At 55.6% G+C, this 57,671-nt stretch carries 43 protein-coding genes and 6 rRNA genes (1 of these 49 running past the window's edge); 42 read left to right on the top strand and 7 right to left on the bottom strand.

The window, feature by feature from the left end; all coding sequences use genetic code 11:
- Positions 1-586, top strand: the 3' portion of a protein-coding gene (locus F5897_RS03150) for an NAD(P)/FAD-dependent oxidoreductase (RefSeq protein ID WP_183304434.1). It extends 365 nt beyond the left edge of the window; only the last 586 of its 951 coding nucleotides appear in the window; its start codon lies beyond the left edge, outside the window; it ends in the stop codon at positions 584-586.
- Positions 587-662: 76 nt separating this feature from the next.
- Here F5897_RS03150 and tgt read toward each other — a convergent pair whose 3' ends face one another.
- Both tgt and F5897_RS03140 read right to left on the bottom strand, forming a co-directional pair.
- A complete protein-coding gene (tgt, locus tag F5897_RS03145; protein WP_183304433.1) occupies positions 663-1,985 on the bottom strand; it encodes a tRNA guanosine(34) transglycosylase Tgt in 1,323 nt (440 codons plus the stop codon).
- A gap of 66 nt (positions 1,986-2,051) precedes the next feature.
- Entirely contained in the window at positions 2,052-2,651 is a 600-nt protein-coding gene (locus F5897_RS03140; protein ID WP_183304432.1) for a 1-acyl-sn-glycerol-3-phosphate acyltransferase, read from the bottom strand.
- A 552-nt stretch (positions 2,652-3,203) separates the two neighbouring features.
- Here F5897_RS03140 and F5897_RS03135 point away from each other — a divergent pair.
- From F5897_RS03135 to F5897_RS03120, 4 genes are all read left to right on the top strand, one after another.
- Positions 3,204-4,726 (top strand): 16S ribosomal RNA (locus F5897_RS03135).
- Positions 4,727-5,185: 459 nt separating this feature from the next.
- Positions 5,186-8,298 (top strand): 23S ribosomal RNA (locus F5897_RS03130).
- Between the two features lie 170 nt (positions 8,299-8,468).
- A 5S ribosomal RNA gene (rrf, locus tag F5897_RS03125) occupies positions 8,469-8,585 on the top strand.
- The 16S, 23S and 5S rRNA genes sit together here, the layout of an rRNA operon.
- Positions 8,586-9,138: 553 nt before the next feature.
- Positions 9,139-11,499 carry a hypothetical protein gene (locus F5897_RS03120; RefSeq protein WP_183304431.1) on the top strand — a complete coding sequence of 787 codons (2,361 nt, stop codon included), beginning with the start codon at positions 9,139-9,141 and terminating at the stop codon, positions 11,497-11,499.
- Here the strand turns inward: F5897_RS03120 and F5897_RS03115 are convergent.
- Positions 11,496-12,923, bottom strand: coding sequence for a hypothetical protein (locus F5897_RS03115; RefSeq protein ID WP_183304430.1), 1,428 nt, complete (start codon positions 12,921-12,923; stop codon positions 11,496-11,498). The two genes, F5897_RS03120 and F5897_RS03115, sit on opposite strands and share 4 nt — an antisense overlap.
- 490 nt (positions 12,924-13,413) lie before the next feature.
- On the opposite strand from F5897_RS03115, the gene F5897_RS03110 reads away from it, so the two are divergent.
- From F5897_RS03110 to F5897_RS03055, 12 genes are all read left to right on the top strand, one after another.
- A 16S ribosomal RNA gene (locus tag F5897_RS03110) occupies positions 13,414-14,936 on the top strand.
- A 459-nt stretch (positions 14,937-15,395) separates the two neighbouring features.
- Positions 15,396-18,508: ribosomal RNA gene (locus F5897_RS03105) — 23S ribosomal RNA — on the top strand.
- Positions 18,509-18,678: 170 nt separating this feature from the next.
- Positions 18,679-18,795, top strand: a 5S ribosomal RNA gene (gene rrf / locus F5897_RS03100).
- Between the two features lie 165 nt (positions 18,796-18,960).
- On the top strand, positions 18,961-21,840 hold the full coding sequence (locus F5897_RS03095; RefSeq protein WP_183304429.1) for a Na+/H+ antiporter subunit A: 2,880 nt from the start codon (positions 18,961-18,963) through the stop codon (positions 21,838-21,840).
- Entirely contained in the window at positions 21,837-22,340 is a 504-nt protein-coding gene (locus F5897_RS03090; protein ID WP_183304428.1) for a Na(+)/H(+) antiporter subunit C, read from the top strand. Before F5897_RS03095 ends, F5897_RS03090 begins: the two co-directional genes overlap by 4 nt.
- A gap of 11 nt (positions 22,341-22,351) precedes the next feature.
- A complete protein-coding gene (locus F5897_RS03085; RefSeq protein ID WP_124824550.1) occupies positions 22,352-23,929 on the top strand; it encodes a Na+/H+ antiporter subunit D in 1,578 nt (525 codons plus the stop codon).
- On the top strand, positions 23,926-24,471 hold the full coding sequence (locus tag F5897_RS03080) for a Na+/H+ antiporter subunit E (protein ID WP_124823821.1): 546 nt from the start codon (positions 23,926-23,928) through the stop codon (positions 24,469-24,471). Before F5897_RS03085 ends, F5897_RS03080 begins: the two co-directional genes overlap by 4 nt.
- A complete protein-coding gene (locus F5897_RS03075; RefSeq protein ID WP_183304475.1) occupies positions 24,458-24,925 on the top strand; it encodes an MrpF/PhaF family protein in 468 nt (155 codons plus the stop codon). Before F5897_RS03080 ends, F5897_RS03075 begins: the two co-directional genes overlap by 14 nt.
- Positions 24,922-25,353, top strand: coding sequence for a monovalent cation/H(+) antiporter subunit G (gene mnhG / locus F5897_RS03070; protein ID WP_183304427.1), 432 nt, complete (start codon positions 24,922-24,924; stop codon positions 25,351-25,353). Before F5897_RS03075 ends, mnhG begins: the two co-directional genes overlap by 4 nt.
- Positions 25,354-25,417: 64 nt before the next feature.
- Positions 25,418-25,882 carry an FHA domain-containing protein gene (locus tag F5897_RS03065; RefSeq protein ID WP_343048772.1) on the top strand — a complete coding sequence of 155 codons (465 nt, stop codon included), beginning with the start codon at positions 25,418-25,420 and terminating at the stop codon, positions 25,880-25,882.
- A gap of 3 nt (positions 25,883-25,885) precedes the next feature.
- Entirely contained in the window at positions 25,886-26,566 is a 681-nt protein-coding gene (gene ftsR, locus F5897_RS03060; RefSeq protein ID WP_183304426.1) for a transcriptional regulator FtsR, read from the top strand.
- Positions 26,567-26,773: 207 nt separating this feature from the next.
- Positions 26,774-27,295, top strand: a complete 522-nt coding sequence (locus tag F5897_RS03055; protein WP_183304469.1) for a MerR family transcriptional regulator — start codon at positions 26,774-26,776, stop codon at positions 27,293-27,295.
- Between the two features lie 170 nt (positions 27,296-27,465).
- On the opposite strand, the gene F5897_RS03050 is transcribed toward F5897_RS03055, so the two are convergent.
- Entirely contained in the window at positions 27,466-28,305 is an 840-nt protein-coding gene (locus F5897_RS03050) for a ParA family protein (RefSeq protein WP_124823825.1), read from the bottom strand.
- A 97-nt stretch (positions 28,306-28,402) separates the two neighbouring features.
- On the opposite strand from F5897_RS03050, the gene F5897_RS03045 reads away from it, so the two are divergent.
- The gene (locus tag F5897_RS03045; protein WP_183304425.1) at positions 28,403-28,891 is read left to right on the top strand and encodes a peptide deformylase; all 489 of its coding nucleotides are present in this window, start codon (positions 28,403-28,405) and stop codon (positions 28,889-28,891) included.
- 90 nt (positions 28,892-28,981) lie between these two features.
- On the opposite strand, the gene F5897_RS03040 is transcribed toward F5897_RS03045, so the two are convergent.
- Complete coding sequence (locus F5897_RS03040; protein WP_183304424.1) at positions 28,982-30,775, bottom strand: AMP-dependent synthetase/ligase; 1,794 nt, start codon at positions 30,773-30,775, stop codon at positions 28,982-28,984.
- A 113-nt stretch (positions 30,776-30,888) separates the two neighbouring features.
- Here F5897_RS03040 and F5897_RS03035 point away from each other — a divergent pair, with 113 nt between their 5' ends.
- The 5 genes from F5897_RS03035 to F5897_RS03015 all read left to right on the top strand — a co-directional run bounded on the left by F5897_RS03035 (position 30,889) and on the right by F5897_RS03015 (position 36,229).
- Entirely contained in the window at positions 30,889-31,593 is a 705-nt protein-coding gene (locus F5897_RS03035; protein ID WP_124823828.1) for a lysophospholipid acyltransferase family protein, read from the top strand.
- Positions 31,594-31,742: 149 nt separating this feature from the next.
- Positions 31,743-33,089, top strand: a complete 1,347-nt coding sequence (locus tag F5897_RS03030; protein ID WP_183304423.1) for a class II 3-deoxy-7-phosphoheptulonate synthase — start codon at positions 31,743-31,745, stop codon at positions 33,087-33,089.
- 153 nt (positions 33,090-33,242) lie between these two features.
- Positions 33,243-33,548 carry a lactococcin 972 family bacteriocin gene (locus tag F5897_RS07995; RefSeq protein WP_183304422.1) on the top strand — a complete coding sequence of 102 codons (306 nt, stop codon included), beginning with the start codon at positions 33,243-33,245 and terminating at the stop codon, positions 33,546-33,548.
- A 246-nt stretch (positions 33,549-33,794) separates the two neighbouring features.
- Positions 33,795-35,552 carry a hypothetical protein gene (locus F5897_RS03020; protein ID WP_183304421.1) on the top strand — a complete coding sequence of 586 codons (1,758 nt, stop codon included), beginning with the start codon at positions 33,795-33,797 and terminating at the stop codon, positions 35,550-35,552.
- 2 nt (positions 35,553-35,554) lie between these two features.
- Positions 35,555-36,229: an ABC transporter ATP-binding protein gene (locus F5897_RS03015; protein WP_183304420.1), complete on the top strand. Its 675-nt coding sequence runs from the start codon at positions 35,555-35,557 to the stop codon at positions 36,227-36,229.
- Positions 36,230-36,249: 20 nt separating this feature from the next.
- On the opposite strand, the gene pknB is transcribed toward F5897_RS03015, so the two are convergent.
- A complete protein-coding gene (gene pknB / locus F5897_RS03010; RefSeq protein ID WP_183304419.1) occupies positions 36,250-38,328 on the bottom strand; it encodes a Stk1 family PASTA domain-containing Ser/Thr kinase in 2,079 nt (692 codons plus the stop codon).
- A 137-nt stretch (positions 38,329-38,465) separates the two neighbouring features.
- Here pknB and F5897_RS03005 point away from each other — a divergent pair, with 137 nt between their 5' ends.
- Complete coding sequence (locus tag F5897_RS03005) at positions 38,466-38,795, top strand: Rv2175c family DNA-binding protein (protein WP_124823834.1); 330 nt, start codon at positions 38,466-38,468, stop codon at positions 38,793-38,795.
- Positions 38,796-38,856: 61 nt separating this feature from the next.
- Here F5897_RS03005 and F5897_RS03000 read toward each other — a convergent pair whose 3' ends face one another.
- Positions 38,857-39,957, bottom strand: coding sequence for a polyprenyl synthetase family protein (locus tag F5897_RS03000; protein WP_183304418.1), 1,101 nt, complete (start codon positions 39,955-39,957; stop codon positions 38,857-38,859).
- A gap of 79 nt (positions 39,958-40,036) precedes the next feature.
- Between F5897_RS03000 and F5897_RS02995 the strand changes: the two genes are divergently transcribed.
- From F5897_RS02995 to lspA, 18 genes are all read left to right on the top strand, one after another.
- A complete protein-coding gene (locus tag F5897_RS02995; protein ID WP_183304417.1) occupies positions 40,037-40,414 on the top strand; it encodes a DUF3040 domain-containing protein in 378 nt (125 codons plus the stop codon).
- Between the two features lie 363 nt (positions 40,415-40,777).
- Entirely contained in the window at positions 40,778-41,221 is a 444-nt protein-coding gene (gene mraZ, locus F5897_RS02990) for a division/cell wall cluster transcriptional repressor MraZ (RefSeq protein ID WP_124823837.1), read from the top strand.
- 12 nt (positions 41,222-41,233) lie between these two features.
- On the top strand, positions 41,234-42,187 hold the full coding sequence (rsmH, locus tag F5897_RS02985) for a 16S rRNA (cytosine(1402)-N(4))-methyltransferase RsmH (RefSeq protein WP_183304416.1): 954 nt from the start codon (positions 41,234-41,236) through the stop codon (positions 42,185-42,187).
- The gene (ftsL, locus tag F5897_RS02980) at positions 42,184-42,804 is read left to right on the top strand and encodes a cell division protein FtsL (RefSeq protein ID WP_183304415.1); all 621 of its coding nucleotides are present in this window, start codon (positions 42,184-42,186) and stop codon (positions 42,802-42,804) included. Before rsmH ends, ftsL begins: the two co-directional genes overlap by 4 nt.
- An 18-nt stretch (positions 42,805-42,822) precedes the next feature.
- Positions 42,823-44,613, top strand: coding sequence for a peptidoglycan D,D-transpeptidase FtsI family protein (locus tag F5897_RS02975; protein ID WP_124823840.1), 1,791 nt, complete (start codon positions 42,823-42,825; stop codon positions 44,611-44,613).
- Between the two features lies 1 nt (position 44,614).
- Positions 44,615-45,682 (top strand): hypothetical protein, encoded by a 1,068-nt coding sequence (locus tag F5897_RS02970; RefSeq protein ID WP_183304414.1) that lies wholly within the window; start codon positions 44,615-44,617, stop codon positions 45,680-45,682.
- Positions 45,679-47,082, top strand: coding sequence for a UDP-N-acetylmuramoyl-tripeptide--D-alanyl-D-alanine ligase (locus F5897_RS02965; protein WP_183304413.1), 1,404 nt, complete (start codon positions 45,679-45,681; stop codon positions 47,080-47,082). The genes F5897_RS02970 and F5897_RS02965 overlap by 4 nt, the downstream gene beginning before the upstream one ends.
- Complete coding sequence (gene mraY, locus F5897_RS02960) at positions 47,079-48,173, top strand: phospho-N-acetylmuramoyl-pentapeptide-transferase (protein ID WP_124823843.1); 1,095 nt, start codon at positions 47,079-47,081, stop codon at positions 48,171-48,173. Before F5897_RS02965 ends, mraY begins: the two co-directional genes overlap by 4 nt.
- Positions 48,160-49,230 (top strand): Mur ligase family protein, encoded by a 1,071-nt coding sequence (locus F5897_RS02955; RefSeq protein ID WP_183304412.1) that lies wholly within the window; start codon positions 48,160-48,162, stop codon positions 49,228-49,230. Before mraY ends, F5897_RS02955 begins: the two co-directional genes overlap by 14 nt.
- A gap of 3 nt (positions 49,231-49,233) precedes the next feature.
- Positions 49,234-50,442: an FtsW/RodA/SpoVE family cell cycle protein gene (locus tag F5897_RS02950; protein ID WP_183304411.1), complete on the top strand. Its 1,209-nt coding sequence runs from the start codon at positions 49,234-49,236 to the stop codon at positions 50,440-50,442.
- Positions 50,443-50,590: 148 nt separating this feature from the next.
- Positions 50,591-51,673: a UDP-N-acetylglucosamine--N-acetylmuramyl-(pentapeptide) pyrophosphoryl-undecaprenol N-acetylglucosamine transferase gene (locus tag F5897_RS02945; protein WP_183304410.1), complete on the top strand. Its 1,083-nt coding sequence runs from the start codon at positions 50,591-50,593 to the stop codon at positions 51,671-51,673.
- Between the two features lie 37 nt (positions 51,674-51,710).
- Positions 51,711-53,156, top strand: coding sequence for a UDP-N-acetylmuramate--L-alanine ligase (murC, locus tag F5897_RS02940; RefSeq protein WP_183304409.1), 1,446 nt, complete (start codon positions 51,711-51,713; stop codon positions 53,154-53,156).
- 17 nt (positions 53,157-53,173) lie between these two features.
- Positions 53,174-54,355 carry a cell division protein FtsQ/DivIB gene (locus tag F5897_RS02935; RefSeq protein WP_183304408.1) on the top strand — a complete coding sequence of 394 codons (1,182 nt, stop codon included), beginning with the start codon at positions 53,174-53,176 and terminating at the stop codon, positions 54,353-54,355.
- A gap of 141 nt (positions 54,356-54,496) precedes the next feature.
- The gene (ftsZ, locus tag F5897_RS02930) at positions 54,497-55,669 is read left to right on the top strand and encodes a cell division protein FtsZ (protein ID WP_124823849.1); all 1,173 of its coding nucleotides are present in this window, start codon (positions 54,497-54,499) and stop codon (positions 55,667-55,669) included.
- Positions 55,670-55,680: 11 nt separating this feature from the next.
- Positions 55,681-56,181 (top strand): cell division protein SepF, encoded by a 501-nt coding sequence (locus tag F5897_RS02925; protein ID WP_183304407.1) that lies wholly within the window; start codon positions 55,681-55,683, stop codon positions 56,179-56,181.
- Between the two features lies 1 nt (position 56,182).
- On the top strand, positions 56,183-56,473 hold the full coding sequence (locus F5897_RS02920; protein WP_124823851.1) for a YggT family protein: 291 nt from the start codon (positions 56,183-56,185) through the stop codon (positions 56,471-56,473).
- A 73-nt stretch (positions 56,474-56,546) separates the two neighbouring features.
- Positions 56,547-57,131 (top strand): DivIVA domain-containing protein, encoded by a 585-nt coding sequence (locus F5897_RS02915; protein WP_124823852.1) that lies wholly within the window; start codon positions 56,547-56,549, stop codon positions 57,129-57,131.
- Between the two features lie 12 nt (positions 57,132-57,143).
- A partial coding sequence (gene lspA / locus F5897_RS02910) for a signal peptidase II (protein ID WP_183304406.1) occupies positions 57,144-57,671 on the top strand: 528 nt, incomplete at its 3' end.

Below are 57,671 nucleotides of genomic sequence, written 5' to 3'. Positions count from 1 at the left end.
CGCCCCGGTGCGCGGCAGCGGTGATCCACAAATTTATCATGCCAGGCGCATCGTAATCGCTACTGGTATTCAGGAGCGGTTGCCTGACATCACTAACCTGCGGGCCTACTATGGCACCGCGCTGCACAGCTGCGTGGTGTGTGACGGCTACGAGAAAACCGGACAACCCGTGGTGCTATTGCCGCATCCGCAGTGCTCTGAGCAGCAGCTTGATGTTGTACAGCAACTGTTGCGTCGATTCAGCCCGGAGGTGCTGGTGGTACGCGATGCCGTCGAAATTGTCGGGGAGCGAGCGCAAATGCAAGGGGTGCGACGCAGCGCAGGTGAGGTCTTGCCGGTAACGCAGGGTTTTGTGCTGCCGCTAACCACCGTGCAGGCGCCTTATCTTGCGCAGTTCGGGGTGCCAGCAGCGTGTCCGCAGGGCCTTGCCGCTTGGGGTGTGGATCAGCCCGCCGAGCTCAGCAACATCGGCATCCCCGGGATTTACGCAGTTGGCGAAGCGCTCACCGGCGAGCCGCAACAGCTGGTGGTGGCGGCTGGCAGCGGTGCTGCGCTGGTGCCGGAGCTCTTGTTATCGCTAAGCTAGCGGCTGTTGCTGACTTAGTTACCACTGCTTCCTAGCTGCCGCCGCTGACTTTTTTGCTACCGCTACCGGAGCAGCTTTAGGCGGAGATTTTTGCGAGCACCTCGCGGGCATATTCGGGGCTGTAGTAGTTGCCCAAAAAGTCTTCTGCGTACTCTAGATAGTTACCGTCAATAATCGCCTGCCGTGCGTCATCTACCGCTTTCACGATGAAGCGCTCGTTGTGAATCGTCGCGAGGGTTGAGCCCAGCATTTCTTTCGCCTTAAACAGGTGATGCAGATAGGCGGCATCGTAGTTTTGGCAGGTGTAGCAGTCGCAGTACGGGTCAAGCGGCTCAAACTTGGTGCGCTGTGCTGCGGCTTTGGCGTTGATTCTGCCGCGTTTACTGTACATGGTTGCGCCGCGCGCCTGCCGGCTTGGAGCCACACAGTCGAAGGTGTCGGCGCCGGCGGCAATCCCGAGAATCAGATCATCAGGTTCAGAGATACCGAGCAGGTGTCGCGGTTTATTGTCCGGCAGTTCATCTGTCATCCACGACACGATTTCGCCGAGTTTTTGCTTTTCAATCGCGCCGCCCAAGCCAAAACCGTCGAAGCTCTGCTCGGGGTGCTGGGCTCCGGTCATTGCCGCCAGCTCACTTGCCGCGCCGCGCCTGAGGTCTTCATACTGGGCACCTTGAATCACCCCAAACAGTGCTTGGTAGGGGCGGTGAAAACGAGCTGCGGTTTGCCGGGCATGCTCATCAAGGCAGCGGACCGCCCACCGTGCGGTGCGCCGCACCGAAGCCTCTTGGTAAGGGCGGGTGTTCAGCAGCGTCGTGAGCTCGTCGAAGGCAAAAATGATGTCGGCGCCGATTTCGTGCTGCACCTGCATCGACACCTCGGGTGTGAAGCGATGAGTAGCGCCGTTAAGAAACGACTTAAAGGTGACACCATCCTCATCGACTTTCGCGAGCCGCTCTTTTTTCTTGGCAATTACTTCGCTGGAGGCGTGTGCGGCCTCATCCATCGAGAGCACTTTTTTAAACCCTGCGCCGAGGCTCATCACCTGAAATCCACCGGAATCGGTGAAGGTCGGCCCGTCCCAGTTCATAAATTTTCCGAGCCCGCCGGCCTGATCTAAAATCTTGCTGCCAGGCTGTAGGAAGAGGTGATAGGCGTTTGCCAGCACCGCTTGTCCGCCGAGTTCGCGTACTGTGTGTGGCAGCAGCCCCTTCACTGTGGCTTTGGTGCCTACCGGAATAAACGCGGGGGTTTGAATTTCGCCGTGCGGGGTGTGGATCACGCCCGCCCGCCCGAGTGGTCTGCCGGTTTTTTGGCCGTAGACGCTGCCGGCTTCTAGTTTCGCGGTTTCGGTGAAGCTGAAGTCTTGTGGTGATGGGAGTGTCTTGTCTGCTGACATACTGCCTGTGTGCTTTCTGCTGAATCTATTGGGTTCGGCGCGTGAATCTAGTAGGTTTAGTGTCTTCTACCGTGTTTCTTCGCGCAGGTAGGGCTCGGTGCGGCGCTCCGGATGAATACCCGACTTGTCTTTGTAAAACGCACGAATTTCGTCCATGTCTGCTTTTACGTCACCGGTGAGGGTGATGGTTTTGCCGAGTCCTGCGGTGCGGGTGGTTTTGTCGATGTAGCCGAGCGTTACCGGCATGTCTGCAGCCCGCGCGATACGGTAAAAGCCGCTCTTCCAGCCGTCGCCGCGGCGGGTGCCTTCAGGGGTGATTACCAGCGCAAAATCTTTCTCGGTTTTTGCCGTGGTGATGATTTGCCGCACCAGCCCTGCAGGGTTTTTGCGGTCGACGGGAATGCCGCCGAGGCGCTTTAGCAGGCCAGCAGCCCACTTTGGAAACATTTCTTTTTTCCCGAGCCAGTGCATTTTGATATCAAGCTCCCAAGCTACCGCGAGCATCAGCACGAAATCCCAGTTCGAGGTGTGCGGTGCGCCGATAAAAATCCGCGAGCCGTGCAGCTCTGTTGGCGGGTGCACGTGGCGATAGGGGGAGATGCCCCACACCAGTTTCGCGAGGAGGCGTTTTAGCGTGCGCGTAAAATTGCGGCTCAGTTTAGACATTCTTTTTTTGCTCTATCCGGGTTGTGCCCTAAATGCCAGATTGTGCGGCAGGGGGTGTGGATCAGACCGCCGGCGGGCGGCCCATAGTGCTATCTATTTTGCCCTATTGCAGCTGTAAAGTTATTTAGCAGTGGTGGATCACCCCGCCGCCAGCTGCCTAGCCGCCGCTGCTCACTGCCCCGACACGCCCGGGTGTTTTGGTGGTTTGCGTCTGTGTTGGTAACTGCGTAAAGTAGTTCCTTGTCAGCACGACGGAGGGCGGCGCCAGGGACATGGTTTTTGGGTGGCCGCTGTTTTTGTGTGTTGGTTTTCCTGCGGGTTTCGGAGGTGCCTTGGTTGGTGCGGGTACGGGGCTTGTCTGGTCTTTGAGAACTCAATAGTGTGCACTTGATTGTTAAATGCCAAATTATTTTTATCCTCGTAACTGGCCTTTTGGTTGGTTTGGATTCTTTTTTTTGGTGGACAATTCTGGATATGATGTCAGAATCGTTTGCTTGGATTGAACTCTGGTGCTGCCTGGTCTTATTCCGGCTGGGTGGTGCTGTTTTGTTTTTGTTGGAGAGTTTGATCCTGGCTCAGGACGAACGCTGGCGGCGTGCTTAACACATGCAAGTCGAACGATGAAGCCTAGCTTGCTGGGTGGATTAGTGGCGAACGGGTGAGTAACACGTGAGTAACCTGCCCCTTACTCTGGGATAAGCGCTGGAAACGGCGTCTAATACTGGATATTACCTTTCATCGCATGGTGTTTGGTGGAAAGATTTTTCGGTTTGGGATGGACTCGCGGCCTATCAGCTTGATGGTGAGGTAGTGGCTCACCATGGCGACGACGGGTAGCCGGCCTGAGAGGGTGACCGGCCACACTGGGACTGAGACACGGCCCAGACTCCTACGGGAGGCAGCAGTGGGGAATATTGCACAATGGGCGCAAGCCTGATGCAGCAACGCCGCGTGAGGGATGACGGCCTTCGGGTTGTAAACCTCTTTTAGTAGGGAAGAAGCGTAAGTGACGGTACCTACAGAAAAAGCACCGGCTAACTACGTGCCAGCAGCCGCGGTAATACGTAGGGTGCAAGCGTTGTCCGGAATTATTGGGCGTAAAGAGCTCGTAGGCGGTTTGTCGCGTCTGCTGTGAAATCCTAAGGCTCAACCTTAGACTTGCAGTGGGTACGGGCAGGCTTGAGTGCGGTAGGGGAGATTGGAATTCCTGGTGTAGCGGTGGAATGCGCAGATATCAGGAGGAACACCGATGGCGAAGGCAGATCTCTGGGCCGCTACTGACGCTGAGGAGCGAAAGCATGGGGAGCGAACAGGATTAGATACCCTGGTAGTCCATGCCGTAAACGTTGGGAACTAGATGTAGGGGCTGTTCCACGGCTTCTGTGTCGACGCTAACGCATTAAGTTCCCCGCCTGGGGAGTACGGCCGCAAGGCTAAAACTCAAAGGAATTGACGGGGGCCCGCACAAGCGGCGGAGCATGCGGATTAATTCGATGCAACGCGAAGAACCTTACCAAGGCTTGACATATGGAAGAACACTCTAGAGATAGAGGACTCTTTGGACACTTTCATACAGGTGGTGCATGGTTGTCGTCAGCTCGTGTCGTGAGATGTTCGGTTAAGTCCGGCAACGAGCGCAACCCTTGTCCTATGTTGCCAGCACTTCGGGTGGGGACTCATGGGATACTGCCGTGGTTAACACGGAGGAAGGTGGGGATGACGTCAAATCATCATGCCCCTTATGTCTTGGGCTTCACGCATGCTACAATGGCCGGTACAAAGGGCTGCGATACCGTAAGGTGGAGCGAATCCCAAAAAGCCGGTCTCAGTTCGGATTGGGGTCTGCAACTCGACCCCATGAAGTCGGAGTCGCTAGTAATCGCAGATCAGCAACGCTGCGGTGAATACGTTCCCGGGCCTTGTACACACCGCCCGTCAAGTCATGAAAGTCGGTAACACCCGAAGCCGGTGGCCTAACCATTTTTTGGGGGGAGCTGTCGAAGGTGGGACTGGTGATTAGGACTAAGTCGTAACAAGGTAGCCGTACCGGAAGGTGCGGCTGGATCACCTCCTTTCTAAGGAGTATTTTTTGCACTGGTTTCGTGAGCGTGGGTCTTACGGCTGGTGTTTGGGTGGAACATTTAGCAAGAAAACTTTTCGTGCTGTGCTGTCTGGTTAGTACGCTGCCTGTTTTGGTGGTTGGAGGGCTGGCTGGTGTTGGTGTGTTTGGTTGCGGGTGCATGCTGTTGGGGTTCTGGGAGACCAGGGCTTGGCTGGTGGGCCCTTTTTTGGGGTTTGTTGGTTTGGTTCGGGTTTTCTTACGCTCCTTTGCTGGGCTGCTGTTTTTGGTGGTTTGGTGTTGGGTGTGTTTGTACGTTGGAAACTACACAGTGGACGCGAGCATCTAGAATGACGCGAGCAATTTTTTTTTGGGCCTTTTTGGGGTTTGAAGGGTTTTGTTTGTGTTGTTTTATTTACTTATGGTCTAGATGAATGAAACAGTTTTTGTTTTGTTTGTTTTGATGTGATTTTGTTTGCAAGTTCTTAAGAGCGAACGGTGGATGCCTTGGCATCTGGAGCCGAAGAAGGACGTAGTAATCTGCGATAAGCCTCGGGGAGTTGATAAACGAGCGTTATATCCGAGGATTTCCGAATGGGGAAACCCAGCAGGCGCCTATATGGTTGCTTGTTACTCCCGCCTGAATATATAGGGCGGGTAGAGGGAACGTGGGGAAGTGAAACATCTCAGTACCCACAGGAAGAGAAAACAACATGTGATTCCGGGAGTAGTGGCGAGCGAAACTGGATGAGGCTAAACCGTGCGTGTGTGATACTCGGTAGGGGTTGCACGTGCGGGGTTGTGGGACATGCTTGATTGTTCTACCGGACTTTCAGCGTATGTTGTGCGTATAGGAGAACACCTTGGAAGGGGTGACCGGAGTGGGTGAGAGTCCCGTATCTGAAATGCGTGCGCAGCGTGGTGTGTATCCCGAGTAGCGCGGGGCCCGTGAAATCCCGTGTGAATCTGCCAGGACCACCTGGTAAGCCTAAATACTACCAGATGACCGATAGCGGACTAGTACCGTGAGGGAAAGGTGAAAAGTACCCCGGGAGGGGAGTGAAATAGTACCTGAAACCGTTTGCTTACAATCCGTCAGAGCCTCCTTGTAGGGGTGATGGCGTGCCTTTTGAAGAATGAGCCTGCGAGTTAGCGGCATGTGGCGAGGTTAACCCGTGTGGGGTAGCCGTAGCGAAAGCGAGTCTGAATAGGGCGATTTGAGTCGCGTGTCCTAGACCCGAAGCGAAGTGATCTAGCCATGGCCAGGCTGAAGCACGTGTAAGAGCGTGTGGAGGGCCGAACCCACTTAGGTTGAAAACTGAGGGGATGAGCTGTGGTTAGGGGTGAAAGGCCAATCAAACTTCGTGATAGCTGGTTCTCTCCGAAATGCATTTAGGTGCAGCGTTATGTGTTTCTTGCCGGAGGTAGAGCTACTGGATGGCCGATGGGCCCTACAAGGTTACTGACGTCAGCTAAACTCCGAATGCCGGTAAGTGAGAGCGTAGCAGTGAGACTGCGGGGGATAATCTTCGTAGTCGAGAGGGAAACAACCCAGATCATCATCTAAGGTCCCAAAGCGTGTGCTAAGTGGAAAAGGATGTGGAGTTGCTTAGACAACCAGGAGGTTGGCTTAGAAGCAGCCACCCTTGAAAGAGTGCGTAATAGCTCACTGGTCAAGTGATTCCGCGCCGATAATGTAACGGGGCTCAAGCACACCACCGAAGATATGGCAATCAACAGTTAGACTAGCATTTTGTGTTCAGTTTGTTGGTTGGGTAGGAGAGCGTCGTGTCACGAGTGAAGCAGCAGAGTGATCTAGTTGTGGATGTGACACGAGTGAGAATGCAGGCATGAGTAGCGAAAGACGGGTGAGAAACCCGTCCTCCGGAAGACCAAGGGTTCCAGGGTCAAGCTAATCTGCCCTGGGTAAGTCGGGACCTAAGGCGAGGCCGACAGGCGTAGTCGATGGACAACGGGTTGATATTCCCGTACCGGCTGGTAACCGTTCAACACAATCCATTAAGTGCTAAGAAAATTTTTCCTGGTTTACTTCCTTTCGGGGTTGTTTACTGGGTGTGTTTTCGAACCCGGTTTTGGTGCGTGAGCGTGAGGTGTGACGCAGGAAGGTAGGTAATCCCGGGCGATGGTTGTCCCGGGCTAAGCATGTAGCCTGTTCCTTATTAATAGTTTGGGACATTGGGTGAGATGTGATGGGGAGCCGTTTTGGTGAAGTTACTGATCCTATGCTGCCGAGAAAAGCATCGGCGTGAGGTTGCTGGTTGCCCGTACCCCAAACCGACTCAGGTGGTCAGGTAGAGAATACTAAGGAGATCGAGATAATCGTGGTGAAGGAACTCGGCAAAATGCCCCCGTAACTTAGGGAGAAGGGGGGCCATCCGCTTATACCCACTTGCTGGGGAAAGGGTGTGGTGGCCGCAGAGACCAGTGGGAAGCGACTGTTTACTAAAAACACAGGTCCGTGCTAACAAGCAATTGGATGTATACGGACTGACGCCTGCCCGGTGCTGGAAGGTTAAGAGGAGAGGTTAACACTTTGGTGTGAAGCTTTGAATTTAAGCCCCAGTAAACGGCGGTGGTAACTATAACCATCCTAAGGTAGCGAAATTCCTTGTCGGGTAAGTTCCGACCTGCACGAATGGCGTAACGACTTCCCAGCTGTCTCCACCGCGAACTCGGCGAAATTGCATTACGAGTAAAGATGCTCGTTACGCGCAGCAGGACGGAAAGACCCCGTGACCTTTACTACAGCTTGGTATTGGTGTTCGGTGTGGCTTGTGTAGGATAGGTGGGAGACTTTGAAGCAGTAACGCCAGTTATTGTGGAGTCGTTGTTGAAATACCACTCTGGTCACTCTGGATATCTAACTACGGACCCTGATCGGGTTCTGGGACAGTGCCTGGTGGGTAGTTTAACTGGGGCGGTTGCCTCCCAAAAAGTAACGGAGGCGCTCAAAGGTTCCCTCAACCTGGTTGGCAATCAGGTGGCGAGTGTAAGTGCACAAGGGAGCTTGACTGTGAGACTGACAGGTCGAGCAGGTACGAAAGTAGGAACTAGTGATCCGGCAGTGGCTTGTGGAAGCGCTGTCGCTCAACGGATAAAAGGTACCTCGGGGATAACAGGCTGATCTTGCCCAAGAGTCCATATCGACGGCATGGTTTGGCACCTCGATGTCGGCTCGTCGCATCCTGGGGCTGGAGTTGGTCCCAAGGGTTGGGCTGTTCGCCCATTAAAGCGGTACGCGAGCTGGGTTTAGAACGTCGTGAGACAGTTCGGTCCCTATCCGCTGCGTGCGTTGGAAATTTGAGAGGATCTGGCCCTAGTACGAGAGGACCGGGTTGGACGGACCTCTGGTGTGCCAGTTGTACCGCCAGGTGCATGGCTGGTTGGCTACGTTCGGGATGGATAACCGCTGAAGGCATCTAAGCGGGAAGCCGGCCTCAAGATGAGATTTCCTTACCAACTTGTTTGGTGTGAGGTCCCCTACAGACTATGGGGTTGATAGGCCAGATGTGGAAGCACAGTAATGTGTGGAGCTGACTGGTACTAATAGACCGAAGACTTGTAAACACCCAACCCTGGCAGGTGATCCTGTTAACGGGTGGGAGATAGAGAGTCATGTAAGTGTAACGATGTTCGCGTCTGCTTTGTGGTTTCGAACGTACAAGTTTGTGCGTGGCCACAACACGGCAACCAGTTCATGTTTCGTGGACCGGCTGGTTGTTGGTGGTTTATAGGTTTGCGGTGGTTATAGCGTCAGGGAAACGCCCGGTCACATTCCGAACCCGGAAGCTAAGGCTGACAGCGCCGATGGTACTGCACTCGGGAGGGTGTGGGAGAGTAGGACACCGCCGCAATAAAAATTAAAAAAGAGGGGGTTGCTCTGTGATGGAGCAGCCCCCTCTTCTTTTTTGTGTGTATACACGCATATACAGGCAACAACAACACAGCACAGAAAAACACCCCCCACACAAGGGAAGTGTAATCAAATAGACTCTACTCCTCCCCAAAATGCGCCCCATTGCGCAACCGGAAAATAGTTTTGAAGTTCTTTATTCGGGTGTATTCTGAAAGCAGCGGCGACAGTCACGCTATTGAGATACCGGTAAGATTCCAAGGCGGATGAGGGGGGGTATGGGCGTATTCCCTAAACAGCTTTGGCTCCTTAATGTTGCTTTGTTGATAGTCGGTGTGATGTTTCCGACAGTGCTCTTACTGGGGCGGGCTACAGAGAGCGTTGCGGCAGATATCATAGACAATAACTGGCGTGGTGAGTATGACATTCTGGTAACGCATCCTGATTTTGTGGCCGAGGTTTCCCCTGCAAACAATGATTTAGGTTTGCCGCTGGTGGAAAATAATTACGGCGCAGTAGTAGCACCCACACTCTCAGAGCGGCAAATCGAGCAGTTGCGCAGTATTCCGGAAATTGCGACCGTAGCCCCGGTAGGATACCTTGGCTCACAGATAGGAACAGAAAAATGGCTGGGCATCATAATTCCGTGGGAGGTGCTTCAGCCAGCACAGCGTATTGGGCTCACCTTTGAAATCGCTAGTAAATCGCACGACGGGGTTAGCTGGCGTTTAGATTATGCAACAGATGTTCTAGTTGAAATAGATTTAGCAAATTGGGACGGTGTATTAGGTGAAACAGCTGTGCCGCAATCCGCGTCAGAACACGGAATTGTTGTATCATACCCAGGCAGCACAATCAAGTACAGCGATAGTGCTATAACGCCGCAAGGTCTTTATGTTGCTTTATATCCGGTGCTGCTTTCTCACACCAGCATCGTAGCCGTGGATCCCGAGGCGGAAATGGACCTTTTGGGAGAAGCAGCCAGCTTTTTGCAACCTTTGCAGCAGGCTGAAAAGCTAATAACAGATTTAGAGGGTCTTAACGCTACGAAAATAGCCTCTCTAATTCCCGCAGAAAGCGATATCTTGCCGCCCGAATTCCTGCACTATCCGGGATTACGAGATTTTGAAAACGCGCCCGCAGTATGGGGTTTCTTTGGTGCAAATTCTGACCTTGTGCCGTATCTGAGATATGAAGACGCTCTGGCGCCACAAAGAATGACCATCAGTATTAGTCAACTGCAAGAGCAGGGCGCAGCCGCACTCTTGGAAGTAGGATCTACTGAAGTCGATTTACAAAAAATCGCACGCCCTTTTAGCGTTTTTAAATTACAAGCAGATTGGCCAGGGCAAGAGACAACTGATATTCCAGGTTTAGGGTACACCGTAGTTAACAAGTATGATGCGGTATCAATCAGTGGGTTAGAACTGCAGCAATATACAAAAGACGACGAAAAAACCGCCTTTAGGGTGATCCCTCATGGATTCAACGCGGGGGTGTTTGAGCTTCCAAATTATTCACCGACAGGCAGAATTCCGGGAGAAACCACAAAATACCGTGAAACTACGCCGCGTGAACTACAAATAGGAACGCCGCAGAAAAACGGCGCAGCACCGTTTGAAGCCGGAGTCTTTGACCGCGAAGCATTAAAAAAACTGGCACTGCAGGCGCCTCTTGGGTTATATGACGGTGCTGCGATTACTTTAGAGAATGGTGCAGTTTTGGAAACTAACCGGTTAGGTACCGGACTGGGGGTGTCCGCTCCTCATGTGATAGTATCACTGGATTCAGCTAAGAAATTCACCCCCGATGACTACGTTACTGCTGTGCGTATAAAAGTTGCCGGTTTAGACAATCTAACCCGCGAAGCAGCACAGCTACAGATAGATCTGGTGGCGAACCAAATTAGGTCATTAGGGTTCGGTGCAATGGTGGTCAGCGGCAGCAGCACACAAAGCATCGATATTTATGTGCCTGATTATGCTTTCGGAGTGACCGATCCGCTGCAGAATCAAACAGTTGCTGATTTGGGTTGGGTAACACAAAACTTTACAGTCACTGGATCAGATAATTGGACCTCCAGTACAATCAGTGAAGTCGCCTATTGGGTGAGTAATAGTTTGTTTGTGATTTTGCTATTGGGGCTGAGCATCGTAATCGTGTCGGTGCGGCCACAGCGTTTACGGCAGCAAAGCTTGCTGCGCAGCCTGGGATGGTCGTTTGGTCGACGTTTGAGATGGGGTCTCAGCGAGGTTTTTCCTGGGGTGGTTGTGATAGCTGCTGGTATTGTGGCAAGTATTTGTCTAGCTACAGCTGCTCAGCAGGGCGCGGTGATTGCGCTGAGCTGTCTCATTATTTTGTTAGTTTTGGGCAGTGTTCCCATGAAACCTGCTGTTTTAACTCCCGCAGCTAACGTACTTTGCAGCAGAAGAAAGATTTTCTTTTTGCTTGTTTTAGAAACAGCGGTTTGTGCAGTTGCAGCAGTGATTGCAGCAATCTTAGCGCAGCTAGCCAGATGGCTATGGAGCGTAGGCGCAACCATGTCACTGTCAAATGCAGTACTGCAAGCGCTGTTGCCGGTCGCTTTTCTGGCTAGCGGGGTGCTTTGCTTAATGCTAGGTCTGCAGTTATTCAGTAATCAAAACTTGCGGCAGATATTGTTTCTGCGAGTGCGGTTCTTTTACATGTATTTAGGGCAGTCGGTTAGAAGCATAATGTTGCGGTTGTTGGTGGTGGCCAGTGTCCAGATGATAGCAGCGAGTGTTGCTATCGCCGCACTGCTGTTGGCGTTAAAGCATTGGTATCAGCCTGATGCAACGTCTCTCGTTACCTTGGCGGTGTGCTGGTTTGCGTGGGTTCTAATGCTGATAAACAGGATATCGCAATTAAAACCGCAGCAGCTCGAACAGTATTAACGTGAATACACCGAGCTGGGTAAACCAATTATGTAGCTGTTAATTTCCGCGCCGCCGTAGTTGCTGGCGAAAATAATCCGACTGCCGTCACGTGAAATAGAGGCCTGTGGCTCGGCAAAATATGCTTCAGTCTCCGGTACTTTGGTGTGATCCACCATCGTATTTGCTACCGTAAGCTGTTGACCGTTCGCTTGCAGCTCAGCTAACCAGATGCGCCCGTACTCTGCCTGTGAATTATCAGGTGCGGCTGCTGCGCCGTAATCGCGCGTCGCTGCGTAGGTTGAAATCAGCACCCAGCCAGGGCGCCCAAATGCTTGCCCGCTAATGTGCACCGCATATGCCTCGCCGGGTGCCGGATACAGCGACCTGATACTAAAACTTTCGCCGGAAGTGATGTTGCGAGCTGTGATTGCGCCAGCCTGATAGTCGGCGTATACGAAGAAATCTTCCTGCGCTGGCCCCAGCGCGAGATCAGAGTGTTCGGAGCTTTGTGTGAGCTGCTGCGTCTCTTTAAAATCAGTGCTGTATGCGACTGTGCCGCCGTGCTCTGCAAGCCATGACACGACCGCGTATTTACCGCTGGGAGCGGTGCTGACGTGATCCGGCACTGCATGCGGTGTGGGGAAACTGGCAGCAGCAAGAGAGCCCACAAGTTTTTGTTGTTTGACATCGACCGTGAGCACTCCGTGCACAGTGACCCGCTGCGCCTGGCTGTCGTAGCTTGTCGCCATTAGCGTGAGAATGCCGCCATCGGCGCTGGCTGATCCCTCTCCACCTGTCCAGTAGGCAGTGGCTTGCGGCCACGGTGACAGCTCACTAAGGTCAAGCAGCTTTTGCTCCGCACCGGTGCTGACGTCTAGACTCATCCAGGATGTGCCGCCGTTGCGCGCTGTGTGCCACAGTATGTTGGGGTCATGCGGATGCCATAACGGCTCTGCATCACCGGTTAGCTGAGGGATGCGACCAAGATTTTCAAAAGTGACCGCGTCGTAGAGATACCATTCGCCGCGATTGTTCTGCGCCAGATAGTGGCTGCTATCGGCGTTGAAAGCCTGCCGGCGAGAATACTCGTGTCTTATTCGTGTGCTGTGCGGTGCGGTGTCTGCGCCTGCGGTGGCGCGGAACACCAGGGTGTGATGTGTCGCATCTGTGATGCCGTCAGTGAGGCCGGTGGCTTTCGCTGGGGGCTGTGCTGCGGCTGCAGTGACCTTGCCAAGTGGCTGTAGTCGGAAATCTGCAGGATACAGGCTGTCGAATGGGTTCGCGGTATGTGGGGTGGTGGATCCGCCTCCCGCAGCTTGCTGCTGCGTCGCCGTGGTGGTGACATTAGCATCGCTTGCAGTGGTGTGCGTTGTGCACGCTGTGGTGGCGATTATCATGCATCCTGCCACTGCGGTGCCTAATGCTCGCAATACCTGAGACATATACTGAGCCTAGAGCCTAAAGCTGGGAGTCTCATGGCGGCGGGTTCGCCGTCTGGGTGGTCGGAAACTCTTTCGACACGCCCGGGAAATCGGACTACTTGTGCGATATGCTGTTTAGGCGTAAAGTAAGTATCTGTTGCCGCACGGCGCCGGAAGCGCGGAAAAGGGCAACAATCTAAAACTTCAGGTTTTCAAATAAAGTTTGACGTTTGTTAGATTTTATGATGGAATTAAATCCCTAAAGTTTTCCTGCGGGTTTCGGAGGTGCCTTGGTTGGTGCGGGTACGGGGCTTGTCTGGTCTTTGAGAACTCAATAGTGTGCACTTGATTGTTAAATGCCAAATTATTTTTATCCTCGTAACTGGCCTTTTGGTTGGTTTGGATTCCTTTTTTTTGGTGGACAATTCTGGATATGATGTCAGAATCGTTTGCTTGGATTGAACTCTGGTGCTGCCTGGTCTTATTCCGGCTGGGTGGTGCTGTTTTGTTTTTGTTGGAGAGTTTGATCCTGGCTCAGGACGAACGCTGGCGGCGTGCTTAACACATGCAAGTCGAACGATGAAGCCTAGCTTGCTGGGTGGATTAGTGGCGAACGGGTGAGTAACACGTGAGTAACCTGCCCCTTACTCTGGGATAAGCGCTGGAAACGGCGTCTAATACTGGATATTACCTTTCATCGCATGGTGTTTGGTGGAAAGATTTTTCGGTTTGGGATGGACTCGCGGCCTATCAGCTTGATGGTGAGGTAGTGGCTCACCATGGCGACGACGGGTAGCCGGCCTGAGAGGGTGACCGGCCACACTGGGACTGAGACACGGCCCAGACTCCTACGGGAGGCAGCAGTGGGGAATATTGCACAATGGGCGCAAGCCTGATGCAGCAACGCCGCGTGAGGGATGACGGCCTTCGGGTTGTAAACCTCTTTTAGTAGGGAAGAAGCGTAAGTGACGGTACCTACAGAAAAAGCACCGGCTAACTACGTGCCAGCAGCCGCGGTAATACGTAGGGTGCAAGCGTTGTCCGGAATTATTGGGCGTAAAGAGCTCGTAGGCGGTTTGTCGCGTCTGCTGTGAAATCCTAAGGCTCAACCTTAGACTTGCAGTGGGTACGGGCAGGCTTGAGTGCGGTAGGGGAGATTGGAATTCCTGGTGTAGCGGTGGAATGCGCAGATATCAGGAGGAACACCGATGGCGAAGGCAGATCTCTGGGCCGCTACTGACGCTGAGGAGCGAAAGCATGGGGAGCGAACAGGATTAGATACCCTGGTAGTCCATGCCGTAAACGTTGGGAACTAGATGTAGGGGCTGTTCCACGGCTTCTGTGTCGACGCTAACGCATTAAGTTCCCCGCCTGGGGAGTACGGCCGCAAGGCTAAAACTCAAAGGAATTGACGGGGGCCCGCACAAGCGGCGGAGCATGCGGATTAATTCGATGCAACGCGAAGAACCTTACCAAGGCTTGACATATGGAAGAACACTCTAGAGATAGAGGACTCTTTGGACACTTTCATACAGGTGGTGCATGGTTGTCGTCAGCTCGTGTCGTGAGATGTTCGGTTAAGTCCGGCAACGAGCGCAACCCTTGTCCTATGTTGCCAGCACTTCGGGTGGGGACTCATGGGATACTGCCGTGGTTAACACGGAGGAAGGTGGGGATGACGTCAAATCATCATGCCCCTTATGTCTTGGGCTTCACGCATGCTACAATGGCCGGTACAAAGGGCTGCGATACCGTAAGGTGGAGCGAATCCCAAAAAGCCGGTCTCAGTTCGGATTGGGGTCTGCAACTCGACCCCATGAAGTCGGAGTCGCTAGTAATCGCAGATCAGCAACGCTGCGGTGAATACGTTCCCGGGCCTTGTACACACCGCCCGTCAAGTCATGAAAGTCGGTAACACCCGAAGCCGGTGGCCTAACCATTTTTTGGGGGGAGCTGTCGAAGGTGGGACTGGTGATTAGGACTAAGTCGTAACAAGGTAGCCGTACCGGAAGGTGCGGCTGGATCACCTCCTTTCTAAGGAGTATTTTTTGCACTGGTTTCGTGAGCGTGGGTCTTACGGCTGGTGTTTGGGTGGAACATTTAGCAAGAAAACTTTTCGTGCTGTGCTGTCTGGTTAGTACGCTGCCTGTTTTGGTGGTTGGAGGGCTGGCTGGTGTTGGTGTGTTTGGTTGCGGGTGCATGCTGTTGGGGTTCTGGGAGACCAGGGCTTGGCTGGTGGGCCCTTTTTTGGGGTTTGTTGGTTTGGTTCGGGTTTTCTTACGCTCCTTTGCTGGGCTGCTGTTTTTGGTGGTTTGGTGTTGGGTGTGTTTGTACGTTGGAAACTACACAGTGGACGCGAGCATCTAGAATGACGCGAGCAATTTTTTTTTGGGCCTTTTTGGGGTTTGAAGGGTTTTGTTTGTGTTGTTTTATTTACTTATGGTCTAGATGAATGAAACAGTTTTTGTTTTGTTTGTTTTGATGTGATTTTGTTTGCAAGTTCTTAAGAGCGAACGGTGGATGCCTTGGCATCTGGAGCCGAAGAAGGACGTAGTAATCTGCGATAAGCCTCGGGGAGTTGATAAACGAGCGTTATATCCGAGGATTTCCGAATGGGGAAACCCAGCAGGCGCCTATATGGTTGCTTGTTACTCCCGCCTGAATATATAGGGCGGGTAGAGGGAACGTGGGGAAGTGAAACATCTCAGTACCCACAGGAAGAGAAAACAACATGTGATTCCGGGAGTAGTGGCGAGCGAAACTGGATGAGGCTAAACCGTGCGTGTGTGATACTCGGTAGGGGTTGCACGTGCGGGGTTGTGGGACATGCTTGATTGTTCTACCGGACTTTCAGCGTATGTTGTGCGTATAGGAGAACACCTTGGAAGGGGTGACCGGAGTGGGTGAGAGTCCCGTATCTGAAATGCGTGCGCAGCGTGGTGTGTATCCCGAGTAGCGCGGGGCCCGTGAAATCCCGTGTGAATCTGCCAGGACCACCTGGTAAGCCTAAATACTACCAGATGACCGATAGCGGACTAGTACCGTGAGGGAAAGGTGAAAAGTACCCCGGGAGGGGAGTGAAATAGTACCTGAAACCGTTTGCTTACAATCCGTCAGAGCCTCCTTGTAGGGGTGATGGCGTGCCTTTTGAAGAATGAGCCTGCGAGTTAGCGGCATGTGGCGAGGTTAACCCGTGTGGGGTAGCCGTAGCGAAAGCGAGTCTGAATAGGGCGATTTGAGTCGCGTGTCCTAGACCCGAAGCGAAGTGATCTAGCCATGGCCAGGCTGAAGCACGTGTAAGAGCGTGTGGAGGGCCGAACCCACTTAGGTTGAAAACTGAGGGGATGAGCTGTGGTTAGGGGTGAAAGGCCAATCAAACTTCGTGATAGCTGGTTCTCTCCGAAATGCATTTAGGTGCAGCGTTATGTGTTTCTTGCCGGAGGTAGAGCTACTGGATGGCCGATGGGCCCTACAAGGTTACTGACGTCAGCTAAACTCCGAATGCCGGTAAGTGAGAGCGTAGCAGTGAGACTGCGGGGGATAATCTTCGTAGTCGAGAGGGAAACAACCCAGATCATCATCTAAGGTCCCAAAGCGTGTGCTAAGTGGAAAAGGATGTGGAGTTGCTTAGACAACCAGGAGGTTGGCTTAGAAGCAGCCACCCTTGAAAGAGTGCGTAATAGCTCACTGGTCAAGTGATTCCGCGCCGATAATGTAACGGGGCTCAAGCACACCACCGAAGATATGGCAATCAACAGTTAGACTAGCATTTTGTGTTCAGTTTGTTGGTTGGGTAGGAGAGCGTCGTGTCACGAGTGAAGCAGCAGAGTGATCTAGTTGTGGATGTGACACGAGTGAGAATGCAGGCATGAGTAGCGAAAGACGGGTGAGAAACCCGTCCTCCGGAAGACCAAGGGTTCCAGGGTCAAGCTAATCTGCCCTGGGTAAGTCGGGACCTAAGGCGAGGCCGACAGGCGTAGTCGATGGACAACGGGTTGATATTCCCGTACCGGCTGGTAACCGTTCAACACAATCCATTAAGTGCTAAGAAAATTTTTCCTGGTTTACTTCCTTTCGGGGTTGTTTACTGGGTGTGTTTTCGAACCCGGTTTTGGTGCGTGAGCGTGAGGTGTGACGCAGGAAGGTAGGTAATCCCGGGCGATGGTTGTCCCGGGCTAAGCATGTAGCCTGTTCCTTATTAATAGTTTGGGACATTGGGTGAGATGTGATGGGGAGCCGTTTTGGTGAAGTTACTGATCCTATGCTGCCGAGAAAAGCATCGGCGTGAGGTTGCTGGTTGCCCGTACCCCAAACCGACTCAGGTGGTCAGGTAGAGAATACTAAGGAGATCGAGATAATCGTGGTGAAGGAACTCGGCAAAATGCCCCCGTAACTTAGGGAGAAGGGGGGCCATCCGCTTATACCCACTTGCTGGGGAAAGGGTGTGGTGGCCGCAGAGACCAGTGGGAAGCGACTGTTTACTAAAAACACAGGTCCGTGCTAACAAGCAATTGGATGTATACGGACTGACGCCTGCCCGGTGCTGGAAGGTTAAGAGGAGAGGTTAACACTTTGGTGTGAAGCTTTGAATTTAAGCCCCAGTAAACGGCGGTGGTAACTATAACCATCCTAAGGTAGCGAAATTCCTTGTCGGGTAAGTTCCGACCTGCACGAATGGCGTAACGACTTCCCAGCTGTCTCCACCGCGAACTCGGCGAAATTGCATTACGAGTAAAGATGCTCGTTACGCGCAGCAGGACGGAAAGACCCCGTGACCTTTACTACAGCTTGGTATTGGTGTTCGGTGTGGCTTGTGTAGGATAGGTGGGAGACTTTGAAGCAGTAACGCCAGTTATTGTGGAGTCGTTGTTGAAATACCACTCTGGTCACTCTGGATATCTAACTACGGACCCTGATCGGGTTCTGGGACAGTGCCTGGTGGGTAGTTTAACTGGGGCGGTTGCCTCCCAAAAAGTAACGGAGGCGCTCAAAGGTTCCCTCAACCTGGTTGGCAATCAGGTGGCGAGTGTAAGTGCACAAGGGAGCTTGACTGTGAGACTGACAGGTCGAGCAGGTACGAAAGTAGGAACTAGTGATCCGGCAGTGGCTTGTGGAAGCGCTGTCGCTCAACGGATAAAAGGTACCTCGGGGATAACAGGCTGATCTTGCCCAAGAGTCCATATCGACGGCATGGTTTGGCACCTCGATGTCGGCTCGTCGCATCCTGGGGCTGGAGTTGGTCCCAAGGGTTGGGCTGTTCGCCCATTAAAGCGGTACGCGAGCTGGGTTTAGAACGTCGTGAGACAGTTCGGTCCCTATCCGCTGCGTGCGTTGGAAATTTGAGAGGATCTGGCCCTAGTACGAGAGGACCGGGTTGGACGGACCTCTGGTGTGCCAGTTGTACCGCCAGGTGCATGGCTGGTTGGCTACGTTCGGGATGGATAACCGCTGAAGGCATCTAAGCGGGAAGCCGGCCTCAAGATGAGATTTCCTTACCAACTTGTTTGGTGTGAGGTCCCCTACAGACTATGGGGTTGATAGGCCAGATGTGGAAGCACAGTAATGTGTGGAGCTGACTGGTACTAATAGACCGAAGACTTGTAAACACCCAACCCTGGCAGGTGATCCTGTTAACGGGTGGGAGATAGAGAGTCATGTAAGTGTAACGATGTTCGCGTCTGCTTTGTGGTTTCGAACGTACAAGTTTGTGCGTGGCCACAACACGGCAACCAGTTCATGTTTCGTGGACCGGCTGGTTGTTGGTGGTTTATAGGTTTGCGGTGGTTATAGCGTCAGGGAAACGCCCGGTCACATTCCGAACCCGGAAGCTAAGGCTGACAGCGCCGATGGTACTGCACTCGGGAGGGTGTGGGAGAGTAGGACACCGCCGCAATAAAAATTAAAAAAGAGGGGGTTGCTCTGTGATGGAGCAGCCCCCTCTTCTTTTTTGTGTGTATACACGCATATACAGGCAACAACAACACAGCACAGAAAACTGCCAGGGCAGTTAGATACTATTGAAAAGCCGGCTTATACAATCGGCACGGAGCGTGTCTGAATGTTAGTAACCTTGCTTTCTTTTGCCCTGTTAAGCGTCGCAGCGGCTGCAGCGTATCCGCTGCTGCGTGGACTCGGTGCAAAAGGCTTTTACGCCCTAGCTGCGGCGCCTGCCGCTAGTTTTTTGTTGTTTTTGTGGCTGCTGCCGCAAACCGCGACGAACAGTGCAGTGCAGTGGGAAGTCCCATGGATTGCGCAATTTAACATAAGCTTTTCTGTATATATCGATTTGTTCTCAAATCTGCTGGCAATGTTGGTGACGCTCGCGGGTGCGCTGATCCTCATGTACTGTGCTAGCTACTTCCGGCAAGACGACGAAAACGTGCCACGCTTCGGGATGATATTCTTGGCATTTGCAACAGCTATGCTGGGGCTTGTCATCTCAGACAACGTGTTCGTGATGTTCCTCTTCTGGGAAGCTACAACCGTGCTGTCATTCCTGCTAATCGGGCACAACGGTAAAAAACGTACCAGCCGTGCAGCCGCGCAGCAAGCAATTATCGTTACCACCCTCGGTGGCTTGGCAATGCTCATCGGTTTGTTGTTGCTCACAACGCACACCGGCGAAGCGAACCTCAGCGCTATTTTGGTTTCCAGTAACTTGCACGGGCCACTTATCAATGTAGCCTGCTATCTCTTGCTTGCCGGCGCGCTCTCCAAATCAGCAATCTTCCCATTCCACTTCTGGCTACCACAAGCAATGGCAGCGCCAACCCCGGTAAGCGCCTATCTGCACGCTGCAGCGATGGTGAAAGCTGGAATCTACCTAATTGCAAAAATGGGGCCAGCCTTTGCAGAGGTACCCGGATATCGCCTGACACTGGTTGCCTTAGGTGCTGTAACGATGCTCATCGCTGCGGTTAAGGCACTTCGGCAATACGATCTCAAACTTATTCTCGCCCACGGTACGGTCAGCCAGTTGGGCATGCTCACTATGCTATACGGTGTCGGGCAGCCAACAACAGACGCCGCAGCAACAGCTCTGCTCTTCGCACACGCTGTTGCAAAGGCGCCGCTGTTTCTGACGGTTGGTATGATTGAGCACCGCGCAGGAACCCGCGACTTACGACTTATTTCAGGGCTTGGCCGGCAGGATCCACCCCTCGCAATCATCGCGACAACAGCAGGCCTGTCAATGCTGGGGATGCTGCCGTTGGTGGGATTCGTTGCGAAAGAAGCCGCTCTTACGGAGCTGCTGCGCTTGCCACAGACGGGGGTCAACCTGGGCGCGCTCGGGGTGCTTATCATCGGTAGTATTCTGACCGCGGCATACACCGCTCGATTCCTGCTCGGAGCGTTTAAAACCAAGCGCGATGAATCCAAATGCGTCGCCACAAACCTCAGCCCACGCACTGCGAGTATGTTATTTGCGCCTAGCATCTTCGCACTGCTCGCTTTAGTCGGTGGCGTATTATCTGCGCAGCTTGATCCGCTTTACCAGATGGCGCGACCGCAGCTGGCAGGCTCTGAACCTGAGCATCTAGCGTTATGGCATGGCTTTACCCCGGCGCTGGGTATCACCGCTGGAATTTTGGCTATGGCCATGCTCACCCTGTGGTTGGCCGGTGTTACCGAGTCGCGTATCCGTGAGCTGGACGAACGTTACACTTTCAGCACCTTCTACAGCAATGCGATGCGAGCGCTGAACTTCGTCGCTGTGCAAGTTACTTCGGTGACTCAGCGTGGCTCTCTGCCTTACTACCTCTCCCTGATTTTCCTAGTCGTGATAAGTGGCGTGGGTGGGATGCTACTGTGGCAGCAAGCTCCGCTCGGAGAAGTCGCCTGGGGCACCCCGCTGCAGCTGATTATCGCAATCGTTTTGATTGTTTCCGCAATCGCTACGATTTTCGCCGCAAAACGTTTTCAAGCGGTTATTTTGGTGGGCTTCACTGGGTTTGCGATGGCGACACTATACGGTCTGCACGGCGCACCAGATCTGGCCCTCACTCAGATGCTGGTTGAAGCAATCACGCTCATCGCTTTCGTGCTGGTAATCCGGCGTCTGCCGCAGCACCTGGCACGGCGAAGCACAACCGCAACTCGGATCCGGAATCTTCTCATCGGCACAGCGATGGCCCTCGTCATCGGAGTCGTCACGGTGGTTGCAATGGGAGCACGGATCGCTAATCCAGTATCCCTAGCGTTCCCAGAAATGGCAGTCACCGGGGGCCACGGCTACAACGTTGTGAACGTCACCTTGGTCGACATTCGGGGCTGGGACACCTTCGGCGAGCTGTCTGTCGTGGTGGTCGCCGCCACCGGCATCGCTTCTCTAGTTTTCCTCTCTGCACGCGGCGACAACTTGCCGAAACTGCGGCGGAAAGAAGCGAAACAGGACGTACTAAGGCATCTGCGGCGGTTAGCTGATCCAAACGACCCCGCAACGCGCAACTACTGGATGATCGCTGGCCGCGATCTCAGCCCCGAGCGGCGCTCCATAATTTTCGAGGTCGTGGTGCGGTTGATGTTTCACGCGATGCTCGTGCTGTCACTTTACATGCTACTAGCTGGACATAACAGCCCCGGCGGTGGTTTCGCGGGTGGGCTTATCGCTGGGATGGCGCTAGTGTCCCGTTACCTCGTGGGAGGCCGCACCGAGCTAGGAGCAACAGTGCCGTTTGACGCCGGTAAAATTGTGGGAGCAGGCATGGCACTCGCCGCAATTACCGCGATTCTGCCGCTGTTCTTTAACGCTCCGGTGCTGTTCTCTAGCTGGGTTGACCTGGAGCTCGGCTTTTTCGGAGAGTTGCCGCTTGTCACCTCCACGCTTTTCGATGTTGGCGTCTACCTGGTGGTATTCGGTTTGGTGCTTGATGTGCTGCGGAGCCTAGGCTCACAAATCGATGTGCACAGTGAAGAAGAAAGGCAGGTGGCAGTATGATTGTCAGCATCGCCCTGCTAATTGCAATGGTCGTGATGTACGCTATTGGATTCGCTTTGATGCTGGATCGCGGCCTGACCAGGATCCTGCTCGGTTTTCTGCTTGTTGGCAACGCAACGAACCTGCTGCTGTTTCTCGTAAGTGGGTCATTCGGAGCGGCTCCTCTCGCGGGTAATGACGTTGCGCCCGAGGAGATGAGCGATCCACTGCCGCAAGCATTTATTCTCACCGCGATTGTGATTACCTTTGCGGTTAGCGCCTTTATGCTCGCGCTTATTTATCGGTCATTTAGGCACACTGACGCCCAAGACGACAACGTTAGTGATGACGCAGAAGACATCCTGCTGGCACAGGCAGAAGGGCTCACCGCTACCCAAGAAGAAGTTACAGATGCTGACTTCTACGCGGAGGTTAGTGACTTTGATTCTGACGGTGACGGTGTCGACGACCGAGTTGCGGCGCGACGCGCAGCACAGGCAGAGCAAGGGGGGCAGTATTGAGCGAGCAGCTGATGCAGAGTATTGTGCCATTGCTGGTGATAGTGCCGCTGCTTGGTGCGGCCCTCGCCCTGACTGTAGCCGGCAAGCGGCGATTGCAGGGATATATCACTTTTGGTGCGCTGATTGCGGTGGCGGTAATAGGTGCCATCACCATGGTGTACGTTGCTGCCCACGGTCCAATCGCGGTGGCTGTCGGCGGTTGGGAAGCGCCTTATGGAATCGTGCTATTGGCAGACAGTCTTTCCGCGTTGCTGGTCACAGTTTCGGCGTTGGTATTGCTCGCAGTGCTGGTATTCAGTGTCGGCCAGGGTCTTGCAGACGGCGACCAGGAAGCACCGGTCTCAATCTTCTACCCGTCATATTTGGTACTCGGAGCCGGTGTTTTTGACGCCTTCGTCGCCAATGACCTGTTTAACCTTTACGTTGCCTTCGAGATCTTGCTGGTAGCGAGCTATGTGCTACTCACCATGGGGGGTACGGAGCAGCGGATCCGCGCTGGTGTCACCTATATCGTGGTGTCGCTGGTCTCATCTGTGCTGTTTCTTACAGCGATCGGGACGATTTACGCGGCAACCGGCACCGTCAGTATGGCGCAGCTCGCCGGCAGGATTGCGGAGCTGGATCCACGCGTCCAACTCGTGCTAAACCTATTGTTGCTGATTGCGTTTGGCATCAAAGCCGCGATTTTCCCGCTGTCGTTCTGGCTCCCAGACTCTTACCCCACAGCTCCCGCGCCGGTCACTGCGGTTTTTGCGGGGTTGCTGACCAAAGTTGGTATTTACGCTATTTTGCGCACCCAAACCCTAGTTTTCGTCAGCAGCGACATTAACAGTGTGCTAATGGTGATTGCGGGTCTTACCCTGATAATCGGTATTCTCGGCGCAATTTCCCAGCGGGACATTAAACGTATTCTCTCTTTCACTCTGGTGAGTCACATTGGTTACCTGTTGTTTGGCGTAGCAATCAATACTGAGCTAGGCTTCACCGCAACGGTTTACTACATAGTGCACCACATTGTTGTGCAGACAGCTATGTTCTTGGTAGTGGGGATGATTGAGCGCTTCGGTGGCACCACCAGCCTCGACAAACTCGGCGGCTTGTTGCGTAGCCGACCGCTGCTCGCAGTGCTTGCCTTCATCACGATGCTGAACCTCGGGGGTATTCCGCCGTTCTCTGGATTCCTCGGAAAAATCGGGCTATTCACTGCCGCGCTGCACGAGGGGCAACCACTGCACTACGCAGTGGTTGGTATCGGAACGCTCACCTCGCTGCTCACCCTGTACGTGCTGGTGCGGGTATGGAGCATCGCGTTCTGGCGTCCGAAAGCTGCTATCAACAGTAAAACAGCAGCGACAAAAATTCTTGACAACCTGGTGGCTGCACCAAACGTGGCGCCGCAGCAGGCCTCGCGGGAAATACCTCGTTTGATGATGGGAGCCACAATCGGCATGGTCGCGGTAAGCGTGCTGCTGACGATTTTTGCGGGTCCGCTGGTGCGTTACGCGACGGGGGCGGGGGCGGCGCTCGTTGATCCAACCCAACAAATATCCTGGTATCAGGAACCAACAAAATCGCAGGAGGCGCCATGAGTAAACAGCTGAAAGGAACACTGCGGCTGTACGAGTTGCCGCTGCTGATCTGGCTGGTAGCACTGTGGATGATGCTGTGGCAGGAGATTTCACCGCTGAGTTTTCTGAGTGGACTGCTGGTGGCATTCGCGGTAACCCGAATATTCTTTTTGCCTCCGGTGGAGCTAGCTGGGCGATTTAATCCCCTTGCGGCGTTAAAGTACCTGCTGTTCTTCTTGTTTGAGCTAATGCTTGGTTCGCTGCAGGTTGCATGGCTTGCGATTAACCCGTGGAAGAAGGCGCAGCCGGCGGTTGTTGCGGTGCAGCTGCACACTCACTCAGACTTTATTTTGACCATGACAAGTCTGACGCTGTCGCTAATTCCGGGGTCGCTAATCGCCGATATCGACCGCTTCGGTTCGGTGATTTATGTGCACGCTTTGCACGCACCAACTGCGAAAGAGCAGCAGGCGCTGCGCCGGGACGCGCTGCGTATTGAACGGCTGTTGGTGGCGGCAATCGGCACCAGGGCAGAACTGGAGGAGTGTCTTGGCGATAAGTGAAATCTTAATTCTGTGGGGTGGTGGAGGGCTGCTGGCAGCTGCCGCTTTTCTTGCCCTGTTGCGTGCGCTGCTGGGGCCTACCGTGCTTGACCGGATGATCGCGTCTGATGTGCTGCTAACCACTATTGTGCTGGTTTTGGGCTTAGAAATGGTGATTAATAAACACACCAATTCCGTTCCGGTAATGATTGGGGTCTCAGCTACTGCAGCTTTGGCAACGATTACCGTGGCACGGTATGTGCGCCGCAAAGCTGATGGGCAAAACGATAAATTACAGCAGATGGCGAACAACATTGCCGGGATGATTGATATGCAGGGAGCTCGGACAGAGTCTGCTGACAAACCTGCCGCTGCGGACGGCTCCGGAGACGCGAATTTTGCGGGTGGTCTTGGCTCTGCGGCAAGCGGAGCCGCTGGTGCCGTGGATGCGGCTGGCCGAAAGGAGCAGGTATGAATTGGGACTTGCTAATCGAGATTGCGGTCGTGTGCTGCGTCCTGGGTGCTGCACTGCTCTCGCTGTCGGCTGGAGTGGGGTTGCTGCGGTTCCGCGATCCACTTGCCCGTTTGCACGCCGCAACCAAGCCACAAATTTTCGGACTGCTGCTGATTATTGCCGCGGTTGCGTTAGAGCAGCGCACACTGATGACTCTGTTCGCGCTTTTGCCGGTGTTTATTTTGCAATCATTGACCGCGCCGGTGTCAGCCCATATGGCGGGTCGGGCAGCTTACCGTGCTGGACAAATCGATCGCGCAGGTCTGGCATTGGATGAGCTTGACGCGGTGATTCAGAGCGCCAACAGGGAAGTTGTTGACCCGTATCGAACAGAGCTTTCTGCAGAAGAGAGCGCTTCGTTGCCGCGCGGCGCGCAGCCGAGAAATTAAATGTGCGTTTCCAGCTAAACTGCGGTAGCGTAGACAACAGAAGTTTTTGTGAAAGAGGTGGCAAGTGAGCGATAATCACGCATCTGGTGCAGAACAGAACACCGAGGTTCGCGCAACAGAGCAGTTTCAGGCTGATCTGAGCGCGATGATTCGCGCGCACGCAACCGATTTGACAATTGCAGAGGCCGAAGCGGTTGCAGCATTGCCATCTGGGGCTGCTCTGCTGGTGGTGCGCCGAGGCCCAAGCGAGGGCGCGCGATTCTTGCTTGACACTGATTTGGCTGTGGCGGGGCGGCACCCCGCTGTAGATATTTTCCTTGACGACGTGACAGTGTCGCGGCGCCATGCGGAGTTCCGGCGTGAGGGCACAAAGTTTACTGTTGTGGATCTCGGGTCTCTAAACGGCACTTACTGCAACAATGAGCGCATCGAGGCGGTAGCAGAGTTGTCTGATGGCGCGGAGGTACAGATCGGGAAATACCGATTCACTTTCTTCGCCTCGAGATTTGATTTGCCTGAGGTGGTGTAAGCGATGGCGGCAGCAGTAAAAAAGTTACAGCCGGCCGCGCGATACAGCATCGGTCAGGTATTGGAGCAGCTTAGCGGTGAATTTCAGGATCTCACGCCGTCAAAGCTGCGGTTCTTGGAAGATCAGGGGCTGATTACTCCTGAGAGAACCAGCAGTGGCTACCGCAAGTTTAAACAGGAGCATGTGGAGCGGCTGCGGTTGATTCTCACCCTGCAGCGTGATCACTATCTGCCGCTGAAAAAAATCTCTGAGGTGCTAGAAGAGGTTGATGCCGGTAAAGACCCGGTTATTCCTGGAACTGCGCAACGCAGTTTTTCAAGTATATTAACGCCGAGGCAGGTTTTGACTCGTGACGAGTTACTGCGCGCCACCGGGATTAAACCGGGGCTGCTAGCTGCTGCGATTAGTGTGGGGCTGTTGCCGAGCGCAGAAGTTTTCCCTGCGGACGCGGCACTGCAAGTGACGGCGCTGGCTAAGTTGGCACAGCGCGGACTAACTCCACGACATTTGCGTGGTGTGCGTCTGGCTGCCGAAAAAGAAGCCGAGTTGATTCAGCAGACGGTTATCGCGGTTACCGGTAAACAGCAAGCCCCAGAGAACTACGAAGAAGCACTAGTGATGGCGGAATTGCTGGAAGCGGTTCGTGCCGGGGTAGTGCGGCAGCGACTACAGCGAGGAAATTAAACTGCCGGGAGGCGAGTGTGCAATGAGGTCGTTTCGTTAGCGTTTTGTGATAAGGGAAATCGCCAAAGCGCCGTGTTGAGTAGCGACTATGGTGCTCCAGGGTGCAAGATAGTAAACAGCAAACCTTAAAGTTAAGGTTTAAGTTTAGATTTAGAAGGGGTTGCGGTGGTAGATAAAACTACTGGTGTGGGCTCAGAAAAAGACAATATGCTGTTTTCAGACGGTTTGCCGCAGCCTAACCGTGACGGTGGTTTCACTGGAAAGATTGCCGCTAACGCCGCAGGCATTACCTATCGGCAGCTAGATTACTGGGCTCGGACCGGGCTGGTGGAACCAACGGTGCGTTCGGCTGCTGGTTCCGGATCGCAGCGACTCTATGGGTTCCGCGACATTTTGGTGCTGAAGCTTATTAAGCGCCTCATTGATGTGGGTATCAGCCTGCAGCAGATTCGCACCGCGGTTGAGCAGCTGCACGAAGCCGGAGTTAATGATTTAGCACAGACTACTCTTATGAGCGATGGTGCCGGTGTGTATCTGTGTTCCTCGAACGATGAGGTTATTGACCTTTTGAACAAAGGCCAAGGTGTGTTCGGCATCGCCGTTGGTAAGGTGCTGCATGAGGTGGAAAGCACCCTTGTTGACTTTGAAGAGCATCGCACCGCAGCTGCGGTAGCTCCGGCTCCAATCGATGAGATTGCGGCGCATAAGCGCGCTCGACGTGCAAGCTAACGGGGCAGCAGCTGTATTTCCTAACAATGTTAGTTGTGCAGGCTGCTTTGTGTCAGGTAGCGCGATTGTAGCCGGGAAAGAGAGGCGGGGGTGTTTATCAACCTATATGGTGATAAACACCCCCGCCTCTCTAAACTGTGTCAAATTGCGCAGTTAATTGCGGTTTTAGTCTATTCGTTGTCGAGGGTTTCCACCAGCCACTCTTCTGGCACAGCAGGCGCCGGCGCGATTTCAATCTCAAGTGCTTTCGCGGCTTGATCGAGCAGCGCATCAAACTTCGCCGCGGTGCGCTGGGAGGCTTCACCCGGCCACATATGCACCGGCTTTGCAGAGCCCTGAGCCTGCTGAATCGAAGTGCGCTCTGCAAGGATCGGATCAAGCACCAGTTCTCCAAACAGCTCCCGCATCTCCCGAATCCGGAACTGATGCTCGGAAGACTGTGGGCGCGAACGGTTAATCACAATACCGAGTGGGCTGAGGCGCTCGCTCACCGCCGCGCGCAGTTCATCAATTGCGCGGAGGGCGCGATCCGCCGCAGCAACAGCGAAAAGCCCAGGTTCGGTGACAATCAGCACCCGGTCACTGGCAGCCCACGCGGTGCGAGTGAGGGCATTTAACGATGGTGGGCAGTCAATCAGCACCAGGTCATAGTCTTTTTCGATGTGAGCGAGAGCTTCTTCGAGCTTCCAAATCTCACGAATCGAAGGGTGCGGGCCATCAAAGTTAATCGCTGAAGGGCTGCCGAGCAGCAAATCAATCTTTCCCTCGTGGTGATTAACCCAGCCGCTCTGGCAAATTGCATCAGTGACGCGCTTCGGATCACCTAAGACATCTGCGATGTTGGCTTTACCGTTAGGATCAACATCTAAACCGGTTGAAGCGTCTGACTGCGGGTCTAAATCAACAACTAGGGTGCGTAGCCCGCGCGAGAAAGCTGCCGATGCTAAACCGAGCGTCACAGTGGTTTTGCCGACGCCGCCTTTTAGAGAACTGATGCTTAGTACCTTCACACATATAATTTTAGCGGGTTGCGGTGGCAATGCTGAAAAAATTGGTGTGATTTATCAGTAAGCTGGCTGAAGAAACAATTAAGCGGAGGTGAGCAGCATGACAGTGCGACAGATTAGGTTATTTGGGGATCCGGTGTTGCGCACCGTATGCGAAACGATTACCGAAATTACGCCGGGCGTTGCGGCGCACGTCAAAGACCTGCTTGACACGGTTGCTTTTGAGGGCCGCGCGGGACTCGCCTCAACGCAAATTGGCAACACGCTGCGGGCGTTTAGCCTGCACATCGACGGCGAGGTGAGCTACGTCTTAAACCCGCAGCTGGAGGTTTTTGGCGAGCCTGAGCTGGTTGGTGAGGGGTGCCTCTCAGTGCCTGAGTTGTGGTTTCAAGTGCCGCGCTATCCACGCGCGAGGGTTACTGGAATCAACCTCGCGGGTGAACCAGTGGTGCTCGACGGCACGGGTTTGCTGGCGCAGGCGCTGCAGCACGAGTGTGACCATCTGGAAGGCAAACTGTATTTGCAACGGTTGGATCCTGGCAGCCGTAAATCCGCGATGCGACAAATCCGCGAGTCCGGCTGGTTTTAACCTACTGTTAGGATGCCTGGTGCACAGCAAAAAGGCTGGGTGGTTAAACAGTATCGATTTAGCCACCCAGCCTTGAGCAAAACAGCGGTTTTAGTCGCCGTAAATTTCGCCAATCTCCGCGCTGAAATCTTTCAAAATGTTTGCGCGTTTGATGCTCATTTTCGGAGTCAGATGCCCCGCAGCCTCGGTAAACTCCACCGGCAGAATCGTGAATTTGCGGATCGACTCGGCACGGGACACGAAAGCGTTAGCCTCATCAACAGAACGCTGCACCTCGGCGATGACCTTCGGGTTTTTAGCTGCTTCGGCGAGTGACATATTCGGATCTTCGCCGTTGTTCTGCAGCCAGGTCGGCAACATTTCCGGGTCGAGAGTAATCAGCGCTGCAATAAACGGTCGCTTTTCGCCGACCACAACCGGGTAGCCGATAATGGTGTTTGCCCGGATTGGGTCTTCCAAAACGGCAGGTGCCACATTCTTACCGCCTGCGGTGATAATGATTTCCTTTTTACGGCCGGTGATGCGGATGTAGCCGTCGCTGTCTAGCTCGCCTAGGTCGCCAGTGTGGAAATAGCCGTCAGGGGTGAAGACCTCTTTGGTGAGCTCCTCATTCTTCCAGTAGCCCTTGAAGACACCCACGCCTTTCACCAAAATTTCGCCTTCTTCGCTGATGCGCACGCTGGTGCCCGGCAACACCGGACCCACAGTTCCAACCTTGAACTTCTGCGGCATATTTACGCTGAGCGGCGCAGTAGTTTCGGTAAGGCCGTAGCCCTCAAGAATCTTAATGCCGAGCGCGCGGTAGAAGTGGCCGAGGTAGGTGCTCAGCGGCGCGGAGCCGGAAACTGCGTAGTTTACGCGGCCACCAAGGCGAGAGCGCAGCTTTGAGAACACCAGCTTGTCGAAAAGTTTGAAGCGCAGCATCAGAGGCAGCGGCACCTTGCCTTTGTCGAGAGCCTTAGAGTATTGCACTGCGGTTTTGGCTGCGGCACGGAAAATCTTGCCTTTGCCGTCGCCCTCTGCCTTCTGCTCGGCACCGTTGTAAACCTTCTCGAAAACTCGCGGCACGGCGAGCAGGAAGGTGGGGCGGAAAGACTCAAAAGCCGGCAGCAGGTTGCTTGGCTCTGCATGACCGACGCGTACTCCGCCGTAGACGCACAGCACCGAAATAAAGCGGGCAAAAACGTGCGCCAGTGGAATGAACAAAATGGTGCCAGCCTCCGGCTGCGAGAAAATCTCGGTGAGGCTGACAAAGGTGTTGCGAGACAGCTCCACGAAATTGGAGTGGGTCAGGAAGCAGCCCTTTGGGCGTCCGAACGACCCGGAGGTGTAAATCAGGGTGGCGAGATCCTCACCAGTAGCCTGCTGGCGGCGCTGCATCACAGTATCATCGCTGATCTCCGCGCCAGCGGCTTTGAGAGTGTCAAGTGCGCCCGCGTCAATCCGCCAGTGTTTGGTGATCAGCGGCAGGGTGTCATGCACCTCTGCAAACCGGGCAAAATGCTCAGAGTGCTCGCACAGGAAGGCTGTGGCGCCCGCGTCTTCGAGGATCCACTGCACCTGCAAAGCCGAGCTGGTCTCGTAGATTGGCACCATTACCGCGCCGGCGTACCACAGAGCAAAGTCGACGAGAGTCCACTCGTAGCGGGTGCGGGACATGAAGCCCACCCGGTCGCCCGGCTCAATACCCTGCGCGATGAAACCCTTCGCGAGAGCGATAACCTCGGCACGGAACTCTGCAACCGTCAGATTACGCCATCCGTCACCGGCAGGAACCGCAAAAATCGCCAAATCTGGGGTGAGGCTAAAACGCTCCTCAAGCAGATCGGTGACGTTGTAATCTGGTTTTGCAGCCACCACTGGCGGGACGCTTGTCTGTTTCATAGTCTGTAGCTCCTACGGTACGCTGACATGTGTTCTCTGAAACACTTTATCGGGTTAAACGTATAATAGCTGAATATTTGCGGTAATGTTAAGCAAGTCGGAAGGAAGCTGAGTTGCTGTACTGGATTCTCAAACACATCGTGCTGGGGCCGCTCTTAAAAACCATCTATCGGCCGTGGGTTGAGGGCGCTGAGAATATCCCTGCGCAGGGGCCGGTAATTATTGTGGGCAACCACCTCTCTGTGATTGACTCTTTCTTCCTGCCGCTGATGATTGACCGGCGCGTCTACTTCCTCGCAAAAAGCGACTACTTCACTGGCAAAGGCCTAAAGGGCGCGTTTGTGCGTAACTTTATGCTCGGCGTGGGGCAGCTGCCGATTGACCGTTCTGGGGGTAAAGCCAGCGAGGCGTCGCTGCTGGCGGGACTGAAGGTTTTGGGCGAGGGCAAAGTGCTCGGCATTTACCCTGAAGGCACCCGTAGCCCAGACGGCAAACTGTATCGTGGCCGCACCGGTATTGCACGCTTGATTCTGGAGTCAGGCGCGGTTGTGGTGCCGGCTATTATGGTTGATACCAATAAAGCTAATCCGATTGGAACGCGGATCCCGCGGCTGCACCGTATCGGCACCATTATCGGCGAGCCGCTCGATTTTTCGCGGTTCCGGGAAATGGCTGCGGATCGTTTTGTGTTGCGCAGCATCACCGACGAGATCATGTTTGAGATTCAAAAAATCAGTCAGCAGCAGTACGTGGATAATTACGCGTCAACGGTGAAAGCACGGTTGGAAAAAGAGGCGAAGCAGGAGCAGCGCGCGTAGCTGGTAAAAGCCTGAACTGCGGTTAGGTTGTGCCCAAATTACGGTTTGGTTGCGACTCAAGTGTGGCCGGAATAACCCGTGTTTTTACAGGGTCGATTGGGTAAAATAGACGGTTAGAGTGATAACCCCGACCCAGAAGGCTAAAGAACATGGCTGAACAGCAGAATCTGTACGCTGAGCTCGACAAATACCAGGAGCTGGAAGCGAAACAGCAGCCAAACTGGCCTGATGCTGTGGTGCTTGGCAAGGTGCGCGGTGAGCTCGCGGCGCAGCCACCGCTGGTGTTTGCGGGTGAGGCAGACAAATTTAAAGAAAAACTTGCTGCCGTGGCGCGTGGCGAAGCTTTCCTGCTGCAGGGCGGTGATTGCGCAGAAACCTTCGCCGGGGCCACCGCAGATAAGATTCGAGACCGGGTAAAAACCGTGCTGCAGATGGCACTGGTGCTGACCTACGGCGCTTCCACCCCAGTCGTGAAAATGGGGCGGATGGCCGGGCAGTTCGCGAAGCCACGCTCCAGCGATGTAGAAACCCGCGACGGGCAGACCCTGCCTGCCTACCGCGGCGATCTCGTAAACGGTTACGACTTCACCGCCGCTACGCGGGCGGCTGATCCGCACCGCCTAATGCAAGGCTACAACGTGTCCACCGCAACCCTGAACCTAATTCGGGCATTCACCCAGGGTGGTTTTGCTGACCTGCGCAAGGTACATGAGTGGAACAAGGGCTTCGCTGAGAACCCAGCAAACGAGCGGTACCGGGCGCTGACTCGCGAAATCGATCGGGCGGTGGAGTTTATGCTCGCTTGCGGCGCTGACTTTTCGGCGATGAGCCGCACTGATTTCTTTGTCGGCCACGAGGCGCTGCTGCTAGACTACGAGCGGCCGCTGACCCGCATCGACAGTCGCACCGGCAAACTGTATGATACTTCGGCACACTTTTTGTGGATCGGCGAGCGCACCCGCGATATCAACGGGGCTCACGTACATTACCTGTCACAGGTTGCTAACCCGATTGGGGTAAAGCTTGGGCCGACAACTACCGTGGCCGACACCCTGGCACTGATTGAGAAACTCGACCCGGAGCGGGAACCAGGCCGTTTGACGCTGATCACCCGGATGGGGGCGAATAAGATCCGCGAGGTGCTGCCGCCACTGCTGGAGGGTGTAAAAGCCGCTGGCATTAGCCCGGTATGGGTTACTGACCCGATGCACGGCAACGGGATCACCAGCTCCACTGGCTATAAGACCCGCCGTTTTGAAGACGTGATGGACGAGGTTAAAGGTTTCTTCGAAGCGCATCGCGCGGCTGGCACTGTGCCGGGCGGTATTCACGTCGAGCTTACCGGTGACGATGTCACCGAGTGCCTCGGCGGGGCAGCGCAGATTGACGAAGCGGCGCTCGCAACGCGTTACGAGTCACTGTGCGATCCACGCCTGAACCACATGCAGTCACTGGAGCTTGCCTTCCAGGTGGCCGAGGAGCTGCGCCAGCGGTAGGTGGGAATGCTTATATATTTTCGGATAAACGCCCTGGCTGCAGCGGAAGCTAATATTACGAAAATATAAATTTTTATTTTCCTTATTGACATGATGTTAGGGGGGGGTATTTTCTAAGTTACCCGATAAACATGATATTCAGAGGAGAATATTATGAACAAGAAAATGATTCCAACCGTATTGGTCAGCGTTGGTTTGGTCTTCGCGGGTGCTGCTGCGGCGAATGCAGTAGTAACTTACCCAGCCGAGGGCGGAACATGGGATTACGGAGTTGATTCTTCAACGATTTGGTCTAATTATTATCATTCAACGCGCAGCCATGGGTCTAGTGTTCGGAATTGTCACGGCAGCCTAACGCGAAGCCCGAATGTTGGCCCAGGACATTGGTCACACGCTACGCGATATGATGGCTGCACTGGTTGGTTTAAAACTGACCAAGCATATTACCGAGTCTATTGATTCACGGAAGGTCTATAGATGTTCCGAAGTGGCAAATTTCAGCTAGTGCTTTGGGTGTTCACAGCATTTAGCTTGTTTGTTGCTCTGCAGACGGGGTATTTTGGGTCCACTAGTTTGGCTCAAAATACCCCGTTTGGTGCTGTCGGTAGCGTGACTGTCATCGACACGGCCAGCGGTGAAAACAGTTATGGAGAAGTAACTGCACTAGCGACCAAACATAATTTAGTTGGGGCGAAAAAGAATTTTGTGCGGCAAGCAGACTACACCGAGGTAGAGGTTGTATTTGCTCCAGGGCAAGCTGCGAGCGCACAAGAGTATCAAGACTACAAATACGGCGATAATTTATTCACAATAAAGCAGAGCGAGGAAGCTTTGCGGGACATCGGAATTTGGGTTTTCTATGGGGAAAAAGCAAACTATCAAGATTTTCTTGCTGAGCTGCGGCAGCAAAACTTTTCTATAGAAGCATTACCGCAGCTGAACCTCGTAACAGCGCTGTGGCAAAACCCTAAGTTTGCGGTTCCGCCGCTGGTGTCGTTGCTGGGAGTTATGCTCTGCGCAACGGTTGTTTACAGCAAACAAATGCAGGTTGTGTCCTGCAGAGAGATTCTTGGCGTTAATAAAATTAAAAGCATTGCAAAAGATGTGGGCGGCAATGCGTTTGCGGCACTCGTGTTGGCATGTTTAGCAACCGGTGCCTATGTGCTAGTAAACGTCATTTGCAATGGCTATGACAGGAGCGCCTACGTTTGGAAACAGTATCTGGATTTGAGTTTATTCAGCCTAGTTTTTTATCTGCTGATTGTTGCCACGATGATTGTCTCGCAAATGATTGTGTGGTCTAGCAGATACAGCCTAGTAGAAAGATTAAAAGACCGTCGGCCATATCGAGCCTTGCGTAACATCGCACTTGTGACGTTTGTGTTTGCAGGCATACTAGCGACTCACACCAGCCTCGTTACGGCGCAGCACATTGCTGCGCAGAGTACTATCTTGCGGGCTCAAAAAATTTGGGACGGCAAACAAAACATCAACTCTCTATTTGTGCCTTATCTGAACGAAACGCAGCTTACCGAGCAGCTTCAAAACATTAAAAATCTGGTGGTGAACGCAACAAAATACGACATCGGGGTGCTTTATTCGCAACCAGATGCAGAATGCGAGCAGATCGTTCCTGGGCTAAATTGTATTTGGGTCGCGGGGGAGTATGCGCAGCTAGCGAGTCAGCCGCACCTTGCCACCACGACAAGTGGTGAAGTGAAGGTGTATGTGCCGCAAATGTTCGCATCGCACAGTGCGCAAATCCACGACTATGTTAGCCGCAGGCTACAGTTTGAGGCTGAATTTATAGCGCTGGAAGGTAGCGCGACAGTGGCCCCACCAACAATCACGCTATCTCCCCAAGAAACCGGTGAAGTGCCTATTTTTCACACCACACTGGTCGGAGCATACAGCTTTGAAAACCCAGTGATCGTGGCTGCGGATACGAACTATTTCTCGGGTGATAGCCTACTTTCGGCAGTTACCACCGGCAACCTTTTATTTATCGGCGACGCAGAGAAACTGCAGCAGGCGATAAACGAGTCAGGGCTGCAAGAGATGGAGCTGCGAGTCACTTCGCCGCAAGTGGAAGCCCAGGGCGCGGCTTTAGCAACCGAACAGGAAATCACGAGGGGATATCAGCAGATGGTGATGCTGACATTGGTATCAATCCTGGCGGTGGTGTGTTACAGCGTTTGCTATGTTTTGCAGAACCGGAAAATAATCACCCTGCGTCACCTCCTGGGGTATCGCACAGTGGAAAATTTGGCGGTGCTCTTTGGAGTGCTGGCGGTGGCTGCAGCGTTCGTGATAGTTGCGGCAAAAACTTTGGCGGGTGGATCCACACCCCATGAATATCTGTTACTGACAGGAATGTTCGCCGGATTTGCGGGAATTGGTGCTTTCGCCGCAGTCGCATATGAAAAAGCAACGCGGCAAATAGTTTACGATTTGAGGAAATGATGATGATCAAGATAAATGAGTTTGTGGTGCCGGCAACCGCTGCAGTGGAGGTTATAAACGCCACAAAAAATTTCGGTGGTTTACACCTGTGGCGAGATTTGAATTTTGTTGCTGAGCCTGGGCAATTAACCGCGCTGCGCGGAGCGTCGGGCTCTGGCAAAACCACTCTGCTTAACTGCATCGGAATGCTGGATGAAATCGATGCAGGTGAGATTTTGTGGGGGCAGATTAGGTTGCACGACCTTAATCAGCGGCAGAAACAGGGACTGTACCGGCACAATATTGCGTTTATTTTGCAGCAGCTCGGACTGATCGCGCAGTGGACGGTGCGAGAAAATCTGACGCTGGTGCCGGGTGTGAAAAAACTCAGTCGGGCTCGGCGAGCGGAATCGATACAGCAGATTTTGGAGCTGGTGGAACTCTCAGACAAAATAGATGAGCCGTTGTATCGCCTCTCTGGCGGCCAACAGCAGCGTATTGCATTTGCCAGGGCTATGTTGCAGCAACCACAGATGCTGTTGGTGGATGAACCCACCGCGTCACTAGACGCAGAAAACGCTGCAAAAATTGTTGCCTTACTGCGCGCTGCCGCGCAAGCTGGTGCTATCGTGATTGCGGCAACACATGATACCGATTTTCTGGAGGCGGCTGACCAGGTGGTGCAGGTCGCTGCCTGAAGCGGGCTCTTGGCGGTGGGTTAGAGTTCGAAGCCGAGCTTCACGGTGGAGCCTTTGGGCACCTGTTCACCTGCGGCAGGGGACATGCTATTGACCCGCACCGCGTTACGCAGCACTCCGGGCACCCCGGTTTCTGCCACGAGCCCCAGCTCTTCAAGCTGCGCGATGGCTTCATTCATGCGCAAACCCTCTAGATTAGGCAGGGTGACCAACTCCGGCCCTTGTGACACCACCAAACCGACCGCGTCACCCACCTGCAGGGTTTCGCTCTGCTGCTGCAAGCGAATCACTTTGCCAACGGGTACAGTGTCGCTGTGCTCTTCCGCGTTGAGTGCGGTGTCAAGACGCAACCCCGCAGCGCTTAAAGCGCTCGCAACATCAGCGGCGTTCAACCCGGAAACCTCGGGCAGCGGCCCGGCAGAAACGATCAGGTTGATGGCCGCACGCTCAGCATAGGTTTCGCCGAGCACATTGTGATCGGTGTCGAGAGCAGCCAAAACTGTGCCGCGCTCGGCCGCATCAAAGCGTTCCGCTACAATCTTGCCGAAGCTGAAGCCGGCAGTGGCGATGCGGGTTTTAGCGGTCTCAGTGTCAGCTCCGACAAGCTCCGGGACTGGCAGCTGTGCTGGCCCGATTGAAAGGCACAGCTGCACTGTGGTGCCGTGCTCGACCCTGGTCGCGGCAGTAGGCTTAAACTCCACCACCGCGCCCACCGGAATATCCGGGCTGGTGCAGTCACGCTGCTCCGGGTGCGGCTCAAGCCCGGCTTCGCTGAGTGTCAGCTGCGCCTGTTCCAGGCTCATGCCGGTGAGATCTGGAACTGCAACCTGCGCGCCCGGGCCCTGCGTAAACCACCAGGCTCCGCCCGTCACCAGAAGGGTTAAAACTGTGATGAGTGCGGCCGCGATAAGCCCTCGCTTGTGACGCTTCGTGGCGGCATACTGGGCTCTATCCAGTGCGTTTTCAGAAAGATTAGTTTCTGTCGCGGCTGCGTGCGGCGTAGCTGCGGCTGCGGCACCGCTGCCGCCTGCGAAACCAGCTCCGGCAACGCCTCCGGCACCGCTAAAACCCGCGGCAGCTGCTGGGCCGGAAGCGCCGAGCGTGCCCGCGCCGGCAACACCGGCCCCGGCCGCCGTCGTGGTTGCGAGGTGAGTGGTTGCGGCGGCGTGATCCACCCCGCGCAAAACGGTGGTGCTAGGAAGCTTCGTGGTCGCCGCGCCCGCGCCCGGAGCCATCACTTTGGTAGCAGCATCGAGGCCGCCGTCTAGCAGCTGGTGGAGGCGGGCGAGCACGACAGCAGCGTCTTTTGGGCGCTTTTCGGGGTCGCGGAGAGTTGTCCACCGGACCAGTTCGTCAAGCTCCGGTGTTGCTTCCCGGGAAATATCTGACGGCCGCGGCACATCTTTTTGGGTGTGCATAATCGCCACCTGGTAAGGCTGCTCTGCACGGAATGGCTGCGTGCCGGTCAGCATCTCGTATAGCATCACGCCGAAAGCATAGATGTCGCTGCGGGCATCAGCAACCGCGCCGCGCGTGACCAGTTCCGGAGCGACATAAGCAACCGTGCCCATCAAGCCCTGGCTGGTGGTGGTGTGGTTGTCAGCCGTGCGCGCCAGCCCAAAATCACCGATTTTGATGCGGCCGTCGTCAGCCAAGAAAACATTTTCGGGTTTCAAATCACGGTGAATATAGCCGGCGCGGTGCGCCGCCGCCAGCCCCTTCAAAACCGCCTCGCTGATTTCTATAGCCTGCGCCGCGGTGAGCCGCTTTTGTTGTTTCAATACGTCGCGTAACGTCTCGCCTTGGATATATTCCATTACCAGGTAGGGGACGCCGAGCTCTTCGCCCTGGTCAAACACGTTGACCACGTTTTGATCGTTAAGCCCCGCCGCAGCCTTTGCTTCCTGGCCAAACCGGCGCACAAAATTTTCGTCATCAACCAGGTGCGGGTGCATTGCTTTTACCGCAACTTTGCGGCCTAAACGCAGATCATCCGCGAGATACACCATGCCCATACCGCCGCGGGCGATGCGCGCGCGGACTCGGTAGCGCCCGTCTAAAGTGCGCCCCAGAAAAAGGTCTCTGCCTGGTGAGTTCACTCTATAGAGTTTAGTGCTTCTTCGCTGAAATCGCCCTGGCGCAGCAGCGAAAATTTGCGAAAGAGTTATTTTAAATTTTATGGGGTGGATCAGTCCGCACCTTGGTTTTTGCCAGCCACATCTGGCAGCATATAACTATGGAAACTGCTGCAACTTACACTGTGCCGGAGCTCGTGGAAATTTTGGGGTTAACCCCGGGTAAAGTGCGTCGTCTCCTAGAGGAACGAGTACTGTTGGCGACACGGGTTGCCGGAGTGCTGCGGGTGCCGCAGGTGTTTTTGCAGGACGGCGAGCCGGTTGTGGGTCTTAAGGGCACCGCGATTGTGCTGCTGGATGCGGGGCTGAGTGAGGAGGAAGCTGTCGGCTGGCTGCTCGCCGAAAATGAACAGCTTGGTGATACCCCGATCGCGCTGCTGCGTAAGAACCACAAGGCCCCGGTGCGGGCGGCTGCGGCGCTGCTCGCGTAGCGCTGGGCTTGTTCCCGCGCGGCTTTACTGGGCGTGCTGCGCGGTAGCTGCGCAGGCGGTTTTAGGCTTCGCGGTAGGCCATCTTTTCGGCCAGAGCAATTAGTTGCTCAACTGCGCCACCTGCAATCTCGGTGTTGCGGGCGTGCTTAGTGGCGAGCGAGATGTTTTTGTTAATCATCTCTTCTACTTTTTGTGGTGCTTTGGTCTCAACGATGGTGCGCCGCAAAATCTCCAACTGCTCCGGGTCAAGTTCGCCTGATCCGAAAATATCGTCAAAAACTCCACGCACGGAGCCGCTCAGCTGTTCTCGCGCGAGCGTCACCAATACGGTGCGCTTGCCCTCTGCTAAGTCTCCGCCGGCGGGTTTTCCGGTAACTTTGCTGTCACCGAAAACCCCCATCAAATCATCGCGCAGCTGGAAGGCGACACCCACCGGGATGCCGTAGTTAGACAGCGCTTTTTCAACTTCGGGTGTTGCCTCGGCGAGCGCTGCTCCAATCAACAGTGGCTCTTCGACACTGTATTTCGCCGATTTGTACAGCAGCACTCGGGTAGCGCGTTCAAGCTGTTCGGTGGTCTCCGCAAAAGTCGGATACTGTTCTTCAAGTACGTCGAAATACTGGCCGAAAGCAACCTCGGTACGCATTCTGTCAAAATGGGCTCGCACGCGGCGTCCGGCTGCCGGAGTGGAGTAGTTTACCGCCTCCTGCAGCAGCGAATCCGCCCAGGTTTGTAGCAAATCTCCCAGCAGAATCGCGCTGGCGATACCGAAGTGGTTGGCATCCGTGCCCCACTCGCGCTCGCGATGCAAGTTCGCGAAGCTGATGTGTGCGGCAGGGCGACCACGGCGGGTCTCGGAGCGGTCAATTACATCATCGTGGATTAGCGCAGCCGCGTGAAATAATTCAAGCGCAGCGGCCGCGGTCACGACGCGCCCGGCGTCGTCGCTTAGCGGAGCATCGAAGCTCAGCGAGCGAGTGGCTTGAAAGCCGAGCGCCACCGCCTGGGCGCGGAATCTTTTGCCGCCTCGCAGAAAGTCTCGGGTTGCAGCTAGTAGGTGGTCGCAGTCAGGGCCCAGCGGGGCCAAACGCTCGGTTTGGGCATCGAGAAAATCGTCAATGCGCTGTTGCACAAGGTCGGCGAGACTCAAAGAAAGCTGCATACTGATATTTTAGCCAGCATTTGTTTAGCTAGGTCAGGAATAATAGATTTTAGGCGTAGCACTTGAAAGTAGGAACAAAATGGCACTGTCAGATGAAGAACGGCGGCTGCTTGCAGAGATGGAGCGTAACTTTTACGCGAGTGAGGCAGACTTAGTTAATACTTCCGCTCCGGTCAGGCGTCTGAGTAAACGCAATATCGTGCTGGGCGTAGTGGCCTGTGTGCTAGGTGTTGCTCTGCTTTTGGCGGGTGTGGTGACTCAATTTGCAGTGTTGGGTGTGGTTGGCTTTGTGGTGATGGTTGCGGCTTTGGTTTACGCAACCACTCCGGTGATACAAGAGGCAGCTGCTGCTGTCAGCGGCGGTACCCCACACCCCGCCGGCACAGCTCGTGCGAAGCAAACGCTGACTGAGAAACTGGAACAGCGATGGCAGGAACGGCAGGACGGCACGCGGTAGCGCACAAGCACTGGAAGTTACGGCGGGGATTCACGAGAGTGGATCCCCGCTTTTTTGTTTGTTTTGCGGCGGGGTTTTGCGCGTAGTTATAGTGTTGCGATCGTGGCTGCGGCGGCGCGGTGGTGCGGTGGTGCGATGGGAGGTGGCGCCGTACAGCAAAGTGCTTTGTGCAACGTGGCTGCGGTGGTGGATTACCCCGCCCCCTCCCGAAAAACCAATTTTAGGAGAAAATCTGTAATTTTCCTCCACCTAGATTTTCCGCTTAAATCAAGGAAAGTTTAGCGATTCTGTAAAAAAATCTATTACTTTTAATGAATTTGTGGATAGATGTGGAGTAAAGTGGAACGCTAGAGGAGGTGAGCTATGTCAGCAGTTAATTTTTTTGGCACCTATACGCCGAAGCTGGATGACAAAGGTCGCCTTGTCGTGCCCGCAAAACTCCGCGAAGCTTTCAGCCGCGGCCTGGTCATCACCAGAGGGCAAGAACGTTGCCTCTATGTCTTCCCCGCAGCCAGCTTTGACGCGCTGTTAGAGCGGATCCGCGCCCTGCCACTCACCTCTAAACAGGCGCGCGAGTTCCAGCGAGTTTTCCTGGCCGGGGCGCACGACGAAACTCCCGACAAACAGCACCGCGTCACCATTCCGGGGTTGCTTAGGGAATACGCCAGCCTCGACAAAGAGCTCACCGTTATCGGCGTGGGTGACCGTGTCGAAATCTGGGACAGTCAGAAATGGCAGGAAGTTCTCGCAGCCAGCGAAGAGCACTACTCGGATATTTCAGAGGAGGTGTTCCCGGGCATTTTCTAGCCCGCACTTATCATGACATCACCTTTGCACATTCCAGTAATGCTTGAGCGCTGCGTCGAACTGCTGGCTCCAGTTGCGACATCCGAGTGCTTCATAATCGACTGCACCCTTGGGCTCGGCGGGCACAGCGCAGCTCTGCTGCAGCGGCTGCCGCACGTCACCGTGCTCGGTATTGACCGCGACCCGGCGGCTTTGCAGCGTGCCAGCGCGAGACTTGCGGAATTCGGCTCCCGGTTTGTGCCGATCCACGCCACATATGATGCCGTTGCTGAAGTTGCCGCAAACTATGTAGCTGAGAGCGGGAAACAGTGCCGCGGTATTCTGTTTGACCTCGGTGTGTCGTCGATGCAGCTTGATTTTGTCGAGCGCGGATTCGCGTACGCGCAGGACGCCCCGCTGGATATGCGGATGGATCAAAGCACCGGCATCACCGCCGCAGAATTATTGGCAAGCAGCAGCGCCGCGGAACTCACCCAGCTGTTTAAGCGCTACGGTGATGAGCCCTTGGCATCGCGCTACGCAGCAGCGATAGTCGCCGCGCGGGAAACAACTCCGCTTACGCGCAGCACGGAGCTGGTGGAGGTGTTGCAAGAGGCCACCCCGGCGAAAATGAAAAACCTCAGGCACCCGGCAAAACGGGTGTTTCAGGCGCTGCGAGTCGCGGTAAATGATGAGCTTACAGTGTTGGCAGCGGCGATTCCGAACGCTTTACAGGCGCTCGCGGTTGGCGGCCGCATCGTGGTCATGGCGTATCAGTCGCACGAAGACAAAATCGTGAAAAATGCTTTCGCGCAGGTTAGCCGTGACCGTACCCCGGCGGGCTTACCGCAGCAACTGCCAGAGTTCGCCCCCGCTTTTAAACTTTTGACACGCGGCGCTGAACAGGCATCCGCGGCCGAACAAGAAACTAACCCGAGATCCATTCCGGTGCGTCTGCGCGCAGCGGAGAAGGTGAGAGAGACATGAGCAGCACAGTTAGGAAACCAGATAACTTTGCGCTTCCGGCGAAGCGGGGCATAGCTGTGCCCGCTAAGACCGCTGCACCCGCACCCATCTCTGCGCCTGCCAGTAACCCGACGCGGCAGCTGCAGCCGGTCACCGCGCCGCGCCGCAAGCACACCGTGATGCCGTATCTAGTGGGCGCTCTGGCGGTCTGTTTCATCGGGGCGCAGATGGTTATCAGTAACCTCACCTCGAAGGGTGCGTATGAGCTTGACGCGCTGAAAAAACAGGAGCGCGACACGCTGCGAGTGGAGCGAGTGCTGGCGCAGAACGCGCTGGCGCTGACTTCGCCGCAGAACCTCGCCGATAACGCGCGCAGCCTCGGGATGGTGGAGAATATCGCGCCGTCATATCTGCGGCTCAGCGACGGAGTGATTCTGGGCGCGCCAAGCACTGAGGTGGCACCGCGACCAGTAGCCAACCTGGTGCCAAACGCAACGCTGCAACAGCAGCCGGTAATTAACGAGGTTGGCGAGGTTGTGGCCCGTGACTCAGCGGCAGCAGCGGCCACCGCGGCCACCGCAGCTGCCGGAGTCGCCGTGGTGTGGGAAGGCGAACTGCCGGCTCCGCAAACTCGATAGCAGAGGCAGCACAGACAGATGCGATCAAGAAAAGCGGCGGCGCGGCAGCGGATGTTTGCCCTTGGCGGGGTGCTGCTGCTCGGTGGTATTTTTGGATTCCGCCTGGTTGACCTGCAGGTTATCAATGCGGCGCAATACGTTGAGGCGGCCAAGGGCAAACGCGCAGTTGATATCACCGTTCCTGCGCTGCGCGGCGACATCGTAGACCGCAAAGGGCAGATTTTGGCGACCACTGACGAGCGCTACGACGTGCAAATGTCACCCAAAAACACCCGTATTAAAAACGGGGCGGTGCAGCGGTTTAACAGCCAAACCGAAGAGACTGAAACGGTTCCCTTTGAGCAGGTGTTGGCTGAGATCGGCGCCGCTACCGGGCAACAGCCGAGCGAGATTAAAAAAATCATTGACGACGCCTTGGCAGAAAACCCCGAATCAGATTTCGCATACGTGAAACGCTCGGTGGATCTCACCACCCTGAACAAGCTCAAAGAGCTCGATATTCCGTGGCTGACTTTCTCCTCGGTCTTTAACCGCACCTACCCGAACGGCGCAGTGGGCGGTAACCTTATCGGGTTCGTGGGCAGCGAGAATGAGCCGCAGGCTGGCATTGAGCTCGCCCAGGATGCTTGTCTGGTCGGCGTGGATGGTTCGGAGAGCTATGAGCGCTCAGAAGATGGGGTGCGGCTGCCGGGTAGCACCGTGGTCACCGAAAAAGCGGTGAATGGCGGCACCGTACACCTCACCATCGATCGGGACCTGCAGTGGCAGTCGCAGCAAATCGTGAACCGTACCGCGTCTGAAACCGGCGCTGAATGGGTGATGGCGGTTATTATGGACGTCAAAACCGGTGAGCTGTTGGCGGTAGCTGAAGACGGGTCGGTGGATCCGAATCATGTGGCGGGTACCCCACCTGAGAGACGGGATTCCCGGGCGTTTTTGGCGCCGTATGAGCCCGGATCCACCTTCAAAACAATTACGGTAGCGACCCTGCTCGAAGAGGGAGTTGCAACCCCGCTGACCCAGAATCTCACCCCGGCACGATGGAATCCGGAGCCGAATGTGAGCTTCGGTGACGCCACCACCCACGGTGAAATGCAGTGGACGCTGACCGGGATTTTGGTTGCATCTTCTAACGTTGGCACCGCGATGCTGGGCACCCAGGTGAGCCCGGAAAAACGCTATGAGTATATGCAGAAATTCGGTTTCGGGGTGAGCACTCAGGCGGGGCTTGCCGTGGAAGACAGCGGTTTGGTGGCGCCGCCGGGAGACTGGGATCGCCAGACGGTCTACAACAGCACCTTCGGGCAGGGGCTCTCCGCAACGATTGTGCAAACCGCCGGAGCCTATCAGGCGATTGCGAATAATGGGGTGCGGATCCCGCCAACGCTGGTGAAGAAATGCGTGCGCCCGGACGGCACCGAAGAGGTTCCCGCGCACGGCGAAAGAGTGACCGTAATCTCGGAAAAAACCGCGAAAGAGCTACACCGCATGCTGGAAAACGTTGCGGTTAATCTGGAAAACCGCGGCTTCCTGGAGCTGCCAGGGTACCGGGTGGCGGGTAAAACCGGCACTGCGGAGCAGAGCGACGGGCACGGCGGGTATCGCAGTGACTACGTCAATAGCTTCGCCGGATTCTTCCCCGCGGAAAACCCGCAGTACGTGGTTGTCACCTCCATCGCTTTCCCGCAGCGTGACGGCACCTATAAACGGTTGCTCGGCACCTGGGGAGAGCTGGCGTCAAGCGTTATCAAAGATTATCGGGTGACCCCGTCAAATACCCCGTTTGAGCCGTATCCGGAGGAATACTAGGATGACAGAACAGCACGCGTACCGGCCGGTGCACCTGGCAGTCGTGGGAGATAAGGGAATTAGCGGCACACAAGCCGCGCTGCAGCAGCTGTACCCCGCGGTTGAGTTTGTGGCTCCCGCCGCCGCTGAAGTCATCGGGTTTAACATGTTTCCGGCGCAGCCTTTGGAGCCAAAAGCTGAGGTTAAGGAGCGGATTGCGCACGCCGCAGCGCAGCTGCAGAATGTTACGACCGAAATCGTGGCAGTGTGCGACAGCGTGGAGGCGGTTGCGGCGCTGCAGCAGGTGCAGGCGGGCGTCACAAAACTCGCCACAACCTACGGGGTAAGTGCTGACTGGCATTTGGCGATTACCACTGCGACGCTGCAACGGGTGGGTTTCGTGTTGCAAGGGCCGGAGGACGCTTATTTCCGTGGCGCGGTGCTCAGCGCCGCAAAATTTCACGCCCAAAACCTGGCTTTGGCGTTGGTGATGCTGCTGCGCGCGGGGGTGCCAGCGGCGCACTTACAACAGCAGCTGCCGCGGGCCGGGGTGATTTTGGAAACCAGTTATCAGGTGGCGCAGCCGAGCGTGTGCGAACAGTATCAGGGACAGCAGCTGCACTGGTTCCTTGACAGCGGTAGCAGCGCGGCAGCGACTGACGCGGTGCTCGGAGAACTCGCCGAAGCGGCGCCGGAAGCGGTGTGGGCGATTGTAGCTCCAGCAGCCGTGCAGACGTCGGTAGTCGCACAGGCGTCAGCAGGTAGCGGGAGCGCCACGGCTCAGCAGCAAGACGCCGCCGCAATACGTAACGAACTTTTGCGCGGCGCATACTACGGGCACAGCTGCGGGCGAGTTATTGTGGTAGACCCCGCCGCGTCACAGGCAACGCCAAACAGCGGTACAATACAACAGCAGAGCGCATTGCTGCAGGGCATTGCGCAGGCTAACGGCAAAGCTCGGCTGGCTGAGATCAGTGACCTTACCGCCGCGTTGCAGATGGTGGCTGCGCAGGCCGATCCAGCAACCACCGTATTGGTAAGCGGGTGCCTGGCCGAGCCTGCTGCGAAGATTTTGGCGGGAGAAAAATGATTGCTTTAACACTGGCGGAGATTGCGACAGCGGTCGCGGGTAAGCTGGAGCTGCAAGATACCACGGCGACTCCCGCAACCGTGATTTCAGGTAATGGGCAAACTGACTCGCGTGAGATTCAGCCGGGACAGATTTTCTTTGCGCGGCGCGGCGAAGAGACCGACGGGCACCTGTATGCAGCCGCAGCTGCTGAGCGTGGAGCCGCCCTCATCATCGCCGAGCGGCACACCGGCGCTGCTGCGCCACACATTATCGTCGCAGACACCACCGCCGCGCTTGCCGCGCTTGCCGCATACGTGATTGCCACCGTGAAAGCGCGGGGCAAACTGCGCATTGTGGGTGTCACCGGATCTAACGGCAAAACCAGCACTAAGAACCTGTTAGCTGCGATGCTGCAGCGGCTGGGATCTACGGTGGCAAACGAAAAATCCTTTAATAATGAGGTCGGCGGGCCGCTGACCATGCTGCGAGTGACGGCTGACACCGAGTATTTGGTAGCTGAAATGGGTGCTTCAGGACCTGGTGAGATTGCCCAGCTGACGCGGCTCGCGCCACCGGATTACGGCGTTGTGCTTATGGTCGGAATGGCGCACGCCGGCGGTTTTGGCAGTCTTGAAGTGACAGCAAAAACCAAAGCGGAAATGGTTACCGGGCTGCCAGCGACCGCAACCGCGGTGCTGAACGCGGCAGATTCGCGGGTTGCTGCTATGGCAGAGCAGACCGCCGCGCGGGTGCGGTTCTTTAACGGCCCCCAGGTGCGTGCTGAAAACGTGGTGACTGACGCCACCGGGAGCAGCTTCGACATGGTTATTGATGAGCAGAAAATCGCGGTGCGGTTTAACGTGTTGGGCGAACACCACATTAACAACGCGCTCGCCGCAGCGGCGGTCGCGAGTGATTTGGGGCTGAGTCTGGAAAGCATTAAAGAGGTGCTGGAACAGGTTACTCGCCCCGCGAAATGGCGCATGGAAGTGCATCACCTACGCGACGGCATCACACTTATTAATGACGCTTACAATGCGAACCCTGATTCTATGGACGCGGCTTTGAAAACGCTGGCGCAGGTGGCGGATCCGCGTGGCCGCAGCATCGCCGTGCTCGGTGAGATGAGCGAACTCGGGGAGCACGCCGGACCGGCGCACGACCGGGTAGGGTTGCAAGCGGTGCGGCTGCGTCTTGGCAAACTCGTGGTTGTTGGTGAAAATGTGCGCCGCATGTACATTACCGCCGTCAACGAGGGTGCCTGGGATGACTCCGAAGCGCACTACTGCGAAACCGCAGAACAGGCGTTGGAATACCTGACCGCGGAACTGCAGCCACACGATACAGTTTTGGTGAAGTCATCTAACGCTGCGGGGCTGCGGTTCTTGGGAGATAAATTAGCGGAGGCACTGGCATGATCGAGGTTGTAGTAGCGGGCATTATTGCGCTTGCTTTTTCGCTGTTTCTCACACCGCTTTTTGTGCGCGGCTTTGTGCGCCTGGAGTGGGGGCAGTTTATTCGCGAAGACGGTCCTAAAACCCACTACGCCAAGCGCGGCACCCCAACCATGGGCGGGCTGGTTTTCCTGCTTGCCACCGTCGTCGCCTACTTCGGCGCAAAACTTTTCACCGGCGGCAGCATCACCGCATCAGCGATGCTGGTATTTTTGCTGTCGCTGGGCTGCGGCCTTGTCGGCTTCATCGATGATTTTCTAAAAACCCGGAAACAACAGTCCCTGGGGCTCGGTGGTTGGGCAAAAATCGCGGGGCAGGTGGCCGTCGCCGTCGGCTTCGGGCTGCTCGCCATTAACTTTGCAAATGAGCACGGCATCACTCCGGCATCAACCGCAATTTCGCTATTCCGCGACACCAATATTGACTTTTTGCGGCTCGGCGTTGTGGCCGGCACCATCCTTTTCCTCGCCTGGATTATCCTCATTACCACCGCCACTTCAAACGCGGTGAACCTCACTGACGGGCTCGACGGGCTCGCCGGCGGCGCATCGATTCTAGTGTTCCTGGCTTACTGCGTTATTTCTTTCTGGCAGTTCAGCCAGAATTGTCTTGATCCGAGCAGCGGTGCGGCATGCTATGTGGCGCGTGATCCACTCGACCTCGCGGTTGTGGCTGCGGCCTTCGCTGGTTCGCTAATCGGTTTTTTGTGGTGGAACACCTCGCCGGCGCTGCTCTACATGGGTGACACCGGGTCGATGGGCATCGGCGGTGCGGTTGCTGCCTTCGCAATCCTGACCCGCACTGAGTTGCTGCTAATTTTCATCGGCGGACTGTTCCTGATCGAGGCTGGCTCAGTGATTCTGCAGCGCGTCTACTTTAAGGTGACAAAGGGGCGGCGAATCTTCCTGATGAGCCCGATTCACCACCATTTCGAGCTCAAAGGCTGGCAAGAAATCACCGTTGTAGTGCGGTTCTGGATTGTGTCAGGCGCGCTTGTGATTATCGGAATCGCGCTGTTTTACGCGGAGTGGGTGCTGACAAATGCGCATCCGTAACTCTGCGACGACCGCCACTCTAGCCAGCTGGAACGCTGCCTGGAGCGGCGTGAAAGTTGCGGTTTTCGGGGTCTCCGAGCGGGGCTTCGCTGCTGCTGATACCCTCGCTGAGCTCGGCGCCGAGGTGCTGGTTTTGGCGCCGGAACCCGGCGGAGAGCGAGAGCGGCTGCTGGCTGTTATCGGCGCCACCTTTAAACAACTGCAAATCACGGAAATCGCGCCGCAGCTTGCCGCCTTCGCGCCGCAGCTGGTTGTGGTTGCAGATAGTGAGCAACCCGGCGCGACAGAGGTGCTGCGGGCAGCGCAGAACTCCCAAGTGCCGGTGTGGAGCGACATTGAGCTGGCATGGCATGTGGGCGACAAATTTGGTGTGGCGGCGCAGTGGATTTGCGTCAGCGGGCAGCAGGATGTGGCTGCAACCGTAGAGCTTACCGCACGGATGCTGCTGGCGGCCGGGCGGCGGGTGGCGCCGGTTGGGTTGAGCGCCCCGCCGGTGCTCGATGCGGTGCGTGATCCAGCCCGGTTTGAATTCTTTGTGGTGGGGCTCAGCGGTGCGGATTTGCGACTGCTGGATGGTATTCACCCGGTTGCTAGCGCTCTGCTCAGCGTGGACGCTGCCGCCGGTGCTGGGGACGCTGCAGGCGCCGAGGACAGCACGGGCGTTACGAGTGCTGCGCCGGCCACTGAGCTGGAGCCATACGGCAACGTCTACACCAACACCAAGCTCGCCTGTATTTACAACAGACATAGCCTCGCAACCGAAAAGCTGCTGGCGGCTGCGGATGTCGCGGAGGGCTGCCGCGCCGTTAGTTTCGGGCTGGACACGCCGCCGCTCGCGGGTCTTGGTCTTGTTGAAGATGTGTTGGCGGATCGTGGTTACCATGCGGAACGCCGCAACAGCGCTTTAGAGCTTGCCACTTTGTCAGAACTAGCCAGCCGCAATCTTGCAACGCCACAGGATGTTGCGAACTTCCTTGCAGCGGCGGCGTTGGCGCGAGCTTGCGAAGTGTCACCGGCCGCGATTGCTGCTGCGCTGACCCAGCTGCCGGAGGTATAACAGATGAGCAAAACCAATGCCACGGTAAAAGCGCTGCGTGAGGGCCTACGACTGCGCGCGATTCGCGAGGCAGACGCGGTTACGGTGTGGCTATTTGCGGCCACTTTGGGCCTTATTGGTTTGGGCGTTTTGATGGTAATGTCGGCATCTTCCGTGAACTCTTATCTTGCTGAGCGTGGACCTTGGGGAGAGGGGTTCCGCCACGCTGGTTACGCCCTGGTCGCAATTGTTGCGATGCTGTTCGCCGGCGCCATAAAGCCTCACTGGTATATGCGTTTTGCCCTGATCGTTTTTGGCGGTGGAGTGCTGCTGCAATCCGCAGTGGTTTTTACAGGTCTGGGTGTCGCCGACGGTGGTAACCGTAACTGGTTGCGAATCGGCTCGCTGCAGGTGCAGCCCTCGGAGTTTCTGAAGCTCGGTGCCATTTTGATTTTGGGCGTTGTAATTCAACGACTGGTGGTAGCCCCTCGTGGCAAGCTGCTGCAGGAAATCATCCCGTTGGGGCTGTTCGCGGGTATCCCTTTGGGGCTTATCGTGTGGGGTAAAGATCTCGGCACCGCCATGGTTTTGGGACTCGCGGTGCTAGGCTGTTTGCTGTTTGGAGAGATTAAATTTCGCACTATCGCTGTTTTTGCGGTTACTGGAATTTTTGCCGCGTTTCTTTTTGTGATTAGCAGTGAAAACCGGAGAAATCGAATCGCGAGTCTGTGGGGAGACAGCAAGACTGATTACTCTGGGTTGGATTGGCAACCGCTGCACGGTGTCTGGGCGCTCTCTAGCGGTGGTGTTTTCGGAAACGGTTTGGGCAGCTCCAAAGCAAAATGGTCTTGGCTGCCAGCCGCGGAAGATGATTATATTTTTGCGATTATTGGCGAAGAATTGGGGTTGTTCGGCTGTCTCGCGGTTATTGTAGCTTACATTGTTTTGGCCTGGGCGATGCTGCGGGTTATTACCAGGGCAAAAAACTACTTTCAGAAAGCGGTTGTAGGCGGCATCATGATGTGGATCGTCGGGCAGGCATTCATCAACATCGCCGTGGTCTTGCGACTGTTGCCAGTTTTGGGAGTGCCATTGCCGTTTGTTAGCGCTGGTGGTACTGCGCTGGTGGCGTGCTGCATGGCGATGGGGGTAGTAATCACAATTGCGCGTGACACTGCGCCGCGCCAAGAGCAGACCGAGACACACCAGGACGCGTCACAGTTTAGTGCGTGACGCTGCGTGGTCGCGTTGAGCAGAAGTGCAGCCCTGCAGTAGCGACTATGCTGTTATTGGTGGTGTGTCACCGAGTGATGGACAGTGCAGCGAGTGCTGGGCGGCAGCGGCTAAACTAAAGGTTGGAAGATTTTGAAGGAGCTGCACCATGACAAACTATTTGCTGGCCGGCGGGGGTACCGCGGGGCATGTGAATCCGCTGTTGGCGCTGGCTGAGCTGATCAAAGCTACAGATCCCGCAGCAGAAATCGTGACGCTCGGCACCGCAGAAGGGCTGGAGTCAAAACTGGTGCCGCAGCGGGGATTTGAGCTGGTAACAATTGCGCGACTGCCTTTTCCGCGTAAACCCAGTCTTTACGCCCTGGGCTTCCCACTGCGTTATCGGCAGGCGGTGGCGCAGGTACGGCAGCTGATCCGCACCCGCAAAATCGATGTTGTGGTGGGTTTTGGTGGCTACGCTGCAGCTCCGGCATACAGCGCTGCAAAGCGCGAGAAGATTCCGTATGTGATTCATGAGGCTAATGCCTTGCCGGGCATGGCAAACAAGCTTGGCGCGCGCGGCACCAAGTATGTTGGCGTTACCTTTCCAGGAACTCCGATGCCGGGCGCCGTAGTCACCGGAATGCCGCTGCGCCAAGAAATCACAAAGCTTGATCGAGCAGCGCTGCGCGCAACAGCGGCGGCTCATTTCGAATTAGATCCGGCCCTGCCAACGCTGCTGGTTACCGGCGGTTCGCTTGGCGCGCGCGGGATTAACCAGGGCATGGCCGGGGCCGCGGCAGAGATTGTGGCAAGCGGTGCGCAGGTGCTGCACATCTGGGGTGGTCTTACCGCGGTAGCTGATCCACAGCAGCCCGGATATCGGGTGCTGCAGTACTGTGACCGTATGGATTTAGCTTTCGCAATTGCGGATCTTGCGGTGTCGCGTGCTGGCTCAACCACGGTCAGCGAGATTTCCGGGCTCGGAATTCCCGCGGTGTTTTCCCCGTATCGGCACGGCAACGGCGAACAAGCACTGAATTGTCGTGCGGTTGTTGCAGCCGGCGGCGCTTTAGCGGTCGAAGACAGCGACATCACCACCGCCTGGGTGCAGCAAACCCTGCTGCCGCTGTTGCACGATAAGCAGCGGCTCGCCGAGATGAGCGCCGCCGCGAAAACCGTTGCCCGCCTTGACGGCACCGAGCAACTGCTGCAACTGGTGCAGCGGGCGCTGCGTGAACACGGCGAGTAACCAGCTTTTAGCAACCTGAGCGGAGTACGATAGCAGCATGATTTATCCTGACCTTGAGCAGCCGATTCCAGCTGATTTGGGCCGTGTGCACTTTGTGGGCATTGGCGGCTCCGGTATGCACGGCATCGCGCGCATGATGCACAATCGTGGGCTGCAAGTGACCGGTTCCGATCGCAGTCTTAACGCCTACACCCGTGCTCTCAGTGAGCTCGGAATTCAGGTATCTGAGGGGCACGATGCGGCGCACGCGGTTGGTGCCGATACCCTGGTTGTAACGGGTGCGCTGTGGCAGGATAATCCGGAGTATCAGTATGCGCTGCAGCACAATATCCCGGTGCTGCATCGTTCGCAGGCGCTGGCTTGGTTGAATCGCGATAAGCGACTGATTTCGGTTGCTGGCGCGCACGGTAAAACCACCTCAACCGGGATGGTGGTGACGGCGCTGCTCGGCGCGGGGGCTGATCCATCATTTGTAAACGGTGGTGTGATCGAGGCACTCGGCGTGAGCGCGCGTGACGGCGCAGACAATCTGTTTGTGATTGAGGCCGACGAGTCAGATCGCTCTTTCCAGCTGTACGATACTGATATCGCGCTGATCACCAATGTTGATCCGGAACACCTAGATTTTTACGGCTCGCGCGAGGCGTTTATGCAGGCCTTCGTTGATTTTGCGGCGGCTGCGAATGAGGTGGTAATCGCGTCGAGCGATGATGCCGGCTGCGCGGAGGTGCTGGCGGCGCTGCCTGCTGATGTGCATGTGCAAACGTTTGGATTTGCGGATCATGCCGACGTTCAGCTGCTTGCAGTAGATGACAGCGGCCCGGTGAGCTTCACGGTTGCTGCGGCCGGCCAAGAGCAGCGGGTGCAGCTTGCGGTTTATGGGGTGCACAACGCGGTAAACGCTGCGGGCGCGATCGCGGTGCTGTTGCACCTGGGGTATTCTCTGGCGGATGCGGCGCAGGCGGTTGCGAGTTTTGCTGGCACCAAGCGGCGTTTCGAGTTTCATGCCGCGGTTGGCGGAGTGCGAGTTTACGATGATTACGCGCATCACCCAACAGAGGTTGCGGCGCTTTTGGCAGCTACCAAACCGGTTGTGGGGCAGGGGCGTTTGATTGCGGTGCATCAGCCGCATCTTTACAGCCGCACCCAGCATTTCCATCGGGAGTTCGCTGAGGTTTTGGAGCAGGGCGCAGACTATACCGTGGTATTGCCAGTTGACGGTGCGCGGGAAGATCCGGTGCCGGGGGTTACCGGAGAGCTGGTGTCAGCAGATTTCGCGGATCAGAACCGAGTGTTTTACGCCGCTGATTGGGATATTGCAACCGCGCATCTGGCGGCGGTGGCGCAACCCGGAGACGTGTTTGTGACGATGAGCTGCGGCACGGTTTACCAGATTATTCCGCAGCTGGTTGCATCCCTGGTAGCGAAGTTTGGGGATGCTGACTTGCAGACCGCCCCGGGTTTTGTGCTGCCTGGCGCCTAGGAGTAAAAGCGGAGTAAATGATGAAGCGGCCGGTTGGATTCGATACTGCAGCGCAGGAGAACTATCATGCTGAGGAGCGCCGGCCCGTCGGTGAGGCAGCTGCGGGGGAGTCTGTCCCTGCTGTGGTATCTGCCGCGGTGCCCACTGTGTCTCCGCCCGCAACTAAGTCGCCGCGGTTTTCGGCGCGTATCGCGCAGGCAGTGGCAGACGCGAATGACTTTCGCCCGGTAGGCAGCGCGGAGACGCCGCAAGCCGCCCCTGGGCAGGAACCGGATGCTGCTGCAGCTGAGTTGGGCACGGAAAACTTAGCAGCTGCGCCGCATGCAGAACCCGCAGCAGATTTGGCTGCCGTATCCCCTGCGGAGACTTTAGCTGTCACGCCGCGCGGGGAAGATTTGGCCGCTGCGCAAAAACAGCAGAAAATAAGAATCAAACAAGCGCGGCGCCGACTGGCACGCGCGGAGCGGGCAAAGACACGAGCTTTTCGTTTTTGGCAACGTCAATTGACGGTGAGTCGGCGGCGGCAGCTGCGCAGGCTTGGGGTCGGCGCAATGATGATTGCGTTGCTGGGCGTGTTAGTTGGAATTGCGGTTTTGACCCCGGCGCTAGCGGTGAAAGAAATTCAGGTCAGTGGCGGTTCTGATGAGCTCAACAGCACTGTGAGCGAGGCGCTGTACCCGTTACAGGGTAAGCCGCTGGCGTTCGTGAAAGATGCTGAGGTACATGAGACGTTGCAGCAGTTTGCGTTGATTCAAGACTATGATGTGCAGCGAGTGCCTCCGGGGCAGTTGATTGTGCAACTGACTGAGCGTACCGCGGTTTTGGCTTTGCCGCGCGGCGAAAAATTTACGATTGTGGATGCTGCCGGGGTGGAGCTGATGGTTGCGGAAGTGTTGCCGGACGGGTTGCCACTGGCCGTGGGAGACGGAATTTCTAAAGTTGGTACGAAGCAGTTTTTTGCTGCTGCTGCTGTGCTGCGGGATATTCCTGCCGAGCTGCGCTCACAAGTTGCTGAGGTCAGTGCCGCGGGTGCACAGAGCATAGAACTTAAGATGCGTGACGGGGTTGTGGTGCGCTGGGGCGGCGCTCAGGACACTCCGCTGAAAGCCGTTATCTACAGTAAAATGGCTGCTGCTCTCGCGGATCAGGAAATTTCGGTGATTGACGTTTCGGCGACCGAAGCGCCGGTTTATCAGTGAGTAAATTTTTTTTAAGCTGTGGATATCCTGCTTGCCGGAGTGTCTGCTCCATAACAACTGATTTGCTCATAGTGTTGATACATAACTACTCAGTATATAACTCTCAACCTCAGGTTGAGCTTTAAGGTTTAAGGTGGTCGTATGAACTCCGGAGAAGCAGTAATTAAGGTTGTTGGCGTTGGCGGCGGCGGCGTTAACGCTGTGAACCGCATGATTGAGCGCGAGATTAAGAACGTGGAGTTCATTGCGATTAACACTGACGCTCAGGCGCTAGCTTTGAGTGAAGCGGAAGTGAAGCTTGACATCGGGCAGGAAAAAACTCGTGGCCTTGGCGCTGGCGCTGACCCTGAGGTGGGTTTCCAATCTGCTGAAGATCACGCTGACGATATCGAGAGTGCCCTGGTTGGTGCAGATATGGTGTTTATCACCGCCGGTGAGGGTGGTGGCACAGGCACAGGCGCCGCTCCGGTTGTGGCGCGCATCGCCCGCAGTGTTGGTGCGCTGACTGTGGGTGTCGTCACCCGCCCGTTTGGTTTTGAGGGCCGCCGCCGCTCACAGCAGGCAGACACCGGCATCTTTAAGCTGCGCGAAGAGGTAGACACCCTGATTATCGTGCCAAACGACCGGCTGCTGCAGCTCGCGGGCGAGGGCCTCACCATGCTTGATGCGTTCCGCGCTGCAGATGAAGTGCTGCGAGCCGGTGTGCAGGGCATCACCGATCTGATTACCACCCCGGGCCTGATGAACGTTGACTTTGCTGACGTCAAAACTGTGATGCAGGGTGCTGGCTCAGCGCTGATGGGTATCGGAACCGGCACCGGCACCGATCGTGCCATTAAAGCGGCGGAAGATGCCATTAACTCTCCGCTGCTGGAAACCTCAATCGACGGCGCCCGCGGCGTGCTGATTTCGCTGCAGGGCTCATCTGCTGTTGGGTTGCACGAGATTTACCAGGCGGCAGACATGGTGCAAAAAGCGGTGCATCCGGAGGCAAACATCATCTTCGGTACCGTGATTGACGAATCGCTCGGTGACCAGGTGAAAGTAACTGTTATCGCTGCTGGCTTCGACGAGAAGCCAGCAGCTGAAACCGCGCAGCACAACGTGCCACGGCGTGAGCTGCGCCAGGAGCGGATGGCCGCAGAAACTGGCGCAATTGTGAACTCAACGGGTCCGATTGTGACCCCGGGAGCAAACGACACCGGAGGATTCGGTGAAACAGTTGCTAACCCGCCGCTGGAGAGCCAGATTAAGGATCCAGCTTTCGATATTGATGATGAAGATGAGCTGGATATTCCAGACTTCCTCAAGTAAGGAGTTAGCAAATGCCGAACAACGCTTTTAAAAAAGCTGCCGTTTACCTTGGCTTAGCTGAGCAAGGTGTGGAAGAACCACAGACAGATAAACAGCGCGCAACTGCTGACAACGCCGCGGCAGAAACCCAGGCACTAGTAGAGCCGCAGCAGCGTCTCGGCGCAGTGGTGACACCGCTGCAGCGAGTAACCCCAACTCGTGTTGTGAAACAGCAGCCAATGAGCGAGATTCTGACGGTGCACCCGCGCAGCTACAGTGAGGCTCCGCAGATTGCAGAAAATTTCCGCGACGGAGTTCCGGTAATCCTTAACCTGGCGCAGATGAACGACAGCGACGCGCGACGGATTATTGACTTCGCGGGCGGCTTAGTGATGGGCTTGAACGGTCACATTGAGCGAGTTACCGGGAAGGTTTTCCTGCTGACACCGGAGCATGTTGCTGTATCAGACATTGCTGAGGAAGAAGCTGGCAACCAAGATAGTGGCTCCTTCTTTGTAGCACCGCGTCAGTAAGATGATATTTTGGATTGCGATTCTGGTACTCAGAATCTATGTCATGCTGCTGTGGGGACGCTTCATCTTGGAGTGGGTTCGGGTTATCAACCCCAGGTTCACCCCTAAAGGTGTGCTGTTAGTGCTTGTCGAGCTGCTCTACACCGTGACTGATCCACCCTTAAAACTTGTGCGCAAGGTTCTGCCACCGCTGAGAATTGGGCAAATCGTGCTGGATGTGGCGCTGATGGTGGTGCTGTTCGCTGCTTGGGCGCTAATCCAACTGCTGGCATTCGCAGCCGCTAATTTTTAAAATTCAGTTTTCAACTGTCAGAATTTGCTAACCTTAAAGTGAAGTCTCTGTACCTAAGTGAAAGAGAAAAATTATGCCTTTGACTCCAGAACAGGTCAAGAATAAGACCTTTACCACCACTAAGTTCCGTGACGGGTACGACCCAGACGAGGTGGATGACTTCCTTGACGAAGTGGTAGCAGATTTTGAGGCTTACGAAGCTGCAAACGCTGAGCTGCAAGAGAAAGTAGCTGCATTGACCGCAAAGCTTGAAAACGCTCCTGAGGGTGAAACCGTAGCGCAGGAAACTGCACAGCCAGCTGCTGAAGCAGCAGACAGCAGCGCTGCATACGTTTCTCCAGACGCGCAGAAGTCCAGCGCGATGCTGCAGCTGGCGCTGGAGCTGCATGATAAGCACGTGCGCGAGGGTGAAACCAAGCGCGAGCAGCTCATCACCGAGGGTGAAAACGAAGCGAAGCGCCTGGTCACTGAGGCTGAGACAGAGCGTACCAACGTGCTCAACACCCTCGGCGCAGAGCGCGTTAAGCTGGAAGAGAAAATCAAGGATCTGCGCGATTTCGAGAAGGAATACCGCGACACCCTGACCTCATACATCCAGGCACAGCTGCGTAATCTTGACAACGACAACGAGCCCGCAGGCGGCCCAGCTCTGGGCTAAACCCTAAACGGCGTGTCAAGCACAAACACTATGCCACAACGCCGGTTAGCTCCTCTTACGGTGCTAGCCGGCGTTGCCGTGTGCTGGTTAATTTTCGACCAACTCACAAAGTTCTGGGCGCTTGAACAGCTGCCAGAACGCCGCAACCAAGAGGTTATCGGCGAGATGCTGCAGTGGTATCTTACATACAACCCCGGAGCTGCGTTCTCCCTTCTGGCAAACGCTACCTGGGTTTTCACCCTGATTGCCGCCGCCGTGGTAATCACCGTGCTGGTGAAAGCCCGGTATGTCGAATCAAAGCGCTGGGCTGTGGTAATCGGGCTGCTGCTCGGCGGCACCACCGGAAACCTTGTCGATCGGCTCTTTAGGGCGCCGGGATTTGCAGTCGGCCACGTGGTCGATTTCATTCACACTCCCTGGCTGGTGCCCGCCGTTTACAATGTCGCCGATATCGGATTAACGCTTGCGGTGCTGGGAGCAATTGCGCTATTGATTACAAATGTGCCACTGCGCCGTGTCGTGACAGATCCCGCAACACCG

This window comes from Canibacter oris, assembly GCF_014197205.1.
Taxonomy (GTDB): domain Bacteria; phylum Actinomycetota; class Actinomycetes; order Actinomycetales; family Microbacteriaceae; genus Canibacter; species Canibacter oris.
Note: the sequence above shows the minus strand (reverse complement) of the source record. Positions and strands in the feature narration are given on the sequence as shown.

Bases quoted from the DNA above. Each gene is read 5' to 3' on its own strand.
- ftsR (WP_183304426.1), top strand. From the start codon at position 25,886: ATGGCGGCAGCAGTAAAAAAGTTACAGCCGGCCGCGCGATACAGCATC.
- mnhG (WP_183304427.1), top strand. From the start codon at position 24,922: ATGAATTGGGACTTGCTAATCGAGATTGCGGTCGTGTGCTGCGTCCTG.
- F5897_RS03090 (WP_183304428.1), top strand. From the start codon at position 21,837: ATGATTGTCAGCATCGCCCTGCTAATTGCAATGGTCGTGATGTACGCT.
- rsmH (WP_183304416.1), top strand. From the start codon at position 41,234: ATGACATCACCTTTGCACATTCCAGTAATGCTTGAGCGCTGCGTCGAA.
- F5897_RS02945 (WP_183304410.1), top strand. From the start codon at position 50,591: ATGACAAACTATTTGCTGGCCGGCGGGGGTACCGCGGGGCATGTGAAT.
- F5897_RS02925 (WP_183304407.1), top strand. From the start codon at position 55,681: ATGCCGAACAACGCTTTTAAAAAAGCTGCCGTTTACCTTGGCTTAGCT.
- murC (WP_183304409.1), top strand. From the start codon at position 51,711: ATGATTTATCCTGACCTTGAGCAGCCGATTCCAGCTGATTTGGGCCGT.
- F5897_RS03000 (WP_183304418.1), bottom strand. From the start codon at position 39,957: ATGCAGCTTTCTTTGAGTCTCGCCGACCTTGTGCAACAGCGCATTGAC.
- F5897_RS02970 (WP_183304414.1), top strand. From the start codon at position 44,615: ATGACAGAACAGCACGCGTACCGGCCGGTGCACCTGGCAGTCGTGGGA.
- F5897_RS03030 (WP_183304423.1), top strand. From the start codon at position 31,743: ATGGCTGAACAGCAGAATCTGTACGCTGAGCTCGACAAATACCAGGAG.
- F5897_RS03140 (WP_183304432.1), bottom strand. From the start codon at position 2,651: ATGTCTAAACTGAGCCGCAATTTTACGCGCACGCTAAAACGCCTCCTC.
- F5897_RS02975 (WP_124823840.1), top strand. From the start codon at position 42,823: ATGCGATCAAGAAAAGCGGCGGCGCGGCAGCGGATGTTTGCCCTTGGC.
- F5897_RS02935 (WP_183304408.1), top strand. From the start codon at position 53,174: ATGATGAAGCGGCCGGTTGGATTCGATACTGCAGCGCAGGAGAACTAT.
- ftsZ (WP_124823849.1), top strand. From the start codon at position 54,497: ATGAACTCCGGAGAAGCAGTAATTAAGGTTGTTGGCGTTGGCGGCGGC.
- F5897_RS03040 (WP_183304424.1), bottom strand. From the start codon at position 30,775: ATGAAACAGACAAGCGTCCCGCCAGTGGTGGCTGCAAAACCAGATTAC.
- F5897_RS03005 (WP_124823834.1), top strand. From the start codon at position 38,466: ATGGAAACTGCTGCAACTTACACTGTGCCGGAGCTCGTGGAAATTTTG.
- F5897_RS03015 (WP_183304420.1), top strand. From the start codon at position 35,555: ATGATCAAGATAAATGAGTTTGTGGTGCCGGCAACCGCTGCAGTGGAG.
- F5897_RS02995 (WP_183304417.1), top strand. From the start codon at position 40,037: ATGGCACTGTCAGATGAAGAACGGCGGCTGCTTGCAGAGATGGAGCGT.
- F5897_RS03055 (WP_183304469.1), top strand. From the start codon at position 26,774: ATGCTGTTTTCAGACGGTTTGCCGCAGCCTAACCGTGACGGTGGTTTC.
- F5897_RS02920 (WP_124823851.1), top strand. From the start codon at position 56,183: ATGATATTTTGGATTGCGATTCTGGTACTCAGAATCTATGTCATGCTG.
- ftsL (WP_183304415.1), top strand. From the start codon at position 42,184: ATGAGCAGCACAGTTAGGAAACCAGATAACTTTGCGCTTCCGGCGAAG.
- F5897_RS03095 (WP_183304429.1), top strand. From the start codon at position 18,961: ATGTTAGTAACCTTGCTTTCTTTTGCCCTGTTAAGCGTCGCAGCGGCT.
- F5897_RS02915 (WP_124823852.1), top strand. From the start codon at position 56,547: ATGCCTTTGACTCCAGAACAGGTCAAGAATAAGACCTTTACCACCACT.
- F5897_RS02965 (WP_183304413.1), top strand. From the start codon at position 45,679: ATGATTGCTTTAACACTGGCGGAGATTGCGACAGCGGTCGCGGGTAAG.
- tgt (WP_183304433.1), bottom strand. From the start codon at position 1,985: ATGTCAGCAGACAAGACACTCCCATCACCACAAGACTTCAGCTTCACC.
- F5897_RS07995 (WP_183304422.1), top strand. From the start codon at position 33,243: ATGAACAAGAAAATGATTCCAACCGTATTGGTCAGCGTTGGTTTGGTC.
- F5897_RS03045 (WP_183304425.1), top strand. From the start codon at position 28,403: ATGACAGTGCGACAGATTAGGTTATTTGGGGATCCGGTGTTGCGCACC.
- F5897_RS03115 (WP_183304430.1), bottom strand. From the start codon at position 12,923: ATGTCTCAGGTATTGCGAGCATTAGGCACCGCAGTGGCAGGATGCATG.
- mraY (WP_124823843.1), top strand. From the start codon at position 47,079: ATGATCGAGGTTGTAGTAGCGGGCATTATTGCGCTTGCTTTTTCGCTG.
- F5897_RS02950 (WP_183304411.1), top strand. From the start codon at position 49,234: ATGAGCAAAACCAATGCCACGGTAAAAGCGCTGCGTGAGGGCCTACGA.
- mraZ (WP_124823837.1), top strand. From the start codon at position 40,778: ATGTCAGCAGTTAATTTTTTTGGCACCTATACGCCGAAGCTGGATGAC.
- F5897_RS02955 (WP_183304412.1), top strand. From the start codon at position 48,160: ATGCGCATCCGTAACTCTGCGACGACCGCCACTCTAGCCAGCTGGAAC.
- F5897_RS03085 (WP_124824550.1), top strand. From the start codon at position 22,352: ATGCAGAGTATTGTGCCATTGCTGGTGATAGTGCCGCTGCTTGGTGCG.
- F5897_RS03080 (WP_124823821.1), top strand. From the start codon at position 23,926: ATGAGTAAACAGCTGAAAGGAACACTGCGGCTGTACGAGTTGCCGCTG.